This is a genomic window from Gammaproteobacteria bacterium (assembly GCA_013697705.1).
GTDB lineage: Bacteria > Pseudomonadota > Gammaproteobacteria > UBA6002 > UBA6002 > UBA6002.
In genome coordinates this window covers 173015-230685 of sequence record JACCWJ010000021.1, presented here as the reverse complement: position 1 = coordinate 230685, position 57671 = coordinate 173015, and the positions used below count along the sequence as shown (strand labels likewise).

Annotated in this window: 52 protein-coding genes (2 of these 52 running past the window's edge); 16 read left to right on the top strand and 36 right to left on the bottom strand. The window is 40.7% G+C overall.

The window, feature by feature from the left end; genetic code table 11:
* Positions 1–1331, top strand: partial view of a hypothetical protein gene (locus tag H0U71_04630; protein ID MBA2654339.1) — the 3' portion only. Its footprint begins 2623 nt before the window's first position; 1331 of the gene's 3954 nt are visible here — the last part of the coding sequence; its start codon lies beyond the left edge, outside the window; it ends in the stop codon at positions 1329–1331.
* A gap of 26 nt (positions 1332–1357) precedes the next feature.
* Here H0U71_04630 and H0U71_04625 read toward each other — a convergent pair whose 3' ends face one another.
* The 3 genes from H0U71_04625 to rlmD are packed head-to-tail and all read right to left on the bottom strand — an operon-like array spanning position 1358 to position 5865.
* Complete coding sequence (locus H0U71_04625; GenBank protein MBA2654338.1) at positions 1358–2314, bottom strand: hydrolase; 957 nt, start codon at positions 2312–2314, stop codon at positions 1358–1360.
* Positions 2315–2333: 19 nt separating this feature from the next.
* A complete protein-coding gene (relA, locus tag H0U71_04620) occupies positions 2334–4547 on the bottom strand; it encodes a GTP diphosphokinase (GenBank protein MBA2654337.1) in 2214 nt (737 codons plus the stop codon).
* 7 nt (positions 4548–4554) lie between these two features.
* The gene (gene rlmD / locus H0U71_04615; GenBank protein MBA2654336.1) at positions 4555–5865 is read right to left on the bottom strand and encodes a 23S rRNA (uracil(1939)-C(5))-methyltransferase RlmD; all 1311 of its coding nucleotides are present in this window, start codon (positions 5863–5865) and stop codon (positions 4555–4557) included.
* A gap of 235 nt (positions 5866–6100) precedes the next feature.
* On the opposite strand from rlmD, the gene H0U71_04610 reads away from it, so the two are divergent.
* On the top strand, positions 6101–7207 hold the full coding sequence (locus H0U71_04610; GenBank protein ID MBA2654335.1) for a tryptophan/tyrosine permease: 1107 nt from the start codon (positions 6101–6103) through the stop codon (positions 7205–7207).
* 69 nt (positions 7208–7276) lie between these two features.
* On the opposite strand, the gene H0U71_04605 is transcribed toward H0U71_04610, so the two are convergent.
* From H0U71_04605 to H0U71_04585, 5 genes are all read right to left on the bottom strand, one after another.
* Positions 7277–9712 carry a hypothetical protein gene (locus H0U71_04605; GenBank protein MBA2654334.1) on the bottom strand — a complete coding sequence of 812 codons (2436 nt, stop codon included), beginning with the start codon at positions 9710–9712 and terminating at the stop codon, positions 7277–7279.
* 458 nt (positions 9713–10170) lie between these two features.
* The gene (locus tag H0U71_04600; GenBank protein ID MBA2654333.1) at positions 10171–10932 is read right to left on the bottom strand and encodes a slipin family protein; all 762 of its coding nucleotides are present in this window, start codon (positions 10930–10932) and stop codon (positions 10171–10173) included.
* Positions 10929–11273, bottom strand: coding sequence for an NfeD family protein (locus tag H0U71_04595; protein ID MBA2654332.1), 345 nt, complete (start codon positions 11271–11273; stop codon positions 10929–10931). Before H0U71_04595 ends, H0U71_04600 begins: the two co-directional genes overlap by 4 nt.
* Before the next feature lie 69 nt (positions 11274–11342).
* Complete coding sequence (gene trpB / locus H0U71_04590; protein ID MBA2654331.1) at positions 11343–12587, bottom strand: tryptophan synthase subunit beta; 1245 nt, start codon at positions 12585–12587, stop codon at positions 11343–11345.
* A gap of 11 nt (positions 12588–12598) precedes the next feature.
* Positions 12599–14131: an aldehyde dehydrogenase family protein gene (locus tag H0U71_04585; protein MBA2654330.1), complete on the bottom strand. Its 1533-nt coding sequence runs from the start codon at positions 14129–14131 to the stop codon at positions 12599–12601.
* 223 nt (positions 14132–14354) lie between these two features.
* On the opposite strand from H0U71_04585, the gene H0U71_04580 reads away from it, so the two are divergent.
* Positions 14355–15224, top strand: coding sequence for a GNAT family N-acetyltransferase (locus H0U71_04580; GenBank protein MBA2654329.1), 870 nt, complete (start codon positions 14355–14357; stop codon positions 15222–15224).
* 21 nt (positions 15225–15245) lie between these two features.
* On the opposite strand, the gene H0U71_04575 is transcribed toward H0U71_04580, so the two are convergent.
* Positions 15246–16661, bottom strand: coding sequence for a glutamate--tRNA ligase (locus H0U71_04575; protein ID MBA2654328.1), 1416 nt, complete (start codon positions 16659–16661; stop codon positions 15246–15248).
* A 111-nt stretch (positions 16662–16772) separates the two neighbouring features.
* Between H0U71_04575 and H0U71_04570 the strand changes: the two genes are divergently transcribed.
* Entirely contained in the window at positions 16773–17492 is a 720-nt protein-coding gene (locus tag H0U71_04570) for a UDP-2,3-diacylglucosamine diphosphatase (protein MBA2654327.1), read from the top strand.
* A gap of 92 nt (positions 17493–17584) precedes the next feature.
* Here the strand turns inward: H0U71_04570 and H0U71_04565 are convergent, their stop codons facing one another.
* From H0U71_04565 to H0U71_04515, 11 genes are all read right to left on the bottom strand, one after another.
* On the bottom strand, positions 17585–18355 hold the full coding sequence (locus H0U71_04565; protein MBA2654326.1) for a type III pantothenate kinase: 771 nt from the start codon (positions 18353–18355) through the stop codon (positions 17585–17587).
* A 108-nt stretch (positions 18356–18463) separates the two neighbouring features.
* Positions 18464–19222, bottom strand: a complete 759-nt coding sequence (gene panC / locus H0U71_04560) for a pantoate--beta-alanine ligase (protein MBA2654325.1) — start codon at positions 19220–19222, stop codon at positions 18464–18466.
* Positions 19200–19988: a 3-methyl-2-oxobutanoate hydroxymethyltransferase gene (gene panB / locus H0U71_04555; protein ID MBA2654324.1), complete on the bottom strand. Its 789-nt coding sequence runs from the start codon at positions 19986–19988 to the stop codon at positions 19200–19202. The genes panC and panB overlap by 23 nt, the downstream gene beginning before the upstream one ends.
* A complete protein-coding gene (locus H0U71_04550) occupies positions 19985–20704 on the bottom strand; it encodes a DUF2520 domain-containing protein (protein ID MBA2654323.1) in 720 nt (239 codons plus the stop codon). The genes panB and H0U71_04550 overlap by 4 nt, the downstream gene beginning before the upstream one ends.
* 359 nt (positions 20705–21063) lie before the next feature.
* Complete coding sequence (locus tag H0U71_04545) at positions 21064–22611, bottom strand: hypothetical protein (protein MBA2654322.1); 1548 nt, start codon at positions 22609–22611, stop codon at positions 21064–21066.
* A 120-nt stretch (positions 22612–22731) separates the two neighbouring features.
* Positions 22732–23442, bottom strand: a complete 711-nt coding sequence (recO, locus tag H0U71_04540; GenBank protein MBA2654321.1) for a DNA repair protein RecO — start codon at positions 23440–23442, stop codon at positions 22732–22734.
* Entirely contained in the window at positions 23423–24325 is a 903-nt protein-coding gene (gene era, locus H0U71_04535; protein MBA2654320.1) for a GTPase Era, read from the bottom strand. Before era ends, recO begins: the two co-directional genes overlap by 20 nt.
* A 9-nt stretch (positions 24326–24334) precedes the next feature.
* The gene (gene rnc, locus H0U71_04530; GenBank protein MBA2654319.1) at positions 24335–25003 is read right to left on the bottom strand and encodes a ribonuclease III; all 669 of its coding nucleotides are present in this window, start codon (positions 25001–25003) and stop codon (positions 24335–24337) included.
* Complete coding sequence (gene lepB, locus H0U71_04525; GenBank protein MBA2654318.1) at positions 25003–25776, bottom strand: signal peptidase I; 774 nt, start codon at positions 25774–25776, stop codon at positions 25003–25005. Before lepB ends, rnc begins: the two co-directional genes overlap by 1 nt.
* A 111-nt stretch (positions 25777–25887) precedes the next feature.
* Positions 25888–27684: an elongation factor 4 gene (lepA, locus tag H0U71_04520; protein ID MBA2654317.1), complete on the bottom strand. Its 1797-nt coding sequence runs from the start codon at positions 27682–27684 to the stop codon at positions 25888–25890.
* A gap of 283 nt (positions 27685–27967) precedes the next feature.
* Positions 27968–28570: a DNA-3-methyladenine glycosylase I gene (locus H0U71_04515; GenBank protein ID MBA2654316.1), complete on the bottom strand. Its 603-nt coding sequence runs from the start codon at positions 28568–28570 to the stop codon at positions 27968–27970.
* 89 nt (positions 28571–28659) lie between these two features.
* Here H0U71_04515 and pip point away from each other — a divergent pair, with 89 nt between their 5' ends.
* The 3 genes from pip to trmL are packed head-to-tail and all read left to right on the top strand — an operon-like array spanning position 28660 to position 31072.
* Positions 28660–29625, top strand: coding sequence for a prolyl aminopeptidase (gene pip / locus H0U71_04510; GenBank protein MBA2654315.1), 966 nt, complete (start codon positions 28660–28662; stop codon positions 29623–29625).
* Positions 29626–29657: 32 nt separating this feature from the next.
* On the top strand, positions 29658–30545 hold the full coding sequence (locus H0U71_04505) for a VacJ family lipoprotein (GenBank protein MBA2654314.1): 888 nt from the start codon (positions 29658–29660) through the stop codon (positions 30543–30545).
* 47 nt (positions 30546–30592) lie between these two features.
* Positions 30593–31072, top strand: a complete 480-nt coding sequence (gene trmL / locus H0U71_04500) for a tRNA (uridine(34)/cytosine(34)/5-carboxymethylaminomethyluridine(34)-2'-O)-methyltransferase TrmL (GenBank protein MBA2654313.1) — start codon at positions 30593–30595, stop codon at positions 31070–31072.
* Here trmL and H0U71_04495 read toward each other — a convergent pair.
* From H0U71_04495 to H0U71_04480, 4 genes are all read right to left on the bottom strand, one after another.
* Positions 31050–32048 (bottom strand): NAD(P)-dependent glycerol-3-phosphate dehydrogenase, encoded by a 999-nt coding sequence (locus tag H0U71_04495; protein ID MBA2654312.1) that lies wholly within the window; start codon positions 32046–32048, stop codon positions 31050–31052. The genes trmL and H0U71_04495 overlap by 23 nt on opposite strands.
* Before the next feature lie 2 nt (positions 32049–32050).
* Complete coding sequence (gene secB, locus H0U71_04490; GenBank protein ID MBA2654311.1) at positions 32051–32533, bottom strand: protein-export chaperone SecB; 483 nt, start codon at positions 32531–32533, stop codon at positions 32051–32053.
* A 158-nt stretch (positions 32534–32691) separates the two neighbouring features.
* Positions 32692–32946 (bottom strand): glutaredoxin 3, encoded by a 255-nt coding sequence (gene grxC / locus H0U71_04485; protein MBA2654310.1) that lies wholly within the window; start codon positions 32944–32946, stop codon positions 32692–32694.
* 2 nt (positions 32947–32948) lie between these two features.
* On the bottom strand, positions 32949–33374 hold the full coding sequence (locus tag H0U71_04480; GenBank protein MBA2654309.1) for a rhodanese-like domain-containing protein: 426 nt from the start codon (positions 33372–33374) through the stop codon (positions 32949–32951).
* 137 nt (positions 33375–33511) lie between these two features.
* Here H0U71_04480 and H0U71_04475 point away from each other — a divergent pair, with 137 nt between their 5' ends.
* The 3 genes from H0U71_04475 to H0U71_04465 all read left to right on the top strand — a co-directional run bounded on the left by H0U71_04475 (position 33512) and on the right by H0U71_04465 (position 37668).
* Positions 33512–35056 carry a 2,3-bisphosphoglycerate-independent phosphoglycerate mutase gene (locus H0U71_04475; GenBank protein MBA2654308.1) on the top strand — a complete coding sequence of 515 codons (1545 nt, stop codon included), beginning with the start codon at positions 33512–33514 and terminating at the stop codon, positions 35054–35056.
* Between the two features lie 87 nt (positions 35057–35143).
* Positions 35144–36193, top strand: a complete 1050-nt coding sequence (locus tag H0U71_04470; GenBank protein ID MBA2654307.1) for a peptidoglycan DD-metalloendopeptidase family protein — start codon at positions 35144–35146, stop codon at positions 36191–36193.
* Between the two features lie 146 nt (positions 36194–36339).
* A complete protein-coding gene (locus H0U71_04465) occupies positions 36340–37668 on the top strand; it encodes a S41 family peptidase (protein ID MBA2654306.1) in 1329 nt (442 codons plus the stop codon).
* Between the two features lie 84 nt (positions 37669–37752).
* On the opposite strand, the gene thyA is transcribed toward H0U71_04465, so the two are convergent.
* The 5 genes from thyA to H0U71_04440 form a co-directional block, all read right to left on the bottom strand.
* Complete coding sequence (thyA, locus tag H0U71_04460; GenBank protein MBA2654305.1) at positions 37753–38547, bottom strand: thymidylate synthase; 795 nt, start codon at positions 38545–38547, stop codon at positions 37753–37755.
* Positions 38544–38867: a hypothetical protein gene (locus H0U71_04455; GenBank protein ID MBA2654304.1), complete on the bottom strand. Its 324-nt coding sequence runs from the start codon at positions 38865–38867 to the stop codon at positions 38544–38546. Before H0U71_04455 ends, thyA begins: the two co-directional genes overlap by 4 nt.
* Complete coding sequence (locus tag H0U71_04450) at positions 38860–39654, bottom strand: prolipoprotein diacylglyceryl transferase (protein MBA2654303.1); 795 nt, start codon at positions 39652–39654, stop codon at positions 38860–38862. Before H0U71_04450 ends, H0U71_04455 begins: the two co-directional genes overlap by 8 nt.
* Positions 39655–39907: 253 nt before the next feature.
* Positions 39908–42172 carry a phosphoenolpyruvate--protein phosphotransferase gene (gene ptsP / locus H0U71_04445; protein MBA2654302.1) on the bottom strand — a complete coding sequence of 755 codons (2265 nt, stop codon included), beginning with the start codon at positions 42170–42172 and terminating at the stop codon, positions 39908–39910.
* A complete protein-coding gene (locus H0U71_04440) occupies positions 42172–42657 on the bottom strand; it encodes an RNA pyrophosphohydrolase (GenBank protein ID MBA2654301.1) in 486 nt (161 codons plus the stop codon). The genes ptsP and H0U71_04440 overlap by 1 nt, the downstream gene beginning before the upstream one ends.
* A gap of 106 nt (positions 42658–42763) precedes the next feature.
* Between H0U71_04440 and H0U71_04435 the strand changes: the two genes are divergently transcribed.
* Both H0U71_04435 and H0U71_04430 read left to right on the top strand, forming a co-directional pair.
* Complete coding sequence (locus H0U71_04435; protein ID MBA2654300.1) at positions 42764–43741, top strand: iron ABC transporter permease; 978 nt, start codon at positions 42764–42766, stop codon at positions 43739–43741.
* The gene (locus H0U71_04430) at positions 43734–44495 is read left to right on the top strand and encodes an ABC transporter ATP-binding protein (protein ID MBA2654299.1); all 762 of its coding nucleotides are present in this window, start codon (positions 43734–43736) and stop codon (positions 44493–44495) included. Before H0U71_04435 ends, H0U71_04430 begins: the two co-directional genes overlap by 8 nt.
* Here the strand turns inward: H0U71_04430 and pdxT are convergent.
* Complete coding sequence (gene pdxT / locus H0U71_04425; protein MBA2654298.1) at positions 44423–45037, bottom strand: pyridoxal 5'-phosphate synthase glutaminase subunit PdxT; 615 nt, start codon at positions 45035–45037, stop codon at positions 44423–44425. The two genes, H0U71_04430 and pdxT, sit on opposite strands and share 73 nt — an antisense overlap.
* A complete protein-coding gene (gene pdxS / locus H0U71_04420; GenBank protein ID MBA2654297.1) occupies positions 45009–45899 on the bottom strand; it encodes a pyridoxal 5'-phosphate synthase lyase subunit PdxS in 891 nt (296 codons plus the stop codon). The genes pdxT and pdxS overlap by 29 nt, the downstream gene beginning before the upstream one ends.
* 626 nt (positions 45900–46525) lie before the next feature.
* Between pdxS and H0U71_04415 the strand changes: the two genes are divergently transcribed.
* A complete protein-coding gene (locus tag H0U71_04415) occupies positions 46526–49333 on the top strand; it encodes a ribonucleoside-diphosphate reductase subunit alpha (protein ID MBA2654296.1) in 2808 nt (935 codons plus the stop codon).
* Between the two features lie 24 nt (positions 49334–49357).
* Positions 49358–50479, top strand: a complete 1122-nt coding sequence (locus H0U71_04410; protein MBA2654295.1) for a ribonucleotide-diphosphate reductase subunit beta — start codon at positions 49358–49360, stop codon at positions 50477–50479.
* Positions 50480–50772: 293 nt separating this feature from the next.
* On the opposite strand, the gene groL is transcribed toward H0U71_04410, so the two are convergent.
* Positions 50773–52428 (bottom strand): chaperonin GroEL, encoded by a 1656-nt coding sequence (groL, locus tag H0U71_04405; GenBank protein MBA2654294.1) that lies wholly within the window; start codon positions 52426–52428, stop codon positions 50773–50775.
* A gap of 47 nt (positions 52429–52475) precedes the next feature.
* Positions 52476–52763 carry a co-chaperone GroES gene (groES, locus tag H0U71_04400; protein ID MBA2654293.1) on the bottom strand — a complete coding sequence of 96 codons (288 nt, stop codon included), beginning with the start codon at positions 52761–52763 and terminating at the stop codon, positions 52476–52478.
* Positions 52764–52961: 198 nt separating this feature from the next.
* On the opposite strand from groES, the gene H0U71_04395 reads away from it, so the two are divergent.
* Complete coding sequence (locus H0U71_04395) at positions 52962–54788, top strand: ATP-binding cassette domain-containing protein (GenBank protein ID MBA2654292.1); 1827 nt, start codon at positions 52962–52964, stop codon at positions 54786–54788.
* A 67-nt stretch (positions 54789–54855) separates the two neighbouring features.
* Positions 54856–55656 carry an RMD1 family protein gene (locus H0U71_04390; protein ID MBA2654291.1) on the top strand — a complete coding sequence of 267 codons (801 nt, stop codon included), beginning with the start codon at positions 54856–54858 and terminating at the stop codon, positions 55654–55656.
* A 28-nt stretch (positions 55657–55684) separates the two neighbouring features.
* On the opposite strand, the gene H0U71_04385 is transcribed toward H0U71_04390, so the two are convergent.
* The 3 genes in view from H0U71_04385 to H0U71_04375 are tightly spaced (at most 1 nt apart) and all read right to left on the bottom strand, a layout consistent with a single transcriptional unit that may run on beyond the window.
* Positions 55685–56392, bottom strand: coding sequence for an N-formylglutamate amidohydrolase (locus tag H0U71_04385; GenBank protein ID MBA2654290.1), 708 nt, complete (start codon positions 56390–56392; stop codon positions 55685–55687).
* Entirely contained in the window at positions 56389–57612 is a 1224-nt protein-coding gene (locus tag H0U71_04380) for a glutamate--cysteine ligase (GenBank protein MBA2654289.1), read from the bottom strand. Before H0U71_04380 ends, H0U71_04385 begins: the two co-directional genes overlap by 4 nt.
* Before the next feature lies 1 nt (position 57613).
* A protein-coding gene (locus H0U71_04375; GenBank protein ID MBA2654288.1) for a RimK family protein crosses the window boundary here: on the bottom strand, positions 57614–57671 show its 3' portion. The gene runs 1418 nt beyond the window's last position; the window shows 58 of its 1476 coding nt (coding positions 1419–1476); its start codon lies beyond the right edge, outside the window; its stop codon occupies positions 57614–57616.

Genomic DNA, 57671 nt, shown 5'->3' with positions numbered 1-57671 from the left:
ATCCGCCTTCACCAAAAAATGTGCACTTGGAAAAAATGGTCGCGAAGCTCGACGAAATTTTCCGGGGCAAAATTCCTAAGGAATTGAAACTTCTCGTTGAGACCCTGTTTCTAAAACTTAAGTCGTTAAATCAGACTGATGTTGCAATCGATGATTTTAATGAGCTGGTGAAATCAGAACTGGTAATGTTCTATAAAAAATATGTAGAAACTTGCATACAAAAATCTTATACCCCCCAAAATATGGATTTATTAAATGCTGCTGCAAACACATTCACTCGCTATCCCGACTTCTTTCCGGTTGATCCTAAATTTATTTTAGCCGAACTTTCTCGGGAAGACCTAATTACGGCTTTATTATTAGAAACTAAAAATATCGTAAATGATAAAGCATTCTGGCAAAAAAAACGCTCCCCTACTGGTCTTGGGCAAATGAGGGACAGGGGCATTCATGTGTCTACCGATATTCAGGCCAATACTGACGCCCTCTCTAGGATGGTGGCCATAGCAAACCAGCGTCTTAATAAAAAGGCGGTTTTTAATCGCCACACGCATACGCATGATTTCTATAAGTTGCTTGCAAAAATTGGGCCTGAGCTGTCTTTAGTGAAAAACTCAGCAGATCTCGCTAATATTTTAGCTGAGTTACGTGAGTTTGATTCGCGTAAAAAAGTTTCAGAGTTCCTTCCTATAGATGAGGTTGAACTAATTGAGGGTTCTGCATTTTATAAATCTGCTCACGACCTTTTTGACGAATTTTATCAACCAGAAAGAATCTATGAATATATTTATCCTGAATTAAAAGAAGAATTATCACCATCGCATCGATATCAGAATTTTATTAATGCCTTAAGAAAAGCACACCCTTTTTTAAATCAAGCGCAATCCCACGCCATATTTCAGGCTTTCGATCAAAAGTTTATAAGTCAACCTCACCCAGTAAAGGATGTTCAACCGTATATAGATGAAATAAGATCAAGAATTTTAGGTTTAGCGGGAAAGGTGAACACTTTTTTTTCTCGAGGTGGAGAATCATATAACATAAAAAATGCTGCAAAAATGGATGAAGTGGATATTGCTTTCAAACTACCCTTTCATGCATACCAAATGTTAATGAGGATAGATAGTCTCAAGAGTACCGCAAACGCTGCATTTTTAAACAGCTTAATTGATAATGCTAAAAAGGCATCGGCTAGTAGACCATTAGGATTTTTCAGAAAGGATGATGCAGATGATTTTTATAAATGGTTGAGTAATATTGAAAAACCTCTTATCGATTCAGATGTTGCTCCTAATGTAGATGCCGACAACGATTTGCCTCCCAAAATATAGCTTGGTTCCCCTTTTGAATTGAAGAATTATATATATTCTTGAATAAATCTAGGAATCCGTTCCTCTAACCAATATTTGGAACGACCAGGGATGCTTCCTGAAATAAAGCCCACATGCCCACCGGATTCAGTTAACTCCAAAGTGATATCTTTAGAAATTTCCTCAACCTTAGGAATGGCATCAGGCGTCATGAAAGGATCATCTTTAGCATGGATAATAAGGGTGGGTATGGCTATCGCTTTTAGGTATTGCCGCGAGCTAGCCGTTTTATAATAATGATCAACATTAATAAAGCCATGCAAGGGGGCAGTGACCTTATCATCAAATTCCCAAAAAGTGCGCAACTTTTTCAAATTTCCCAGATCAATGACTGACGGTTTGTCTTTAAATTTCTCAATAATATCTTGTTTTAATTGGCGCAATAACCACCATTGATAAAATCGTGATATCCCCGAACGCATTCGATTCGCGACCTTGTTTAATTCAAATGGGACAGATACAGCAATCGCGCAAGTAACTGCCGCGGTTTTTCCTTCTTCACCCAACCACTTTAATAATACATTGCCCCCTAATGAAAATCCGATCACCGATAACTTAGCATTGGGAAAACGTCGCATTATTTCATTAATAACCCATTTCAAATCTTCTGTCTCGCCAGAATGGTAACTACGCGGCAGACGGTTATGTTCGTGGCTACAACCCCGAAAATGCATAAAAACGCCTTGCCACTGGAATGTTGCAATGACTTTCAAAATACCTTGTGCATAAGGAGAATTAACTGAACCCCCTAGACCATGTAGTACCAACACAATATGGTCACTATTGCTGCCCATCCAGTCGAGGTCTAAAAAATCACCATCAGGTAATTCGAGTCTTTCACGACGTAGCGGAAGATTAATTTTTCGCCTAGAAAGAACTGGCCAGATAGTTTGCAGATGAGAATTCGCTAACCACCACGCGGATCTAAAAACATTTGTTTTCACATCTCTTGAGTGCGATCGATCAGTCACGCTGCACACTTATCACACCCTGCAACTGTGAAATGCGTGCCAATAATCGGCTGAGTGGATTCAAACTGTCTACCTCAATAGTTAGATGGATCATAGCGGTATTATTGGTACGATTATGCGTGATATTAATAGCTGCAATCGGAATATGTTCGTTGGCCAATAACGCGGTGATATGTTGCACAAGGTCATCCCGCTCGTAGCTGAGCACATTCAAATCGACAGGGTAACGCTTATCACTACCGCCCCCCCATTTAACTTCGATTTTGCGATCTGGAAATAGAGTTGATCTCTCCACTAAATTTTGACAATCTTGACGGTGTATAGAAATTCCTCTACCCATGGTGATATAGCCAATAATTTGATCACCGGGAACAGGTTTGCAACACTTGGCTAAATAGGTTAATAAATTTTCCACGCCTTCAAAAACAATATCAGCATCTGAAACTTGTGATTTGATTTTTGAAACATCAGCAAAAGTAGGAATGAATTTTTCTGTCTCTTTGGGGGTATCGGTCATCATTTGCGCGGCGAGCATGACATTATGTATTCTTAAATCACCGCGCCCCAGTGCAACTAACATTTCTTCTTTAGATTTTTGATGCAATTTATCGGATAGCTCCTCATAAGAAACATCTCTAATCCCAAGGCGCTTTAATTCTCGCTCGAGAAGATCATGACCTTCGGCGTGATGCCGATCGTAATCTTGTTTTCTAAACCAATTCAAAACTTTCGCTCTGGCGCGGGCGGTTTTTAAATAACCCAAGTGGGGATTCAACCAGTCACGACTGGGGTGACCTTGTTTTGCCGTTAAGATGTCAACTTTTTCCCCCGACTTTAATGAATAGGTAAGCGGAACAATGGAACCGTTAATTTTCGCACCGCGACATCGGTGGCCTAATTCAGTATGAATATGATAGGCAAAATCTAAAGGTGTAGAACCGCCAGGTAGCTCTATGACATCACCATTGGGCGTAAACACATATAATCTGTCTTCAAAAATATTTGAAAAAATTTCTTGGCTTTCTTTTTGAGTTTCGGTGATTTCTTTTTGCCACCCCATAACTTGACGCAACCACGCGATTTTTGTTTCATAACTCGTTTTACTGGTAGAACCTTCTTTATAAATCCAGTGTGCAGCAACACCCAATTCAGCTTCTCGATGCATGTCAAAAGTACGAATCTGAATCTCTATATATTTATCGTTAGGACCTATCACCGCCGTGTGGATGGAACGATAACCATTCGGTTTAGGATGAATAATATAATCATCAAATTCTTTTGGAATGTGTTCCCACAAAGAATGAACTATCCCTAATGTCGAATAACAATCCTCAATGTTTGATACTAAAATGCGAAAAGCAATCGCATCATAAATTTCATCCAAGGTCACATGTTTGCGCTGCATTTTTCGAAAGATACTGTAAATGTGCTTCGCGCGTCCTGTAACATCACAATCGCTAATTTCTGCTTTCTGCAACTCATCTTTCAGTGTGTTGATTAATGATACAACATAGTCTTCACGATCAACTCTGCGTTCCTTTAAACCTTTAGATAAAAGATGATACTCCTCTGGCTCGAGATAACGGAAAGCAAGATCTTCAAGCTGCCATTTTAAATGTCCAATTCCCAAACGGTTTGCGAGTGGCGCATAAATATCCATAGTTTCTTTCGCAATTCGTTTCATTTCAACTTCGGAAAAAGCCAACATATTTCTAAGGATACAAAGACGCTCAGCAAGTTTGAGTAACACCACGCGAACATCATCCACCATGGCCAGCATCATTTTACGCAGATTATCGATAGTAGAAGCGAGGTGAGTTCCTTGTGTTAGTTTTCCATGTAGTGAATGCACTGCATCCATTTGACGCGTGCCTCTAATCAACTTCGTGACTTCCTTACCGAGATGCTCTTCAACATCTTCTAAAGTTAGATCAGCGTTTTGTACCGAGCTATACACCATGGCAGCCGCTAACGTGTCATCATCCAGATTTAAATCTGCCAAAATCTCGGCCATCGCTAGGCCTTGGTGTAAACACGATTCACCATTCGGCGTTAGATGATCTTCTCCAGCAAGCTTTGCTAAAAAACTCGCTTCTCGCAATAAATTTTCATCAGATTTCTGACGTTCCATAACGAGGTTGTACAACCATGCCTCTATATTAATGGCACCCCTGTCTGTATAAACTAATTTAGATTGTCGTCTCATAGACGCCTCATTTTCGTGTGAATAATGCTATAGATTCAACATGGCTGGTGTGGGGAAACATATCCAATACGCCAACGGAATCCAACATAAAACCGTTCTGACAAAGATGAGCGGCATCGCGTGATAAAGTGGCTGGATTACAAGAAATATAAAGCACCTTTTTAGTATTACTATGGGGTATTTTTTGAATGATTTCCCATGCTCCAATGCGCGGCGGATCGAGTAAAATAGCATCAAAATTTTGCATCCAACTATCAGAATCATTTTGCTCAGCCAAATTACGGCAATGAAATTCAACATTGGTAATCGCGTTATGCAACGCATTTTCATAACCCCGCTCTACCATAAGTTGACTCCCTTCTACCCCTACTACTTTTTTATAAAAACGGGAACAAGGAAGTGTGAAATTTCCAATCCCACAAAATAAATCCAATAAGGTCTCATCTTGATTAGGTTTTAACAAAGCAATTGCTTGTTGAATTAATTTTTTATTTATCTCACTGTTCACTTGAGTGAAGTCAGTGGGATGAAATAGCATTTCTAATTGATAATCTTCCAATAGATAACGCAATCGAGGGTGCGTATTTTGAGGATAAAATAAATAAGCTGACTCTGGCCCTTTTGGTTGCAGATAAATTTGAAAATTATTTACCGTCGCAAATTTTTGCATGGTCTCTTGGTCCTTTACGTTGAAAGGTTCCATATGGCGAATAATAATTGCAGTGCTGTCCCCTCCGACAGCGACTTCTAATTGTGGTATATGTAAGTAAGCTTCTAGCGATAATATGAAATCACGCAGTAGTGGAATGTTTTGCCCAATGCTAGGGTGCAATACAGAACAAGCCTCAATATCTGCTAAATAACGGCCATTTCTTTCGCGAAAACCAATCAATAATTTTTCTTTTTTGAATACATAGCGCACCCCCAGACGCGCTTTACGACGGTATCCATATTCATTGGCAAATACCGGGGGTAGTATTTCTTTGGGGGTGACCTTCCCAATATGCAACAATTGCTCAATCAATACGGACTCTTTGTGTATTATTTGACTCGAATTATCCATATGCTGAAGACTACACCCGCCACAGATAGTAAAAAAATCACAGGCTGGTTTTTTTCGGCCTGGGGCTGGCGAAAGAATGTTTACGATTTTAGCTTCATCCCATGAGGCTTTCCGTTTGAGATACTCAATTTCAAGTTCCTCACCTTTTAAAGCCCCTTCTACAAAGGTTGCTTTACCGGAAAGATACCCAATTCCTCTCCCATCGTGACTCAAACTATTTATGGTAATTATTGGTGGTGATTTCTTGTCCAAAATTTTATCTCACGAAAAATTGCATAATTTTTTAAAGCATAATATCATAAAAAAATGAATAAAAGATTGAATGCCCCAAAACGCTCATCTTCTTCTTTAAATAATTTTAAAGACGTTTTTCTTTGCCCCTTCTATACCTGCTATTTTAACTATTTTGCCCCCTAGGGCATATTATTTATCGACCAACATTACCGAATTCTTTTCTCAACTAAACAGATAAATGCTGATAGAGGCTTTTATGAATAGCAGATTTATTGGTGCGATTTTTTTAATTTTAGGGACTTGCATTGGCGGCAGTATGCTCGCATTGCCGATGGCTACAGCTCAAGAAGGTGTCACGCGAACCATCATTATTATGTTAGGTGCTTGGGCAATGATGATGATAGGGGCGTTCGCACTTCTGCGAGTGAATTTAAAACTTCCTGAGAACAGTAATTTAATCTCTATGTCCAAGGAAACGCTAGGTAAAACGGGAGCGGTAATCACTTGGGTGATCACCTTAGCGCTTCTGTATACGCTTTTAGCCGCCTATATTTCAAGTGGGGAAGATTTACTGGGCATCCTATTTGAACAATTTAAGATACAAACGCCCATGTGGTTAAATGCTGTATTGTTTACCGTTTGTCTTGGATTTATTGTTTATAAAGGAATCCGATTAGTAGATTATGTAAACCGCGGCTTGATGAGCAGTAAATTATTGATATGTATAATTTTAATTTTGCTACTGATTCCATTTACCGCCATTCCAAATTTATCTTTTCGACATTTGCAAGGCAATGGCTCAGCAATCACCTGTATTACAGCGTTTGGTTATGCCTGTATTATCCCTTCAATTCGTAGCTACTTAAGCAGCGACACAAAAAAGCTGTACTGGGCAATTTTTTTAGGCGGACTCATCCCCTTAATTTTTTATCTTGCCTGGATTTTCGTAGTTCAAGCCACTATTCCCACCGCCACTGACTTAAGTGCGATGTATTCCAATACTCACCCTTTAAAGGCAATGGTACTCGCCTTGGCTAACCACGTGAATAATAGGGGAATTAATATTTTAACTAATCTATTCACTTCACTTTGTGTGTTAACTTCCTTTTTAGGGGTGGCCTTGAGTTTGGCAGATTTTCTTGCTGACGGCATGAGATTAAAAAAACAAACCAACAACCTTTTGATCGTTGGTCTGGCATTAGCACCGCCCTTAGCAATTGTCTTGTTGTGGCCTGCTATCTTTTTAAGAGCATTAAATTATGCGGGGATATTATGCCTGGCACTCTTATTTGTTATACCCTTGCTGATGCTGCTCTCAACAATGGTGCAAAAGCATAAATGGTCAGAGATAATTATGGAGTAAGAGCAACTGGATCCCTCCTCGTCGTCGCGGGACGACGTGGGGGGTATGTCGCAGAACTAACAACTATGATTAATTACTAATACCACCCACTGCTATGCCAGGATCGAAGAGATCGATGCCGAGTGATTCTTCCCCACCGCCAGGTCTTTCATTATGATTTGCGGCTTGATTATACCCAAACCCGGAAAAGAAGCCACTGCTAGGCCTTCCTTCCTTCCTTAATGCTCCCTGACCGTTTGAATTATTTTCCTCCAAGGAGAATAGCGGTTCCCTCGAACCACCCGGCGTAGATGGTATGGCTCCCTTTTGGGAATCTTTCACTTGCGCCAACTTAGCAGTACTCTTTTCTGCTTTACAAATAGTCTCAATTAACGATACCTTCATTTCAGTATCAGACAATTTTTCCAAATTTTTAGCTGCTTTATATTCACATATTTTTTGAGCAACAAAAAATCCTGCTACCGCAACAGCCACGAGACTAAATGCTACAACAGCGCCCGGACCAAATAACATTGCTCCTAAAACCAGTGCTATACAGGCTGCCCCCGCTGCAGGGAAAATATATTTATTTGCTTTGCGATTAAGGCTGAATAAATTGTGTTTATTGATACTGGAGAACCATCCAGTACGAGGATGAGCCTCGACAGAACTTTTTACATCTAGAATCTCTGTCTTAAATTCTGTAAGTAATCTATTCGCATCAGGGGCTAGGCTTTTATCTTCTTGTAAGAAGAGCGACAATTTATTATAAAAGTCTGCTGTTTGATTCTGAGGTAATCCAGTTACTGAGTCGCGATCACGTCTGATTCCAGTGACCTCTTCTAATCGAAGCAGGATCATTTCTTTTCGCGCTAAAACATCTTCCAAAGCCTTGTCTGCTGCACCGTCAATTTGTCTTTGAACCTTGTTATACGTAGCCTTTTTTTGTCGAGAAAACTCATTATAAGCTCTTAACAATTCAGCGACTAATTGCTCTTTTGAGTACTTAAAAAGGGGGTCAAAAGCCTTGTCGCCAACACGTCTGCGACAATTTTCTACTCGAGAGTGCACTACTCGAATACGATCGACCTCGGCTTGACCCTCCTTAGTGAGATAATCTTTCGCATTTTTGAAGCCATAACGAAGGCCGTACACTATTCCCATTAATCCTGCCGCTAAACCGGTCCAGGTAAAAGAAGTGGCGAAAAGAGGCAACCCGACGAGAGGTATGGCAGGCAAGATTAAGGGGGCTAATAAACAAATGGTACACATAATGGCAATTCCAACCACAAGACCAATAGAAAGCCAATAACCCCATTGAGCAATGGTATGAATTATGAGACGAGCCTTAATGGCTCTATCAATTTCGGGTAATGCAATAAGGGCTTCTGGGGGACCCGCATTCTCTTTTACAGGTTGTTTATCATATTGGTATTGTTTGCCCTGCAGCGAATTGACCTTGTAAAGAAGGTCATGTCTGGTTTTATCATGCTCAATAGTTCTATTAACTTCGATCGCTTTGCGCTTATTGATCTTAGTGATATAGCGGCTATAGAGAATACCTGCTATGCCTGCCAGGGGGCCGACAATTATTGCCACAATAAATACAGGCCATGAGATTGCCAACCCTGCAATAATAGCAACCCCAGTAACCATTGCCATGGCTGTATTATTTCTATGCAAGAATTGCATGATATTTTTTACAGCCCTTAAGATTTTTGATTGTTTCTTTTTGATGACAGGGTCAATTGGAACTTCAAATGGAGCAACTTCACCTAAACTAAGGGCGGCGACTACCTTACCGCTAAACCCCTCAGGCCAGGTAAGATTCGTAGCTTGTTTTTGAATGGTGTTAATGTAGGTATTAACTTTATCAGGAAAGTAAGGATCAACACGAGTAACAGTAGTGCGACTGTAGTGACTGAGGGCTTTTTCGAGAAGGCGAATCATACCTTCTTGCCCTGGCAAATAACCTTTATTGCCTCTTTTTTCTACTAGGCTTTCCCGAAATTTTTCCCCTACAAGATCATGAAGATCATGAGCCTGAAGGTATTGATGCAAAATATATATCAGCAGTTGATCATTATTTAATCCGTATTGCCCATCGTCGCGCAAAGAAAAATCAACGCCATTTAACTTCCCGGTTAACTTTGTATTAAGACCATCGTTAACAAATTTTACTTCTAAGCCCAGCAGTCTGGCTTGCTCGATTCTTTCTTTCTCATTTTTGTATCTTTCATATTCTTCGACTGCAGCTGAGGCCAAAAAGATCGGAGCCCCAATAATAGAACCAATAATTATGGGACCCGCAAAGTAGGCTGACTTCCCCGATTTATAAAAATCTGCCGTGCGAAGTACAGAATTTATTCCCTTGGTAAAATGCAGGCGCCACGTGCAATATTGCTTTATAAGGGTAAAAAGAGTATCAGCACCTGTTACAACGCTGAGTATACCCCGCGTTAAAATAGTATACCAAGTTCTGTTTTTTTCGACGTGATCTTCAAAAAATTCCGGATGATCTTGCATATTTCCTCACGCTAGCTAGGGGTGGTCCTGGCACTTGCTTAGAGACTTTATTGGGCTTTAACTTATAATAAATACATAATATTAAAATAATCTTAAAGGTCCGCAATCCGTGCGCATCATCCATGGCAACCGCATCACCCCCCTTGACAAACATTTGAGGGCTTGAATCTTCCTGGATTTCGCTACGCTACATCCCGGCTACTTTGAGTGTTGTAGCCTGGAGGAAACGAAGTGTAGTCAAGGGCTTATTCAGTTTGATGCGGTTGCCATGCGCATCATCCTGTATTGGACAAAAACTTACGCTTACCCCCGTCGTCTACCAAATTGATCGCGGGCTACAGCGCTAAGTTTTTGTCCACTAATAAGGCAAATTATGTTCATCAACTCCCAAGGGGAGCTCAATTCAATTTGCTATTGTAGCTCTTCTTTTCGAGGAGCTACAACTGAATAATGCGAGCCTATGACTTATTTGCTACTTTGTCTAAAGCACCTTGTAAAGAGGACAACAGATCAATAGGAAGTGGGAAAATGATGGTAGCTTTTGAATCTGAAGAAATATCGATCAATGTCTGTAAATAGCGCAACTGTATAGCTTGTGGCTGCGTAGATAAGACTTTAGCCGCTTGAGTGAGCTTTTCAGAGGCTTGCAGCTCCCCTTCAGCATTAATAATCTTAGCTCTTCTTTCCCGCTCTGCCTCAGCCTGCCTCGCAATGGCACGAATCATGATTTCATTAAGATCGATATGTTTTATTTCTACAGTAGATACCTTTATACCCCAGGCATCGGTTTGCTCATCGAGAATTCTTTGAATATCAGCATTCAATTTGTCTCGCTCAGACAACATTTGATCTAACTCATGTTGGCCCAGTACTGATCGCAAAGTGGTTTGGGCTAGCTGGCTAGTGGCTTCATAATAATTCTCTATTTGAATCACCGCTCGTTGAGGATCCACCACTTTGAAATAAACCACAGCGCTAACCCGCACTGAAACGTTATCTCGAGAAATGACATCTTGTGAAGGCACATCCATTACTACTGTTCGAAGCTGAATTTTCACCATTTGTTGAAAAAAAGGAATCACCAATACTAAGCCTGGACCTTTAACCTTCCAAAATCTGCCCAGCGTAAATATCACGCCGCGCTCATATTCTTTCAATATTTTAACCGCGCTAAAGAGCAGTAGAGCGACTATTATGGCAAGTGTATATGTTCCAATCATGCTGATTTTCCTTTTTGGATTTTAGAATTAACAGGGGAGACAATGAGAAATAATTCATCAATAGCGACCACCTTGACCGTTTGGCCCTCCTCTAAAGGGACATTTGATCGGATTTGCCATAATTCACCGCGTATTCTGACGCGCGGGTGGGCTTCATCGCCGGGGATAAGAATAACATCCCCCTGACTATTAATGAGCTCTTCACTACCACTCACAATGGGTAGTCGACGTGCGCGAAGCAGCAGTAACACAATTAAAATAAGCACTGCTGCGCTGACCACTACTGCGATAATAACCGGTAACATAGAAGTAAAGCCTGAAGCCTGTGGATTGGACAACATAATAGATCCTATAGTAAAGACATTGATTCCCCAATTCCCAAGGGACCCAAGCTGGCGCTTAATAAAAATTTATTCATATTCAATAATACTTTTAAGGTAATCTGTCCATGACTTGTCCCCTAGAATCCTGCCATAAGCAAAAATATCTTTATCACCCCGTCCGGATAAACTAATCAAAAGAATATCATCGGATGAAAGATTTTTGGCTTCTTTGAAAGCAGTTGCGAGCGCGTGTGATGATTCAAGCGCCGGAATAATACCTTCTGCCTGCATCAATAACTTGGCTGCCTCAATAACTTCTTCATCAAATGCCTGCTCAATTCTAACCTTTCCTTGATCAGCCCAATCCGCAATGATAGGCGAAATGCCGACATAATCTAGCCCAGCTGCTATTGAATGCGTGCTCAACAATTTCCCTGCTTCATTTTGTAAAAAAATTGTTTTATAGCCTTGAGCTATTCCTAGGGATCCTTGCCCACTGGCAATGCGACTGGCATGCTCACCGCTTTTTATGCCTGTTCCTCCGGCCTCAACACCGATCAATTCGACATCCCCTGTCAAAAAACCTTGAAAGATGCCAACCGCATTAGAGCCACCTCCCACACAGGCATATACTTTAGAGGGTAATCTACCTAATCGTTCTAACATTTGCATGCGTGCTTCAAGACCAATAATACTTTGAAGATAACTCACAAGCGCAGGAAAAGGATGAGGGCCACAAACAGTGCCCAATAAATAATGGGTGGTCTTGCGGTTAACCAGCCAATCTTCAAGTGCTGCAGTAATGGCCTCCTTAAGAGTGCAATCTCCCTTTTGTACCGGATTTACCTCAGCCCCAAACCGTTCCATCCAAAATACATTTGGCCGCTGCCTCCTAACATCTTCACTCCCCATATAAATATGTGCGTCAAAACCGAACCGAGCCGCCATTATGGAGGTAGCCAAGCCATGCTGGCCGGCTCCTGTTTCCGCCACTACCCTTTTTTTGCCCAAACGTTGCATTAATAATCCCTGACCTAAAGCATTATTAATCTTATGGGCGCCAGTATGATTTAAATCTTCCCGTTTCAAATATATTTGCGCTCCTCCTAATAGCCGGGTTAAATTGCCAGCAAAGGTGATGGGAGTAGGTCTGCCGCTGAACTCTTGGACCAAATTTACGAAACTAAACCAGAATGTTTTATCTTCAATGATGTTATAAAATTCTCGCGTCAACTCTGTGAGATTGGGGTTTAATTCTTCTGACAGGTATTGACCCCCATATTTTCCAAAAAAACCATTCTCATCGGGTAATAAAGGGTGCGGGGGCTCTATTAATATCTGCTTCACATCGCACCTTCCTTTTTTGGTAAGGTAAAGTTAATCCCTTGGGCCAGCGGAAGTTCATTGCTCCAATTAATAGTGCAGGTTTGCCGGCGCATATAATACTTCCAAACATCCGATCCCGCTTCCCTCCCTCCCCCAGTCTCTTTTTCGCCCCCAAAAGCGCCCCCTATTTCTGCGCCAGAGGTGCCCATATTGACATTTGCAAGCCCACAGTCACTGCCTAAAACGGACAGAAAGAGTTCTTCATGTCGAAGATTTTGGGTGAAAAGCGCCGAAGACAATCCTTGCTTAACATCATTTTGGAGTGAGATAGCCTCTTCGATGCTATCAAAAGTGAGAATATATAAGATAGGAGCAAAAGTTTCTCTTCGAATTAGCTCTGACTGTTCTTGTGCATACACCAGGGTAGGTTCAACAAAATGTCCCGGGCCATCCAAGACGCTACCTCCAAAAAGGATTTCACCCGAAGTGCCCTTTATTTCCTCAATCGCACGTTGATAGGCTTGCACTGCTAAATCATCTATTAGAGGACCCATTAGAATATGGGGATCCAATGGGTTGCCAATAGGTATTTGTTTATAGGCGGCGACGAGTTGAGTTACGAGTTGATCATAACGACTTCGATGAACAATTAATCTTCTGGTTGACGTACAACGTTGACCCGCCGTTCCCACCGCGCCAAACACGACGGCGGGTATGGCTAAATCCAAATCGGCCGTCTCATCAATGATGACCGCATTATTACCGCTTAACTCTAAAAGATAGCGACCTAAACGTTGTGAAACCATTCCCGCAATGTTTCGCCCCACGCGGGTTGAGCCCGTGAATGAAATAAGGGGTAATCTTTCGTCTGCCACCAAAGCCTCGGCGGTAGCTGTGTCATGGGTAACCACTAGGGAAAATACGCCGTCATGCCCCAACGATTTCATCACCTTGTTACAAAGCAATTGCACTGCAATTGCACATAGCGGCACTTTATGAGAGGGTTTCCAAATGACGGTATCGCCACAAATTGCTGCAATAAATGCATTCCATGCCCAAACTGCCATAGGAAAATTAAAAGCAGTAATTACGCCAACAGGTCCCAATGGATGCCACTGCTCCAACATACGATGATGCTTGCGCTCAGAGGGTATAATTTTTCCGTATAACATTCGCGAAAGACCTACCGCAAAATCTGCCATATCGATCATTTCTTGAACTTCGCCATCACCCTCTGGTTTTATTTTTCCCGATTCAATCGAAACGAGGGTTCCTAACAAATCTTTATGGGCACGCAATTCCTGGGCGATTAAACGAATGCACTCGCCTCTAACGGGGGCCGGAACTTCACGCCACTTGAGGAAGCCTTGATGTGCTATTTTTGTTATTTCTTCATAATCATTACGCGAAGCCATCTCAATGACAGCAATTTCTTTCTCAGTAGCAGGATTTTTAGAGGTTAGAATTTCCCCTCCCGAGGATTGCCAGGAAAAGCCTCCAAAGCCCCCTGAATTTGTCATCCCTAGCCCTAATTTTGAAAGCACATCCATTTTCGATCCCCCAAATCCATTTGGTATAGTCTCATAGTATAATTTAAAGCGAGCGATAAATCTTTGCATTTAAATTTGATTTTCCTTACAATCTCCAGCTTTCCAGAATGCATTTAGAGCTACTGTAACTAGTCAACGCTAATTTAGAACCGCTGAATAAATGCACATATACTATACTCCCATTAGAACCTAAATCGGAAGCAATAACCCCTGAGCCTTATGAATGATTCGAAAATATTTAATTAAAACAACAAAACTTTCGAAAAATGAATTAAAAGAAATTAAAAATCTCTCTATTATTTCGCATAATATCGATGGGTTTAAAACCAAACTTTACTGGAATATTTTGGAAGATAGAAAGCTTCCTGAGTATGACGATTTCTTGTTGTATATTGAGGGTAATTTAGCTGCTTATATCGGCGTATTTGCCTTTAAAGAAGATGAAGTAGAGTTATCTGCCATAGTTCACCCAAAGCATCGCCAACAAGGCCATTTTAAAAGTTTGTTATCAGAAGTTTTCGCAGAACTGACAAAAAGAAATTTTAAAAAATGTTTGATAATTTGTAATCGAGAAGCTGAGATTGCGATGCAAATTGTGAAAAAACTTAACACTACTTTTTCACATTCCGAATATGAAATGGTCTCCCAAAAACCCGTGCAATTTCCGAATTTACCGTCTCTTGAACTTCGTGAATTTACGCATGATGATATTGTAGATCTCGCACAAATGGATGCCATTTGTTTTAACAGTTCTCTCGATAAGATGATATTTCGTTTCGTCAACAGTATGAATGAAAAAAATCGCAAAGTGTATGTTGCCTTAAGTGAGGGCGAAAAAATTGGCAAAGTTCACTTACGTTTTGATGATAAAAATCATGCCTACATACATGATCTTTGTATTTTACCCGTGCATCGACGCAAAAAATTTGCTACCGCAATGGTCTTGAAAATAATGGAAATGCTACAGCAAAAAAAAATTAACCGAATTTATTTGGATGTTGAAGGCGACAATACCAGCGCAATAAAACTTTATGAACAATGCGGCTATGAAATTACCGCTATTCATGATTTTTGGGCTTATGAAATTCCCTAACTCGATTTTTTAAATTAATGATTAATTCGCCATATTCTGCTGTGCCAAATTCAATCTGGTAATAATCTCACTCACCGGCAATATTCTAAAAATAGCAGCCATTTCGGGTCCATGCAGTTCACCTGTCAACGCAATACGCAGCGGCTGAAATAGCCCCTTGCCCTTCACTTGCAATCTTTCCTGCAGATATTCACTGATGGCTCTAAAATTCTGCCCCTGATCTTCAACAGCATCAATTGCTACTCGGAAAAAATTTGGACCTGCTTCTTGCAATATTTTCTTCTGTTCTTCCAGCAGCATTCGTTTATCGCTGGAAAAGAAAATTAATGCATATTTTTCTGCATCCTCTGGAAAGGTGATATTTGACTTGATTGTTGTAATGAACATTTCGCGTTTGGCTTCAGGCACGAGGTGTCGAGTGCTCTCACTCATCCATTCCCACAAAGCGTCACTTTGCTTGCGTGAAATAGCTTCTTGTTGCCAACGTAGTAATTGTTGATAGTCAAAACGAGCAGGCGATTTACCTAAATTGGTTAATTTAAATTGGCCCGCTAATTCGTCGAGCGACATATAGGTATCATTTTCATAATAATGGCCTAATCGAGCCATGTAATTATTAACGGCTTCAGGGAAAAACCCTGACTCACGTAATTCACGAATACTGCGACTGCCATGCCTTTTAGATAACGGGCTGCCATCGTCCCCCACAATTAACGAAATATGTCCGTAAGTGGGAATTGGAAGCTGCAATGCTTGTAAAATTAACACTTGTCGCGGGGTATTAGTGAGGTGATCCTCCCCTCTCAACGCATACGTCACTTCCATTAAGGCATCATCAATGGCATTGCAAAACATGAAGGGAGATGTACCGTCAGCACGTCGTATAATAAAATCACCGATATCGCTTCCGCTAAATCGCTGCAACCCTCTTACTGCATCATCAAACTCAATGGTACAGTCATTAGGCACATGGAAACGTAATGTAGGCTTCATGCCCGCCGTCATTTTTTCTTGTATTTTCTCTTGGGAAAGACCCAAACAAGTGCCTGCATAACGAGGAGGCCGGCCAGAAGCACGCTGCACCTTGCGCATCAACGCTAATTCTTCTTCGGTGCAAAAACAAGGGTAGGCTTTTTCTTGCTGTTCTAGCAATGTGTAATAATGATCATAGACTTCTTGACGCTCAGACTGGCAATAGGGCCCATGATTTAAATCTTTATGTGGGCCTTCGTCCCAACATAACCCGAGCCAGTTTAGATCGAGCTCTAATGCTTCTTCATATTCCTTTTTGGAGCGGGTGACATCGGTATCTTCAATACGAAGCAAAAAAATGCCTTCTTTTTGCTTGGCAAGTAATGCATTAAATAATGCAGTGCGGGCATTGCCGAGATGAACATAACCTGTTGGACTTGGGCAAAACCGCGATTTTGCTTTCATATTGACCATTAATTCACCTTTCGCTAGGATTTAGTTATTATTAGGAGAGTATTGTAACTTTTTAGGTTACAGATTGGAACGTTAGATCCTCATTACCATTTTAAGTGAAATATGCGACATACCTTATTTATTGCAGACCTCCATCTGGATGAAAAACATACGTTAAGCACCCAACTGTTCAATCAGTTTATGGATAATCATGCCCCTCAGGCAGAGGCCGTGTATATTTTGGGTGATTTTTTCGAGCTGTGGATAGGCGATGATCACGAGACACCGTATATCTCCACCATAAAAAGGCGGCTGAAATCGTTAACTGAAAAAAATATTCCTGTCTATTTTATGCGCGGCAACCGTGATTTTTTAATCGGCAAACGCTTTGCTAAACAAACAGGCTGCAAGATTCTAGCTGAACATAGCATCGCTCAAGTCTATGGCGAAGATGTTATTTTATTGCATGGCGACTCGCTGTGCTCACTTGATCTTAAGCATATGAAGTTCCGTAAGCTCACGAATAACCTTTTGCTCCGCGCATTATTTTTAAGCCTACCTTTAAGGGTTCGAAAAAAAATTGGCGATAGTCTACGTCAATCGAGTCGAGGTCATCATTCGATAGTCCCCGATTACTTAGATGTGGTTCCTGAAACTATCGATCACATTTTTTCAACGACCCCCGCACAACTTATGGTCCATGGTCACATCCACAAGGCCAGTGTTTTCAAGACTATGCTCGATCACAAACCCACTGAACGGATTGTATTGGGCGCATGGGAACACCAAGGGTGTGCATTAAAATGGTATGAGAGCGGCAAAAAAGAAATGTTATTTTTCTAAGACTCACTTGCCTGCGAGTTTTTATAATTACTTTCATCGAAAAATGTGTAAATTTCTTCATAATTTTAATACAGAGGCTCACCATCAATTAATTATTCAACAGAATAACTATAAGCGATTTTTAAACCGTCGAGCGCGAGGTGAGGCAGGTGGAGAGCAAATAATGTTTCATTTGTATACAAATTTGAGAAGCTGCCCGTGCCTATGATAATAATTTCTTCATCGTTGAATACCTGAGATTGCATGCCATTAACAATTTCTTTTATACCACCAAGCTGACCATAATAAAGTCCGGCTTGAATGCTTTCCTTTATATTTGCGCCTAAGTAGGATGAAGCTTTGCCTATGTCTACCTCTATTAATTTGGCTGCTTTATTTTTTAATGATTCCATTGATATTTGAATACCCGGTAAAATAGTGCCCCCCAGATATATTTTATTTTTGTTAATAGCACAGATACTGGTAGCAGTGCTCATATCAACAATAATTAAATTTTTGTTAGGAAACACTTGTACAGCACCTATCGCATTTGCGATTTTGTCGGCGCCTACATCTTGAGGATGTTTGTACTTTATATTAAGGCCTGTTTTCACTCCGGCTTGCAACATAAATATGTCTACATTAAAAACCGCGAATGCCTGTTTTAAGATACTCTCAAAACTGGGAACAACCGAGCACATAGCAACACCCGTAATATCATCAATAGCAATATTTTTTGTTTGCAAGTATTGAAATAAAAAAATATAAAATTGATCAGCTGTACCCAGAAGCGGGGTAGAATATTGAAAGTGACAAACGAGCTGTTCTTGATGATAGACACCCGCATTGATTAAAGTATTTCCAACATCCATACACAATAACATTTTTTACTCTCTTGTAAGTGCCACATTAAATATTGTTAATTGCATCATAATTCGTATCTACTCGCACCCAAAGTGATTCGTTGGCTAGGACGCTCTAGGGGCGAGTAGTTACCATAATTCAACGTTGTCGATCAACCTAACGTTATCCAGCCAAACAGCGCCTAAACGTCTTTGCCACTTCTCAACGATATAATCCACTTTAAACCCCAACTGGGTAAGTTGTTTTATAATTATATCGGTAGAATTAGTGCTGTTAAGTGACTGATACAAACTAGCTGCTTTCTTACGTTGCACAGCAGTGAGTTTAGAGTTGCGCGAACTAAGTGCTAATCCATCTTCTGCTCTTATAGTGGGACAAGCGATTATTTGAGTGGGAATAAATAAACTAGCAACCATTTTCTTTATTAATAACAACTGCTGAAAGTCCTTCTCACCGAAATAAGCGTTACTCGGCTGCACTAAATGTAGCAGTTTTAGTACGACAGTTAACATGCCAGCAAAATGATTTGGACGAAATTGACCCTCTAATTCTAGGCTTATATTGTTTTCAGTAAGTTGTATTTCATAATTATCATTATAGATTTCTGTCGAAGAAGGCACCAATAAGTAATCAATGTTATGTGAAGAAAGCTTAGTTATATCTGCCTCTAACGTGCGCGGATAGTGCTCAAAATCCTGTGTTTGATTAAACTGGGTAGGATTAACAAAAATACTAACCGCGGTAACATCATTGTTCATTTGTGAGCTCGCACAGAGACTCATGTGACCTTGATGTAAGTTTCCCATCGTCGGAACAAAGCCAACACGTTTGTTTTTAAGCGATGCCCGAATTTCTTGCCATTCATTAAGCGCAACAATGATCTTCATGTAGGGGAAATTCTCCTCTATTAATAGATTGAATATAGGAATTCACTCCATCCTTGATATGCTGCTCTCCATCAGTGAATTTTTTAACAAACGAAGGGGTGAAATCTATGTTGAGCCCGAGTAAATCTTGAAAAACAAGTACTTGACCATTAGGATGCGGACCTGCTCCAATGCCTATAGTAGCAATAGAAACTTGTTCAGTTATTTCTTTGGCAAGTTGACTTGGTATGCACTCTAGTACAAGTGCAAAGCAACCCGCTTCTTGGAGCAGTAATGCTTCATCCTGGATCTGCTGCCTACTTTCTTGTGTCCTCCCCTGAACTTTGTACCCCATTTTTAGTACGTGTTGCGGAGTTAAACCAATATGTCCCATAACGGGGATGCCGGAATCAACTAAGTGTTTAATAAGCTTTAAGTTGCCCGACGCCCCTTCTAATTTGACTGCGTTTGCGCCTGCACAGATTAAATGTTGTACAGACGAGACGCTATTGCTAAGTGATTTACGGTAGCTAAGAAAGGGAAGATCGCTAACAATAAATTTGTTATTCGCTCCTCGTTTGACAGCCGCGGTATGTAGAACCATCATCTCTAAAGTGGTAGAGAGTGTGTCTTTAAAACCATGCATGGTCATGGCGAGAGAATCCCCTACGAGCAAGCAATCAATAGAAGTGTTTGATAAAATACGTGCGCTGGAATAATCATAACAGGTCACCATGCTTATTTTGGAATTCGCTTCTTTTTTAGCATAAAAATTTTCAACTCTCATATGGCCTCCTTCATTGTAATTTTGTCATAACAAGTTACGAAAGTTTGATAGACCTCTTGAAATGGATCGTCTTTGAGAGAAGCTAAATTATTATTAATCGTTTCATAATCGTGACGAACAAGGGGACCCGTTAATGCATTTTCAGGATTGGCAATAAGATTTTGTGTGATTTGTGTCAGATAAATCTGTGATAATGAAATCGGAATATTAAATTCATCGCTCAAGTTGCGGAAAAATTTTTGCCATAAAATAACACTGAAATTGCCGCTTAACACGCATAAAGCATGATATTTCGATTTTAATGATGTATTCAAACGCAGATTTAGATTTGATAAATTGGGCAATAAATTTCCAAAATCTGGCGCATCATGATCAATTATAAAAGGAATAGACATATACGTTTCAAGATCATATAAACCATCATTGAAACTAGTTAATGGATGAGCACCATAAGCAAATTTACTCGTTAAACTACCGGAAAAATGAACAAGAATACTATTTGCTTTTTGTAAGTGTTGTGCAATAAATTTATCTATAGCTCGGTCATCAATTAAGATTAATATGTGGGAAGCTTGAGGAAGGAGCGTTATAAGCTGGTCTGTAGGATCTTTTCTACACCATTTAGCAAACGTGATTTTTAATAAAGTAAAATAATGCGCAATATGTTTGGCTACACGGCCATTGCCAATAATTAAATAATGCGGTACTTGTTTCATAATCAAGTCCTAGTTTTTAAAAACTAGGCAAACTATATATTAAATTTTTTCCGGTGACAATATATGATAATGGTATTTATAACTCGCTTGCGCAGGGGTCATTCACCCTCCTCCCGCGAAATTATTGCCTAATTAACTTTCCACGCTAAAGAATAAGCTCACTTTGGGACTGCTTATCTGTATGCATTTGCACCATAGATATAATTAATGCAAAGCTGCCTCATCCAAATCCTAATATTAGAAATGCAATTAATGCATAACTTACCATTTATATTACATTCGTTAGCAAATATTATGGTAACTACTTGCCCCTAGAAGCGGACGTCCGCTTCTAGGGGCAAGTAGTTACATTCAAAATTTTAATTAAAATCAATTGAAGGAGCATCAGGATTTATAGTAACTTGATTATTACAGCTAATAGTTTCGTGCAACGGCTGGAAGAAAAAATTTTTATTATATCGATCTTGATAATAATTATTTTGTGAACGCGTGGGGACGAGACTTACTTCAGCTTTTTCAAATTCATGAAAATCGGGTTTGATGGAAATAGTTAATAATGTTTGCAAGGAATTGGTGAAAAAATTTGCAGATAAAACGAGTGATTCATCGAATAATGCAGGGTCAGGATGAATTGAAATATCATCATGAATTACCTTCACATGAGTGTTATGACTTAATTCATCTGATACTAATGCTTCCAGTTCTTGCCATTGAGAAAACCCCGACTCTTGAGTAGCAGGGGTAGGCATATTTTTAGACTGGACGGTATCCGCAGGCGCGCGAACAAATTCAGCATCACTTTCAAGAGCAGATACATATTGACTGCCACTTTCAAAATCGCTCAAGAGATCACGCAAGTATTTAATCTTTATTTTTCCTTTCAGGGTGACGTTAAAAAAATTAGGATAATCTTCATATAGTGCTTTTAATACAGCATAAATGAATTCTTGAGATTTAAACTCTATCACTTTGCTAATTCGTTTGGTTTTCTCATCTTCACAATCTCGGGCAGACGATAAATACCATCTAAGTGCTGGTTGTATTTCTTTGCTGGCATCCAGAATAAAAATATTATTCAGATGTTCAATGGCAAGAAGACATCGTGACGCTAAAATACTTTCAATCGCCAACTTAGTATTGGGGTGCACATTTACGTACCAATTAATGGCAAACTGAAAAATATTATTTTCATCCTGTATTGTCATGCTAGCCATGCATTGAATAGCAGCGGGACTCCCACTGGCTAAAATTGATTTGATGGGGGTTATTTTATTTGTATGTGCACTCACAAACCAATGGAGCGCCAATTGAGGCTCTGTATCCTCCTGCAAAATCATAAGCTGAGCTAAATGTTGAATAGCTAATGCACAATGGCAACTTAAAATTGTCTTAATCGCCATCACTTTTTCAGCGCGGGCATTAATAAACCAGCACAGTATCGATTGATTGCCCATTTGTTTATGTACCAATATCTCGATAGCCAATCTATTTCGAGACCACAGTATGCGGTAGATAATGCATATTTTTTCCGCATCAGTGCCAACAATATATTTCTCTGAAATAAAGAGATCCTCAATGATGTGATCTAGCCTATATCTAAATCCATAGGTTAAAAAGGATCTTACATCTTCTTCCTTATACAGCCTGAACTTTAGTTCCCAATTAAAAAACTTGATCAGCTGAGTATTGTTTTTCCATAATCTTTGAGCGCTGGCAAAATCTTTTCCATTAAGCATCTTGAAGAATTTTTTTATGTCACGCAGGGTGTTCCGCGGGTGGTGGTTCTCATTAAGGAATCTGGCAAATTCTTCCACCTCTTGTTCTAGGGGTGGGCCCTCATTTGCATAGCCGGAATTCGGAAGAGTGGTATTATTACTATTTTCTATTTCTTCTGTTAAGTTTAACATGATTAAATCACCTGCTTTCTGAAATAACCAATTGATAAATTATTGTTGCTCACATTTTTTCATGGTAAAAACATAAATAATTTAATTACGAAGCGAATCAGTTGTGAACTCGGCGTAAAGTTAAGAAAAAAGCTCTCTACTTTTAAGATGTTTATTACCTAATAAACCTCCCAATACTAAACGCATCAGCCGCCTTGCGGCTTTCAAAATTTCACTGGTTTCAAAATTATTTTTCTCGATGGCTATTAAATCGCTGCCGCGAAATGTCGTGTTTTCCGGGTGGATATTGCCGCAAGCAACAATTCCTTCCTCAATATGATACCGATAAAATTGGTTAGGAAGCACTGCTTTGCCAGTCACTTCTTGCGTTAAATTCAAACCGTAGCCTAACTCAGCTAAAAGCTGTTTTTCAAAAAACCGTAATATTTTTTGAGGCTCTTCATTTTGATTTTGTAACCGCTCAAGGGCTTTTTGATAATAATCAAATAAATTCGGATAAGGATCGTATCGATGTAACAGTTTTATTAACAGCTCATTTAAATAAATACAATTAAATAAGTTTTGGCCTTGAATAAAATACGCTGCATTAGTTGCTTCCGCGGCTGTAATTTGCACCAATTCGGTTTTTGCTATACCACTTATTACCAAAGGGGAAAAAGGGACTAAGCACCCTTTAAAGCGAGATTGCATTCCACGAGCGCTCCGAGCGATAGCAGAAATGAGGCCATGATTCAACGTAAAAAAATCAACCAGCAGGCTAGTTTCACGATAGGGTTTTGCATGTAGTACAAAGGCAGGCTCCAGAACTATCTTAATCGCTTTCGCTCCTATAGCCTAAGCTTTGCAGCGCGCGATCACTATCTGACCAACTTTCTTTTACTTTCACCCAAAGCTGTAAAAATATTTTGGTTTCAAAAAGCAGCTCCATTTCTTTGCGCGCTCGCGTGCCTACTTTTTTGAGCACGCCTCCCTCGGCTCCAATCACAATGGCTTTCTGACTTAATTTCTCCACCCATATAATTGCGCCAATACGGTACATTTTTTTTTCTTCTTTAAACTGCTCAATTTGGACCGTTAAAGCATAAGGTAATTCTTGACCTAAACTGCGCATTAATTTTTCGCGAATAATTTCTGAGGCTAAAAAACGCTCACTGGCATCGGTGACTTGATCATCAGGGAAAAAATGCGGGTTTTCAGGCAGGAAGGAATTTACCAAATTTTCTAATTCAATCACATTATTATTTTTTAATGCAGACATAGGTAAAATATAATTAAATTTAAACTTATTACTCAGTTCCTCTATAAAGGGTAGCAGCATTTGTTTATCTGCAATTTTATCCACTTTATTGATAACCAAGATGACCGGACTTTGAACGTGTTTTAACTTTTGCAAAATCCATTCATCATCGGCTTGCCATTTGAGCGCTTCAACGATAAAAACAATTACATCCACATCATGAATCGCAGCACTCGCTGCTTTGTTCATATAACGATTTAATGCTTTTTTTGCTTCTTGATGTAGCCCTGGCGTATCGACATAAACGGTTTGTATTTCACCCTCTGTCTTTATACCCAAAATGCGATGCCGAGTGGTTTGAGGTTTGCGTGAAGTGATACATATTTTTTGACCGAGAATATGATTTAACAATGTTGATTTACCCACATTAGGACGACCAATAATTGCAACATAACCACAACGTGAAACTTTATTCATACATTCTCGCTAAATTCTCAATAATTCTAAAAATTTTTCTGCAGCAAGCTGCTCCGCTTTGCGACGACTAGGACCAATACTACTTGTGACATATGCCAAACCAGACACGCGGCACTCTATATGAAATAATTGTGCATGCGCTTCTCCCTCAATTGCCAGAATTTCATAGCAGGGCAAGGGAAGATGCTTGGCTTGGAGATATTCCTGCAAGCGCGTTTTAGGATCTTTTTGTATTGAAAGATGAATCTCATTGATACGTGATTCAAACCAACTTAAGACGCGCCCTTGACACGTTTCGTAATTAGAATCGAGATAAATAGCGCCAATTATTGCTTCAAATGCATCCGCTAAAATTGATTTACGTAAAAAGCCTCCGCTTTTTAATTCGCCTGGACCCAAGCGTAGAAAATCTCCCAATTCGAACTCCTGAGCAATCTCTGCAAGGGTTTCGCCTTTTACCAGTGTAGCGCGCAAACGGCTCAAATCACCCTCTTTTGCAGACGTAAAGTTACGGTAGAGTTGTTCTGCAATGATGAAATTAAGTAAAGAATCACCTAAAAACTCAAGACGTTCATTATTTTCGCTTCTGACACTCCGATGCGTCAACGCAGCCAATAATAAGTCCTTGTGCTTGAATTCATAATTTAATTTGCGCATTAATTGGTCAGCAGAACGCATTACTTCACAGCCTTACCTATGCGATTCCATCGCACATGATGATCTTGTGCATCCCAACTCATCCAGATACCAAACGCTTTACCGATTAAAAATGTTTCAGGTACAAAACCCCATGATCGACTGTCGTCGCTATCATCACGATTATCGCCCATCATAAAATAATGGTTGTCTGGCACTACAATATCGACATCTACAGGATCACTCACTTCAGGTTTAACAAAAATGTTATGCTTTATCCCCGCAAGATTTTCAATTTTATGATCAACTTCGGATGTCAAACCATCTTGCTCTATATCTTTGCCCTTACCCAAATACTCTTGAGACATTTCTTGTCCATTAATAGTAAGTGTCTTATTTTTGTAAACAATATGATCACCCGGCAAACCGATAACACGTTTTACAAATAATTTACTGGTATCCACTGGCCAATGAAATAAAGCAATATCCCCTCGTTTAGGCTCGCCTACTCCAAAGATTTTCTGATTAATAACCGGAACTCTCAGCCCATAAGAAAACTGTTTGACTGCGATAAAATCTCCAGGAAGCACGGTAGGCTCTAATGAACCGGTAGGTACCCGATACGGTTGGATAATAAATGATCGAATAATCCACACTAATAATAAGGCAGGGAAAAAGGATTTAGAAAACTCAATAATTTTAGGCATTGCCGCTTCATTGGTCCGCCTTTTGGCGAAAAAAAGCGTATCTGCTAATGCGATAAGACCCGTAATAACCACTAACATGGTTAATATAAATGGAAAATCGATATTAATCGGCATGCTCTATCCTCAATAATTTACTCAATATTATTCAACCCTAGCGGCGAATCTTTAATTTAGACCCCGCCCTGTGATGTTCGCAGGGCGGAATTAAATAGTCACATTTTAACTGTCTTTGTCTACTTTTAGAATTGCTAAGAATGCTTCCTGGGGAATTTCAACTCTCCCTATCTGTTTCATTCTCTTTTTACCTGCTTTTTGTTTTTCCAAAAGTTTACGTTTACGAGAGATATCTCCACCGTAACATTTCGCTGTCACATTTTTGCGTAACGCCTTAACGCTTGAGCGAGCAATAATGTGGGCACCAATTGCCGCTTGTAGTGCAACTTCAAACATCTGACGTGGAATAATTTCACGCAATCGCTCAGTCAAATCTCTGCCTCGTTGAAAGGCTTTATCGCGATGCACAATAGAGGCGAGGGCATCTACTTTTAATCCATTAATAAGAATATCCAGCTGGACTAGATCTGACGCTCTAAAATGATTAAATGAATAATCCAGCGATGCATAACCACGGCTGACAGATTTCAATCGATCAAAGAAATCTAATACCACTTCGTTCATGGGGAGCTCATAAGTAAGTGTTACTTGATTTCCTAAATAAAGAATTTTCTTTTGGAAACCGCGCCTTTCAATACACAGCTTAATAACATTGCCCAAATACTGCTGGGGAACGAGGATATGCGCTTCGACGATGGGCTCGCGCATTTCAAGAATGTCATTCGGTGGTGGTAATGAAGCAGGATTATCAATATGTAACACTTCATTTTTTTTAGTTACTATTTCATAGACAACGGTGGGTGCCGTAGTAATGAGATCTAAATTATATTCTCGCTCCAATCGTTCTTGCACAATTTCCATATGCAACATACCTAAGAAGCCGCAACGAAAACCAAATCCAAGTGCTTCTGAGGCTTCAGGTTCATAAAAAAGTGCGGCATCGTTTAATCTTAATTTGGCAAGTGCCTCACGAAATGCCTCGTAATCATCTGAACTAATGGGGAATAATCCCGCAAACACTTGCGGCTTAATTTTTTGGAACCCCGGCAAGGGATCTTTAGAAGGATTATGTGCGAGGGTTAAGGTATCACCCACTGGCGCCCCGTTAATTTCTTTGATGCCAGCAACGACGTACCCTACCTCCCCCGCCTTTAATGTTTCTTGCTCATGACGTTTGGGAGTAAAAATACCGACTTGGTCAACAATATGTGCCTTGCCCGTTGACATGACGTGCATCTTATCGCCTTTTTTGAGCGTTCCTTGCATTACTCGTACCAATGAAATAACACCAAGATAACTATCAAACCATGAATCGATAATTAATGCTTGGAGTTGAGCATCTCGATCACCTTTAGGCGCTGGGATCTTTTCTACTAATTGTTGTAGCAGCTCTTTCACGTGAAATCCTGTCTTTGCAGAAATTCTCACGGCGTCCTTGGCTTCAATGCCAATAATTTCTTCAATTTCATTAATTACACGCTCTGGGTCAGATTGAGGTAGATCGATTTTGTTTAATACCGGCAATACTTCTAAACCTTGCTCAATTGCCATATAACAGACTGCAACCGTTTGGGCCTCTACCCCTTGCGCCGCATCCACCACCAAGAGGGCGCCTTCGCAAGCCGCGAGGGAACGTGAAACCTCATAAGCAAAATCGACATGGCCAGGGGTATCGATGAAATTGAGCTGATAAACTTGTCCATCTTGAGCGGTAAAATGTAAGGTAACACTTTGCGCTTTGATAGTGATACCACGCTCTCGCTCAATATCCATACTATCAAGCACTTGAGCACTCATCTCACGCTCTGTTAACCCGCCACAAATTTGGATGAAGCGGTCTGCTACCGTAGATTTACCATGATCGATATGCGCTATAATCGAAAAGTTTCTTATGTTATTCATGCTGTTGACGCCAATGACTTTGTTCCATCTTTGCAGTAGGAATTAATTAATATAACTGGCTAAATTAACAGATATAGTAAATCTTTTAAATGAAATATCGCTTTAAAGCTCTTATACGTTGTGTCGCGCCTCTTCGTTCACAAAACTCCCAAAGATAATGCTATGACTCTTTAAAATGAAATATCGCTTCAAGCTCTTCAATAGACGTAGCCTGGATGCAGCAAAGCGAAATCCAGGTTGTTGGAGAGTTCTTCCGCTAGAGTTCTTTCCTTAGTAAAGAGTATCAACGACCCGGATTTCGCTTTGCTGCATCCAGGCTACTTTTAGTGCGTAATTGTTTGTAGCGAAAACAGGTCATTAAATGATCGTTGACTAAGCCTACTGCCTGCATATATGCATAACAAATAGTGGATCCAACAAACGAAAACCCTCTTTTTTTCAGGTCTTTGGATAATGCGTCAGAAATTTCGGTCGTAGTAGGAATATCTTTAAAATTCTTCCAAGCGTTGTGTTGTGGCTTTTCGTTCACAAAACTCCAAAGATAATGTTTGAATCCAGAAAATTCTTTTTGAGTATTAAGGAATGCCACAGCGTTTTGTCTAACGGCAAAAACTTTGAGTCGATTGCGAATAATCCCTGGATTTTGCAATATTTGATTTAATTTATTATCGTCATATTTTGCAATTTTCTTGGGGTCAAACTTATCAAATGTGTTGTAGAAGTTCTCTCTTCTGCGAAGAATAGTGATCCAACTCAATCCGGCTTGCATTCCTTCCAGAATAAGCATTTCAAACAATTTTCCATCGTCATAGACAGGAACACCCCAATCTTCATCATGGTATTTAATGTAGAGGGGATCTTCAGCACACCAATTACAACGTTTCATAAATACATCCTTTACCATGTTGAATTCACCAAATATGGATTATAATGACCCATTATTTTTTTAGAGCGTGACAGGAGTTTATCGTAAATATGCTGACTTTATATCCCCCTATTAAGCCTTACCATCAATTTACCTTACCTGTTGACCCCCCTCATGAATTATATGTTGAAGAATGCGGTAATCCTGACGGCATTCCTATTCTCTTCGTTCATGGTGGTCCGGGGAGCGGTTGCACTGAAGACCAGCGTCGCTTTTTTGATCCCAATATTTATCGAGTGATACTGTTTGATCAACGCGGATGTGGCCGTTCTACGCCGCACAAAGAACTTAAAGGAAACAACACTCACGCTTTAGTACAAGATATGGAGCGAATCCGACAACAACTCAAAATAGATAAATGGGTTCTTTTTGGAGGATCCTGGGGGTCCACATTGAGCCTGGTGTATGCACAAAGCTTTCCAGAAAAAGTGCTTGGAATGGTCTTGCGAGGCATCTTCTTAAATCGTAACACGGATGTACAGTGGCTTTTTGAGGGTCATGGCGCAAATAAAATTTTCCCCGACTATTGGGAAGAGTTTTTGAGCATTGTGCCTGATAACCTCAGAAACAATCCTCTTTTGGCGTACTATGAAATGCTAACGGGCACTGACGAAGTAACACGAATGTCTGCAGCAAAAACATGGTCGAGCTGGGAAGGCCACTGCGCCACACTAGAGCCGAACAAGCAAGTACTTGAACTCATGAAAAATCCGCATCATGCTTTAAGCTTTGCCCTAATAGAATGCCATTATTTTTTAAATAATTGTTTCTTAGAGCCCAATCAAATTATGCGCAACATGCACCACATCTCTGAAATACCTGGGATTATTGTTCACGGACGTTATGATATTGTGTGCACGCTAGATAACGCTTGGGAACTACATGGAATGTGGCCAAATTCAGAATTAAATATTATCCGTGACGCAGGTCACTCTGCTTGTGAGGCGGGCATTATCGATGCCTTAGTTCGAGCAACAAAAAGTCTTCCCTCCCGTTTGCAGCTTACAACAAGCTAAAAACGACTGTACAATTAGGAAATAATATAATTATGAAAAAGATAAAACTTTTCACCCGCTTTCTTTTAATTACGATCTGCCTATCGGTAGTCGGCTGCGCCTGTGTAGATCCACTAGAACCTGTTAATCGTCAAATATTTGCCTTCAACATGGTGATTGATAAAGTGATTTTGCGGCCAGTAGCAACTGTCTACGATAAAGTGATGCCTCCCTTTGTCGCCTGCCGAATCGGCAATTTCTTCGATAATATTGACGATATAACGAATATTGCTAACAACACCTTACAATTTAAACTTTTAGATGCATGGTCAGATTGCTGGCGATTTGCTTTCAATACTACTTTTGGTGTCTTTGGATTATTTGATGTGGCAACTTGTGCGGGGCTCCCCAAACATCATCAAGATTTTGGTTTAACATTAGCGAGATATGGCTTTGTTAATTCCACTTATCTGATGGTGCCATTTTTTGGCCCCTCCACGATTCGTGACACTATAGGGTGGTCGGTTGACTGGCATTACTTATCACTCTGGCCTTATATAGAGCCTCCTTCACTTCGTTATGGATTGTATGGACTACGTATTGTTCACAAACGTGCAGCCTTGCTTCCTGCCGATAGACTTATTGATGAAGCGCTAGACCCTTATCTTTTTGTGCGCGATGCCTATCTTCAAAAACGGGATTGCGACATCAGAGCCATTTGCCCAGGAGGAGATTCAGCAGAGCCCGGGAATGCTGACAAATCCTCCGATGGGGACGATACCTTTGTTGGGGAAGAAGGGGGCGCAGCTCAAACAAAACAAGATGACGGTGATACCTTTGTCGGGGAAAGTGACGAGCCAGCTTCCACCGATGCTCAACGAAAACCACCAACAAAAACGTCCCCTGCTGCGATCAGCGGTGACCCCTTTGTTGAGCCTTAAATGCCCCGCCCTTCTCCCAAAGGAGAAGGGCTTTACCGAAGGTAACTATGTTCCATATCGTCTTATTTGAACCAGAGATTCCTCCTAACACTGGCAATATTATTCGTTTATGTGCCAATACGGGCGCTGTATTACATTTAATTGAACCTCTTGGGTTTACATTAAATGATGCAAAATTAAAAAGAGCGGGGCTGGATTATCGGGAATGGGCAGATATTAAAATTCATTCCACCTTCGAAGATTTCAGACATGAAACAAAACCAATGAATATTTATGCCTGCTCAACTAAGGGAAGTAAATTTTATTCAGAGGTTTTTTATCAACGTGGGGATGCATTAATATTTGGACCAGAATCTCGCGGATTGCCTTCCGTTGTTCTTAAGGAGTTTGACGATCAAAGTATTATTAAAATCCCGATGCAAACTCAAAGTCGTAGCTTAAATCTTTCTAATGCGGTCAGCATAATACTGTATGAAGCGTGGCGGCAGCTTCAGTTTGAGGGTGCTACTGAATTCCTTCCCTTTTAGGCTCTCTAGCAAATAACTTTTCGACGCTTTCAAAGGGTGTCACTTCCCCTTTAAGAACGTTACAAACTTGTTCGATGATAGGCATTTCGATATTATATTCTTTTGCTAATGCTAATACTTTAAATGCATTTAGCTTACCTTCCACGACCTGACCAATCGTTTTTTCTGCGCAAGCGATGTCCGCCCCCTGACCAATAGCAACACCGAAACGGCGGTTTCGGGATTGATCATCTGTGCAAGTAAGTACTAAGTCACCTACACCCGCTAGCCCCATAAAGGTGGATTGTTGTCCGCCCATTGCTAAGCCAAGACGCGTCATTTCTATAAGACCACGGGTGATAAGTGCGGAACGCGCATTCGCGCCATAGCCTAACCCATCGGAAATTCCGGTCGCCACTGCCAAACAGTTTTTTACCGCACCGCAAACCTGAACGCCTATTAGATCCATTTGGGAATAAACTCTAAAATGGCGACCATGCAACCGTTGAATAAGCGAGCGGGAAAAATCATCATTGTTACTGGTTAGCGTAATTGCAGTTGGTAACCCCGCAGCCACTTCTTTCGCAAAAGAGGGCCCCGCAATAACGGCTATCGAAAGAGTATCTTGATATATGTCAAAAGCCACTTGATGCAACAATTGATTTTTCTCTGAATCTAGCCCTTTAGACGCCCACGCCAATCTTATACCTGTGGGCCGAAGTTGATGCAAATCACTCACAACCGAACGAAATGCACCACTTGGTACCACAATTAAAAAATCTTGTATGCCAACGGTCGCGGCTTCCAAATCGGTGAAGGCTTCAATTGAATCATCTAAAACAAAATTAGGCAGGTATCGTTTATTGATGCGTGATGACTGAATATCTTTAATTGAGTCATCACGACCCCATAATCGAACATGTTGACCATTACGTGCCAACAAAATAGCGAGCGCGGTTCCCCAGGAACCCGCTCCTAATATAGCAATGGGTGACATTATTAACCGTTGCTCTCTGCTGCTTCCTGTTGTTCCCGAGCCAACCGTTGTTGATAAATGGCATCAAAATTAATAGGAGCCAAATAAAGTTGTGGGAAACCACCACGGGTAACGAGGTCTGTAATAGATTCTCTCGCGTAAGGGAAAATAATGCTGGGGCAAAAGCTGCCTAATAAATGTTGCACTTGTTCATCAGGGAAATGACGAATTGTGAAAATACCCGCTTGTTGTACTTCAACCAAAAATGCCATTTTGTCGTTTACTTTTACTGTGCTGGTGACCGATAGCACAACCTCGTAAATACCTTCTTCTAAACGATTTGACTTACTTTGAAGATCAATTTCAACTTTTGGATTCCAGTCTTCTTTAAAAATTTGAGGAGAATTTGGCGCTTCATAGGATAAATCTTTAACATAGATTCTTTGAATGCCAAAATCCATTTGCGGTTGATCTTCATTAGTTGCTTCGTTTTTTGCTTCGCTCATGATGTTTCCTTCTATATGTTAAATTTGTAGTAACTATTCAGCCACTGAAGCGAACGTCCATTTAGCGCAAAACTGAACGTTCGAGCAAAATTTAAAATTTAGTGCTGAATAATTACAATTTGTATCCGCTATATGTTTGTGCAGTCTAGATCGGTTTATTAATTATTTAATAATCTATCCAGCTCGCCCTTCTGCTCTAAAGCCCACATATCATCAAACCCGCCGATATGTTTATCATCAATAAAAATTTGTGGTACCGTGCGTCGACCACTGCGCTCTATCATTTCGTCTCTCTTACTTTCGTCTTGATCAACACGAATTTCTTGATAGCTAATTTTTTTCTGATCTAGCAACATTTTTGCTCTAACGCAATATGAGCAAGCTGCCGAACTATACACTTCAACTTTTGCCATGACTAATCCTTGGTAAGAGGTAGACCTGCATCTTTCCAGGCATTAATTCCGCCGGAAAGAAAATAAATTTTCTCAAAACCATTATTTTTCAATTTAATGCCTTCTTGTGGACCGGTTTGTCCATTGCCACACACAATCACTACAGGCTTATCTTTATGTTTTTTGAGCTTTTCAATATTTGCATCCATTTGAGTATGGGGAATATTGATGGAACCGAGTATATGACCTTTAGCAAAGGCATTGTGATCTCGCACATCGATAACGGTCGCATCTTCTCGATTTATTAGTTGGGTTAAATCGTGTGGCTGCACCCGGGGGATACCCTGGACTCTACCTCGGATTTCTTCAAAAATAATGATAAGAATTAAGAGAACAAATACGGACCAGAGGATCCAATGATTTAAGACAAATTCTAAAAACTGTTTCACGATGATTCTTCTTTTGTTTAGGCTGAAAAGTTTTTAGTATACACATTTGCCGTCATTTTAGAAAAATAATTTACGACTCTTAAAAATAACAATAAGCGTGCTTTAGGAGTGCGACCTTTACCTCTTTGGATTGACAGATGAGACCAAAACCCATTGTTTTAATTATTTTAGATGGCTGGGGATACCGTGAAGACCCACAATATAACGCTATCTATGCAGCCAATACTCCGAATTGGGATAGTTATTGGTCGCGTTACCCACACACACTAATATCGGGGTCAGGTTCAGATGTAGGTTTGCCTGCGGGACAAATGGGCAATTCTGAAGTGGGGCACTTGCATATGGGCGCTGGACGTCTTGTCCCTCAAGATTTAATGCGTGTTGATCTAGCAATTGAAAATGGGCAGTTTTTTGAGAATGAAGTTATAGTAAAGGCGCTGTCAAGATTAAAAAAATCTCAGGCTAAACTGCACATCCTCGGTTTATTATCTCCCGGCGGAGTTCATAGTCATGAACGACATTTGCTGGCAATGGTGCAACTGGCAGCCGAGCACAAGTTACCACACGTCTATGTTCACGGAATATTGGATGGGCGCGATACCCCGCCTCGATCTGCGTTGAGCTCAATCGCAAAACTTGAAAAACAATTTAAAGAACTTAACACAGGTCACTTTGCCTCTATTATCGGACGGTATTATGCAATGGATAGAGATCAACGGTGGGATCGCGTAGAAAAGGCTTATAATCTCTATACATTGGGCGAAGCACCCTTCCAAGCAGTTTCGGCGGCAGAGGCGCTCGAACTCGCTTATGAAAGAAATGAAAGTGATGAATTTGTAAAAGGCACTTCTATTCACGCAGACGGCACACCGCCAATCACCTTTGATAAGGATGATGTCGTTATTTTCATGAACTTCAGAGCGGATCGCGCCAGACAATTAACAAGAGCATTAACCAGCCCCAGCTTTTCCTCTTTCGAACGTAAAAAAATACCCGCATTAGGTGGACTGGTAACATTAACACGCTATGCGAGTGATATAGAAGTTGCAGTAGCGTTTCCCCCGATACACGTTACCAATTCCTTTGGCGAGTACATAGCTCAAAAAGGATTGTCACAACTCCGGATTGCTGAGACAGAAAAATATGCCCACGTAACTTTCTTTTTTAATGGCGGCAGGGAAGCTCCATTTATCGGCGAGGATAGAATCTTAGTGCCCTCGCCTAAAGTGGCTACCTATGATTTGAAACCTGAAATGAGCGCTAGAGAACTCACAGCACAATTAGTAGCAGACATTAAACTGCAATCGCATGATGTTATCATCTGTAATTTCGCAAATCCGGATATGGTGGGGCACTCAGGGGACATGACAGCAACGATCAAAGCAGTAGAAGTTATAGACGAGTGCTTAGGTAAAATTGTGGCGGCTTTGGAAGAAGTAGGCGGTGAGGTCATCATTACCTCCGATCATGGTAATGCGGAGTTAATGTACGATGTTACTACCACTCAATTGCATACCGCCCATACTGAAAACCTCGTGCCTTTTTTATATATCGGAAGAGAGGCAGAGGTCATCCGACCTGAAGGCAGCCTAATTGATATAGCGCCAACCTTACTTTACTTACTCAATTTGCCACAACCCAGTGAGATGCATGGCAACATATTGTTACAGCTCAAAAACTAGTTAGTGAGATATCTAATGGCCCAGGCTATACGAATTTGTTTAATAATTTTTTTGGTCCTCATTTCGAGCAACAGCCATGCTCATAACATGAGCAAAAAACTTACTGAGGTGCTAGATCAAATTAAAAATATGCAAAGTTTATTGCATCGAAATCAATCTGAGCAAGCAGGCCTTGAAAAAGAACTACAGAAAACTGAAATGGCTATTAGTCATGTCTCCTTGCAACTACACAACACTGCTTCAGATTTACAGAAAAAGACCTCTGCCATAAATCAATTAAACCTACAGCAACAAATTCTGGATAGTCGAATTAAAAAACAACAACAGCTGCTGTTATTGCAAATTCGTTCCATGTACGTATTGGGCTTAAATAAAAATAAATTACAATTGATACTGCAAGAAGACGATCCCGAGAAGATCAATCGTTTGCTCACCTATAACCGATATTTATACCTTCAAAATGAAACTACGATGAGGGCATTGCGAACGAATTTGCTAGCATTAAAGGTTAACCACGAAGAATTAACCACGCATGTCCAACATCTTGCTGATCTCAAAAAAAATCAATTACTCACCCAGCACGATTTAGACTCTCACCGCCATAAACAGCAGTCGGTTTTAAAAAATCTGTCTCTCCAAGTGAAATCACATACCGACCAATTAAATGAGTTGCTTAAAAATAAAAAAAATCTGGAAAATGTCGTAGAACGATTACAAAAAAAAGAAAGCTACTCTTCAGATTATCTTACTCATCATTCCGGTCGATTTGCTTGGCCTACCTCGGGAAAAATTTTAGAGAAATTTGGCAGCTATATTCAAAATAGTGAATTGAAGCAAAATGGTGTTTTAATCAGTGCTCCAGAAGGACAAAAGGTTTATTCCGTGGCTCCCGGACGGATTATTTTTGCAAACTGGATGCCAGGATATGGCCTATTACTTATTATTGATCATGGCAGAGGGTACATGACTTTATACGGTAATAATGGTGTCTTATATAAGAAGACGGGAGACATTGTCGAAAAACGCGAACTTATTGCAACCGTTGGACATACCGGCGGGCAAGCTAAATCAGCGCTTTACTTCGCGCTGCGTCTAAAGGGTAAACCCATTGATCCTTGTTCCTGGTGCTTGTCTTGAGGCCCCCAAGGGCCATGAATACGAAGAAGCTATTTTCTAATTTATCTTATGAAGTTAGAATGATACATTTGCTTTCTTGAAATGCGTACTCGGACCGAGGAGAGGAACTAGTGAGATCGAATAAACGGGGCACAATAACCATATTTATGAGTTTAGTGGTAGGTGCCTGCATTGGTATTTGCAGCTATGTAATGGCTGAAAATTCCTCTGCCACAAATGGCAGCAAATCCATCAGTGTTCCTTTAAAAGACATCCAACGTTTTTCAACCGTCATAATGCAAATAAAGCGCTATTATATTGAATCTATCAATGATGATACTCTATTTGAAAATGCCATGAAGGGCATGGTTTCCAGTCTTGACCCACATTCCTCTTATTTAGATGAGGAGGATTTAAAAGACTTACAAACGGCTACCACTGGAAAATTCGGTGGCATAGGCGTGGAGATTATTCCAGAAAGCGGCTATATAAAAGTCATTAGTCCCTTAGACGATACCCCTGCTTACAAGGCTGGCATCAAAGCGGGCGATTTAATCATTCGTATTGATAATAAACTTATTAAAGAAATGACGATGCGCGAAGCGATCAATCTGATTCGCGGTAAACGGGGAAGTCATGTTGCTTTAACGATTCTTCGTAAAGGGGAGAAAAAACCTCTGAAGATTCTTGTTAAAAGAGATGTGATTAAAGTCCAAACGATCAAAAGCAAATTGTTAGCAAATGGATATGGATATATCCGAATAGCATTCTTCCAAACTGCCGCAAAGCAAGACCTGGAAAATGCAGTTAAAAATCTAGAAAAACAATCAGGCGGCCAGCTCAAAGGCTTAGTCCTTGATCTGCGCAATAATCCTGGTGGCTTACTGGATGCAGCTATTGACGTTACAGACGTCTTTCTCGATTTAGATACAAAGAAATATGATGGACTCATCGTCTACACTAAGGGCCGTATCCCACGTGCAGATATACGAGCAAAGGCGACACCAGGCGATATTATTCATAATGTTCCAATGATTGTTTTAATTAATGAAGGATCCGCCTCTGCCTCTGAAATTGTTGCGGGAGCCTTACAAGATTATAAACGTGCGATTATTATGGGTACACGTAGTTTCGGAAAAGGCTCGGTGCAAACTGTTTTCCCTATCGATAATACTACAGCGCTCAAACTCACAACCGCATTGTATTATACGCCCTCTGGACGTTCTATTCAGGCAATGGGAATTGTCCCCGATGTATTGATAGGCAATTTGACAGTCAATAAAACTGACAGCGACGATATTTTAATTGATCCGATCAATGAAAGTGATTTAAGCGGCCATTTAAAAAATGGTAATGGCAAATCCTTCGCTGAAAATCTGGAAGAAAAAACTAAATCAGAGCTATCGCTCGCCCAAAATGACTTCCAGCTTTACCAAGCATTAATGTTGCTCGAAGGCATAAACGCTGGGCGCAGTACCACGGGCGGCGGCAAATAGCTACAGCTCGTAGCTTAGCAGAAAGAAATCCAAATAAGCTCTCCCGACCAGCGGGAGAGCATAGATAAGACTGACTATATAGGCTTAAACAGCGACTGGAGCTTTAATAGCTGGATGGAATTGGTAATCAGCAAACTCAAAATCTTCAAAATGGTACTCAAATAAAGACGCTGGCTTTTTTTTAATCATAAGGGTAGGTAAAGCGTAAGGCGTTCTTGAAAGTTGAGTTTCAACCTGTTCTAAGTGATTTAAATAAATATGGCAATCGCCTCCGGACCAAATAAAATCCCCTACCTCTAAATTACATTGCTGTGCAAGCATATGGGTCAATAGCGCATATGAAGCAATATTAAAGGGGACGCCTAAAAAGGCATCGGCTGAACGTTGGGTTAATTGGCAAGAAAGTTTATTGTTTGCCACATAAAATTGGAACAGCAGGTGACAAGGTGGTAATGCCATCTTGGGTAATTCCGCCACATTCCAACTGCTAATAATTAAACGTCTTGAATCAGGATTTAATTTTAATTGATTAATAAGCTCAGCCATTTGATCAATGACCTGCCCATCCGCACCCCTCCAAGAGCGCCATTGTTTGCCATATACCGGCCCTAAATTGCCATGCTCATCGGCCCATTCATTCCAGATAGTGACATTGTTTTCATTGAGATACTTGATATTTGTATCTCCATTTAAAAACCAAAGTAGTTCATAAATGATACTTTTGAGATGTATTTTTTTTGTGGTTAACAAGGGGAAACCCTGGGTTAAATCAAAACGCATTTGATAACCAAAAATGCTTAAGGTACCGGTTCCTGTTCTGTCCTCTTTTCTAACACCGTGATCTAGAATGTGTTGTAAAAAGTTCAAATACTGTTTCACACGTGATGTCCTTGTTTAATCATTACCATTGTCATCATCACTAGCCAAATACACCAGACCACCGTCATATATTCATATAACCAACGACGCCTAAAAATCCAATAAATAAAAACAGGGATCAGCGCTAAGAGCAGGGGCCCTATTAAAATAACCAAAATCTCGCGAATAGCGTGATCTGGAACTAAAGGTTGCAACGCGTGCATCAGGAAGGAATAGGTGGTTGAAAAAAGATGCAGCACATAAAAACCCATCATCTGCCAAAATACCATTAACAGGGTAAGAATGATCAGGAGGATCAATGATAAAAGGGATCTAGACATAATTTATTTCTCTTTTTCTTTTATAAGCTAAATACACCATACCGCCGCCCAAGAAAATTAAGGGTAGGGATAAGAGTTGCCCCATAGTGAACCAATTCCAGGCAAGATAACCATATTGTGCGTCAGGAACGCGATAAAATTCTAAAATAAATCGAAATATGCCATATCCCAGACCAAAAAGACCCGATACTGCCATACGTGGTCGAGGTTTCATTGAAAAAATCCAAACCATGGCAAATAAAACCAACCCTTCCAAAAACAGCTCATAAAGTTGCGAGGGATGACGCGGCAACTTATCTACATTGGGAATAACCATCCCCCATGGTGCGGAAGTAGCCTTACCCCAAAGTTCTCCATTGATAAAATTGCCTAATCTCCCCGCGGCAATACCTAAGGGAACAAGTGGCGCCACAAAATCTGAAACTTCAAAGAAAGTTTTATTATTGCGTTTGGCAAAAAGCCACATACTTATCACCACGCCTATTAGTCCACCATGAAAAGACATGCCTCCCTGCCAGACCTTAATGACAGAAATAGGATCTGTGATCAAACTGGATAAGGAGTAGAAAAGCATATAGCCAATTCTGCCTCCTAATACGACTCCAACTACACAGTAGAATATCAAGTCGCCTACTTTTTCTTTAGACCAACCGGGGAGGGTTCTGGCCCGCCATTGTCCGAGCAACCAGGCGCTTCCAAAAGCCAACAGATACATGACCCCGTACCAATGAATTTGTAGAGGGCCGATTTGTAGTAAGACAGGATCAATTTGTGGGTACGTCAACATATCTAATTTCCAAATGAATGGGGCATTATATCAAGTAATGTATTTTGATCCCATACCCATTTAATGCAGATATAAACGTATATTGTTCGCTCATTGTGAATTGCTATTTCTATCTCATAACCAAGAACAAGCCAACAACCTGGATTTCGCTTTGCTGCATCCAGGCTACGGTCTAAAGAATTACGCACTAAAGGTAGCCTGGATGCAGCGAAGCGAAATCCGGGTCGTTGATCTATCTTACTGGGTGAAGCGTTTACTTGCCCGCGCGAATTAGTCCGCCTAAACCAGCCTCTTCAATAGCAAGTTCGAGATGACAACGGATTTCGATAGGGTCATCCATTGCCAGCACTTCATCCAGTAACTTAATGGCGCGTGCCATTGTAAATTTACGAATCACCCACTTCATACGGGGGAGGCGTGCTGCACTCATACTGAGCGTATCGAATCCCATGGCGAGCAATAAAATAACTGTCACAGGGTCGCCCGCCATTTCGCCGCAAATACTGACTTGTTTGCCCTCTTGATGGCCGCCCTCAACAACCTGGATTAACGCTTTAAGCACTGCAGGATGGAGTGCATCATAGAGATTAGCCACCCGCACATTATTCCGATCTACTGCTAATAAATACTGGATCAAATCATTGCTTCCCACTGACAGAAAATCGACGCGTTTGGCTAATTCACGTGCTTGATATACTGCGGATGGAACCTCTACCATCACCCCCATTGAAGGCATTCTTATTTGCTCACCTTCCTCGATAAGTTCTGAATATGCTTGGGCAATAAGTCTTTGAGCCTCTTCAACTTCAGCAATACTGCTTACCATAGGAAGCATAATATGCAAATTTTCTAACCCTTGACTCGCGCGCAGCATTGCTCGAATTTGTACTAGGAAAATTTCGGGATGGTCTAGGGTGACACGAATACCTCGCCACCCTAGAAATGGATTGCTTTCCTGCACTGGAAAATAAGGCAGTTCTTTGTCGCCCCCTATGTCTAAGGTCCGCATGAGAACGGGTCTAGGAGCAAACGCTTGCAGTAGCTGCCGATAGATAATACGTTGTTCATCTTCACTTGGAAAACGGTCTCGGACCATAAAGGGTACTTCAGTACGGTATAAACCCACGCCCTCAGCGCCTACCCCCAACGCACGACTGACATCTGAGATAAGCCCTGTATTAATAAACATTGAAAGGCTATATCCATCTAACGTTTCTGCATGTAAATCACGCAAAGCTTCCAATTCATTATCGAGTTCCTTTTCCTCGCGTGATAAACGTGTAAATTCTTCGCGAATAGATGAAGAGGGAGAACAATAGACCTGCCCATAATAACCATCAATAATTAATTCTTTAGTTTCTAATTTTGCCACCGGCAGATTACTAACACCCATCACCGTTGGAATACCCATTGCGCGAGCTAAAATGGCGACATGTGAATTATTCGACCCTTTAGAGGACACCAACCCAACCAGTTGGTCTTCGGGAATTCCCGCCAAAGCAGACGGAGTGACTTCCTCCCCCACCAAAATTGTTTGCTTGGGATAATTAAATTGCGCTTGCGGATCCCCCGACTGTAGGTGACAAAGTATCCGTTGTCCTAAATCTCGAAAGTCCGCGCCCCGTTCTTTTAAATAAGCGTCGTCCATTGCATCGAACTGCACCACATATTGTTTAATTGCTCTCTTTAGAGCCGCCTGCGCCCACGTTCCTTGTTGTATTTCAGCGATAACTTTGTCGATAAAACTGGGACTATCCAAAATTCTCAAATATGCATCGAAAATGCCTTGCTCTTCCTTGGGTAAATTCACGGTGAGAGATTGTGCGAGGGAACGAATATCTTCCGTCGTGATAGCAACGGCTTCCCTGAATAACTTTATCTCTTCATCAATGTCTGCAATTTTCCGATCCGGAACGGCATCTAAGTCCGCCAGAGGATAAACAATCACCGCAGTACCAATTGCAACACCCGGCGCACCCGGTAAACCACTAAATGTTTTAGACTCTATATCTCTATCGTTAAGTTCCCAGAGAATACCCACTGCTTGGGCGTGGGCTATTGCGGAAGCCAGCTGTACCGATAAGGTAACCAAAAAAGCTTCTTCAGATTCATCAAAACGTCTGGGCTCTCTTTGCTGAATAAAAAGAACCCCTAGCAATTGTCGATGATGAATAATAGGAACGCCTAAAAAAGCGTGATAATGCTCTTCGCCAATATCAGGATAATATCGAAAGCGAGGATGCGTAGGCGCATCGTCAAGATTAATAGGCTCTTCTCTTTCACCTACTAATCCAATGAGTCCTTCCCCAAATTTTAAGCGGGCCTTATTAATACAATCTTTATTGAGGCCTTCAGTGGCCATCAAAACATACTCGCCCCGCTCCTCATCTACTAAAAAAATACTACAGGCTTCAGAAGAAATCGCATCTTTTATGCGTTTAGTGGCGATGTCTAACGCCTCTCTTAGATTCTGAGCTGAATTAACTTCTTGTACAATTCGCCGCAGTATTTTCAGCATTACTCTAGCTTCTTAAATAATAAGGATTCAAACTCCTTGAGCGCCGCTTTATAGACGAGTCTTTTAAAGGCGATGACATGATCCACTGGATGCCAATAATCTACCCAGTTCCAACGATCAAATTCCGGGGAATCGGTTAAGGTAAAACAAATATGCTCTTCTTTGCCGATAAATCTCAACAAAAACCACTTCTGTTTTTGACCAATGCATAAAGGTTTTGAATGATATCGCCGGTAATTTTTGGGTAGATGGTAATAAAGCCAACGGTCACTCATGGCAAGAATTTTCACATCAGCGGGATTAAGGCCTAACTCTTCTTTAAGTTCACGATACATTGCTTCTTCCAGGGTTTCATTCTCAGAAATACCCCCTTGAGGAAATTGCCAGGCATTAGGTTGCCCAATACGACGGGCCCAAAAAAGCTGATCTTCCTGGTTCGCAAGTATAATTCCTACATTGAATCGGTAACCTTTTTCATCAATCATTGCTCTTACTTTTCTCCATACCCACCTCGATAACATTGTTCCACAAAGCTAGCAAATGTAAAAGTATCTGTTAGACTTTCGGCCAACGATAATAGGCTGTACGTTCGTGGTTATCCGCACTAATGTTTTTAAATTTTTTTGTCTCATAAGCTTAAGCTTTCTAAGTCTACTAATTTCTATTTTTTTAGGGGACACCCCTATTACATTTCATGATTTAATAGCGACTGCGGGTGGCCATGGGACGTCTCTACAGCACTTTATTTTATTCGATCTTCGCCTTCCCCATGCATTAAATGCATTTGTTATTGGCTGCTTATTAGCTTTTTCCGGTTATTTAATGCAAGTAATGCTTTCTAATCCACTTGCTGATCCCTACACCCTTGGCAGCTCAGGGGGCGCCGCGGTTTTTACGTTACTAGGATTGATAGCAGGATTAGAGGGAATCTGGCTCGTCGGCTGCAGTTTTGCCGGAAGCATAATAGCCATTGGCATACTTTTATTAGCCTCGGGGAATTGGATTTCCCAAATGAACGGGCGCATGCCCCTAGTTGGTATGGTGTTGGCCGCTGGGTGGGGAGCATTACTCAGCTTATTACTTATCCTCTCCCCTACCAATCAAACACGTCCTATTTTGTTTTGGCTATTTGGAGATGTGGATAGCCAATCTTTTCCCCTATTTTCTATAATCAGCCTGGGCATCGCCGTCATCGCAAGTATCGTACTTCAAAAAGAAATTAATGTCTTGAATCACGGGGCTTTGATGGCTAAAACACTCGGTGTAGAAGTAAAAAAATTACACATTAAGTTGATCGTGATAAGCTCCCTACTTACCGCTGCAGCAGTGAGTATGGGCGGGACTATTGGCTTTATAGGTTTAATAGTCCCTCATATGACACGCAAACTTATTAATAGCCATCATTATTTATTCCCACTTTGCAACCTCCTGCTCGGCGGCTGCCTGCTACTCGCTGCAGATATTATTTCGCGTATTGCTATTGCTCCAGAACAGCTACCCATTGGATTATTTACTACCCTTCTTGGCATCCCACTCTTCATCTACCTTTCTCGGAAAGGTAATGACTAAAATGCTAGATGTGAAAAACGTAATGGTTATGCGCGCAAAGAAAACACTTTGTAGCCATTTCTCTCTCTCACTTCAGCGCGGCGATTTTGTAGGTCTACTCGGCGCAAATGGCAGCGGAAAAACTTCTTTGTTACATACGTTGGCAGGATTAATGGAACCTCAAGAAGGGGAGATTATTATTGAAAATACACCCTTGGCTGACATCTCACGTAAACAACTGGCTAGAAGAATGGGGCTGTTACTTCAAGAAGAAAATTATGCACTGCCCATTCACGTTTTCGATTCTATTAAGTGTGGAGGTTACGCTCATAAAGCGTCCATCCATGATCATTCTCATATCACAGAAATAATGACGTTATTAAATCTTCACGAATACAGGGCACGCACTCTTTTACAATTATCGGGCGGTGAACAACGTCGGGTCAGCATTGCCCGTATTTTATTCCAGAGACCTAGCATCTACTTATTAGATGAACCTGCCAATCATCTTGACCCCTACTATCAACAACTGGTAATGCGAAAATTTCAGCAACTTTGTCACGGAGGTGCAGCAGTGATTATGAGTGGGCACAACTTAAGTTATATGAAACGGTTTTGTAATCGTTTTATTTTATTTTTGAACGACGGCTCCCTCAGAGTCTGCGCTACAGATGACTTAAATGAGGAATTAATTGACGGTGTTTATGATGGGGGATATTCAGCGACGCTTTTTCGACACAGCTCAACAAACAATTCATGCACCGAAACATCTTGAGTTAATTCCGGGTGAAAAGTAGTCATCATATAACGATCTTGGGTAACCCCCACGGGCTGCCCTTCATAGTAGGCAAAAGCGGTCGCTTTTTTTCCTAAACGCACAATACGCGGCGCCCGGATAAAGACCATTTCCATCGGTTTATCGAAACAAATACCCTCTGAAATGCGGCTGGCAATTTGCCTACCAAACGCATTACGCTCTACCGTGGCGTCAATTAAATGCAGGGATTGCTGAGAAGGATTGACAACTTCATCCGCCAACAAAATAGCGCCTGCACAAGTCCCATACAAACAACGTCCTGCAAGTGCAAATTCTTTAATGGCTTCAATAAAACCCTCTTCCAGTAAAAACTTAAGCATGGCAGTACTTTCACCGCCCGGCAAAATCAGTCCCTGAATTCCGCTGAGATGTTTTGGATGTGTCACAAAAACTGAAGCCACATTTAGACGCTCCAAAACGTCTGCATGCGCTTCAAAATCACCTTGAACTGACAGAATACCGACGCGCAATTTATTCACCGCGAGTTTGTAAAAGCTCATCTTGTGAAAGCTGGCGAATATCAAGCCCTGGCATCGCCTCTCCTAATTCTTTAGAAACTTCCAAAAGAATTTCGGGGTCATTGTAATGTGTAGTTGCTTTAACAATCGCTTTGGCTCTTTTTTCTGGATCTGCAGATTTAAAAATGCCGGATCCTACAAATACCGCTTCTGCGCCTAACTGTCTAGCTAAGGCAGCATCGGCAGGAGTAGCGATACCCCCTGCGGAAAAATTGGGTACTGGCAACTTACCATTTTTGGCTACCCATCTGACTAATTCCAGGGGCGCGCCTAATTTCTTAGATTCTTGTACGAGTTGTTCATTCCCTAAGACGGTAAGTTGTTTCATCTCAGTAATAATGGTGCGTAAATGTCGAACTGCTTCAACAATATTTCCCGAACCTGCTTCTCCCTTCGTCCGAATCATCGCTGCACCTTCCGCAATTCGACGCAATGCTTCACCTAAATTTCTGCAACCACAGACGAATGGCACTTTAAACTCATGTTTATCAATATGATACTCATCATCCGCAGGCGTAAGGACTTCGCTTTCATCAATAAAATCGACTTCTAAGGCTTGTAAGATTTGGGCTTCAACAAAATGGCCAATTCTTACCTTAGCCATGACGGGAATGGTCACGACCTTCATAATATCTGCAATAATTTGTGAAGAAGCCATTCGGGCAACGCCACCAAATTTGCGGATATCAGAAGGAACCCGTTCCAATGCCATCACAGCACAAGCCCCTGCTTGTTCGGCAATAATGGCTTGCTGGGGATTAGTAACGTCCATAATGACGCCTCCCTTCATCATCTCGGCCAATCCTACTTTTAATTTCCATTGGTCATTATCGAGAAAGCGCATGGCGAACACTCCAATCAGTAAAACTAGGGGAAAATTTGTTTGAGTTTACTCTACGAATATTCGAAGTACCAGGATTTAATGCTTCTTTTTGCCCTTATTAGCCCGACAGTTTGAATGAGCATACCGTGAATATAGCTCCTTAATTCCTGCTAAGCGCAAGGAACAACCAGATGAGATTTATCAAGGATTCACCTCAGATAAACTCGTGTTGATGGTGTTATAAGAAAACAATCCCGTAGCCTGGATGTAGCGAAGCGAAATCCGGGTCGTTAATTCTTGCGTTCTTAAAAATCCCCGGATTCCGCTTCGCTACATCCAGGCTACCTGGGTTTCCTGATCTCCAGCTTTGAGTTGGATTTTTTTTATGAAAAGAGCAGAGATAATACGCGTTTATTAGAAAAAGAATTTAGGGGCATTTATAATCCTCAATTCCCACATCTTATCCACATCTTTTGCAGAGGATATCCTATTGCAATTTGGTAAATTACACCGTATCGTGTGTTCCTAGTTCAGGAAACCACAACATATTGGGTTTTACCTTTTTATATTTTTCTGCTGAATAGAAATATCCACAGAACTAACGAACAATTTCATTGCTGCGCAACAAATTACGGTCGGAGGAGTTAATGGCAGAACAATTAGATATGACAACCGAAATCTCGGGAGAGCTTTTAAGTCATACCCCAGGACATTTACGCGTCATAAGACGCAATGGCTCAGTCGTCGATTACGATGACACCAAAATTGCAATTGCTCTTACTAAAGCTTTCATCGCTGTTGAAGGCAGCCAAGCGGCTGCTTCAGATCGCGTACGAGAATTAGTCCACTCTATGGTCATCAATATTACTGAAGATTTCAAAAGACGCGCGGCAAGCAGCGGCTATATTATTCATATTGAAGCCATTCAAGATAAAGCAGAGCTCGCGTTAATGCGCGCCAGTGAACATCAAGTTGCTCGCGAATACGTTCTATATCGTGAAAAACAACGCATGAAGAGAGAGCAAGAACTTACTCCTCATGATCCAAATATGCCTCATATCACTTTGTCAGATGGTGCAAAAATCCCACTGGATTTAAAACGCCTTGGCCAAGTGGTTGAAGAAGCTTGCTCTTCATTAGAAGAAGTATCCCCCGAGGACATTATCAAAGAAACGCTACGCAATTTATTTGATGGCGCTTCTATGGAAGATGTGAATAAAGCATTAATAATGAGCGCTAGAGTACTCATAGAAAAAGAACCTAACTATACGTTTGTTGCCGCAAGATTACTCCTTAATGACTTACGCGGTGAAGCCCTATCCTTTCTTAATCTTGCAAATGAAGCCACTCAGGCTGAACTTTCTTCGCTTTATCCCGAAGCATTGAAACGATATATAGAACGCGGAATTGCCTTAGAAATGCTCGACCCCGTCCTAACGACATCTTTTGATTTAGAGGAGTTGGGACAAGCCTTGGTGAGCAGCCGTGATTTAAAATTCACTTATTTAGGTTTGCAAACCCTTTATGATCGCTATTTTATTCATTACCAAGGGGTTCGCTATGAACTTCCCCAGGTTTTTTTCATGCGAGTGGCGATGGGGTTAGCATTAGGTGAATCGCAAGATCGTACCCGTCATGCTATTGCTTTCTATAATCTTCTTTCTACCTTTGATTATATGAGCTCTACTCCCACATTATTTAATGCCGCCACACGCCGACCTCAATTATCAAGTTGCTTTTTAACCTCAATCCCCGATGACCTTGAAGGCATTTATAATGCATTGAGAGATAATGCGTTGCTCTCGAAATTTGCCGGCGGATTAGGCAATTCCTGGACCAAAGTTCGCGCCATGGGTGCCCATATTAAGGGAACAAATGGCAAATCTCTCGGTCCGGTTCCTTTCATGAAAGTAGCTGATTCTACCGCTATTGCAGTCAACCAAGGCGGTAAGCGCAAGGGTGCCGTTTGCGCCTATTTCGAAGTGTGGCATATGGATATTTTCGAACTGTTAGAGTTACGCAAAAATACCGGAGATGACAGAAGACGTACTCATGATATGAACACGGCTGTCTGGGTACCTGACCTACTCATGAAAAGAAAAGCTGAAAATCAAAATTGGACTCTTTTCTCTCCCAATGAAGTACCCGGCTTAGACGAAAAATTTGGCGCTGACTTTGAAAAAGCGTACATCATGTATGAAGAAAAAGCTCAACGCGGCGAGATTAGTAGCAGAACTATTCCGGCTGTTTCTCTCTGGCGCAAAATGTTGAGCATGTTGTTTGAAACAGGTCATCCTTGGATTACCTTCAAAGATACCTGCAATTTACGTTCCCCACAACAACATGCGGGCGTCATTCATAGCTCTAATCTATGCACGGAGATAACCTTAAATACTTCTCAAGACGAAATTGCAGTATGCAACTTAGGCAGCATCAACCTTATCAATCATATGACGGAAAATGGACTAGATCACACCAAACTACAGGCGACCATTAAAACAGCTATACGCATGTTAGATAATGTGATTGATATTAATTTCTATCCCGTTCCGCAAGCCCGTAAGTCTAACTTTCGCCACCGACCTATTGGCCTTGGCATTATGGGTTTCCAAGATGCGCTTTATAAATTACGCATTCCTTATTCATCAGAAGAAGCCGTTGCTTTTGCTGATCAAAGTATGGAAGTGATAAGTTATTATGCAATTCTTGCCTCTTCTGAATTAGCGGAGGAGCGAGGTTGTTATCAAAGCTATGAAGGCTCTTTATGGAGTAAGGGAATTCTTCCTATCGACTCTATTGGATTACTACATCAATCCAGAGGCGAGTATTTATTACAAGATCGCTCCATGAAACTAGATTGGGACAGTTTGCGAAAACGTGTAGCCACTGTTGGCATGCGAAATTCAAATGTAATGGCTATTGCGCCCACCGCAACAATTTCTAATATTTGCGGGGTTTCACAATCCATTGAACCTACCTATCAAAATTTATATGTGAAATCTAATCTCTCCGGAGAATTCACAGTGGTGAATCCTTATCTTGTAGTCGACCTTAAGAAAGCAAGCTTATGGGATGAGGTGATGATTAATGATCTTAAATATTATGATGGTAGTTTGCAAAAAATTAACCGTATCCCAAGCGAACTTAAGAAGCTGTATGCAAATGCTTTTGAAGTTGATCCGAAATGGTTAGTGGAAGCAGGCTCAAGACGCCAAAAATGGATTGATCAATCGCAATCACTTAATTTATACATGGCAGAACCCTCTGGTAAAAAATTGGATGTTCTTTACACTTCTGCTTGGTTATTAGGATTAAAAACAACTTACTATTTACGTAGCCTGGGGGCGACAAATGCAGAAAAATCCACCATTGCAGATGGTGCTTTAAATGCTGTAGATATATCCACCCCCAAGAGCTGTTCAATTGATGATCCAGATTGTGAGGCGTGTCAATAAAGACACCCTCTAGAGGAGAAGATTATGAGTACACAATTACAATGGGATGCGCCAGAAACGAAAGACTTATCAGCAGGATTGAGCGGAATCATTGGTCTTGAAAATTTAGAAATGGGCGCTGCGCGTATTGAAGTTGATGAAAAAAGAATAATTAATTGTCGCGCCGATTTGAACCAACTCGTGCCTTTTAAATACACCTGGGCTTGGGATAAATATTTAGCGGGTTGCGCTAATCATTGGATGCCCAATGAAATTAATATGTCACCTGACGTAGCGTTATGGAAAAGTTTAGATGGTCTCACTGAAGATGAAAGACTCATTATTAAACGTAATCTAGGCTTTTTTTCCACTGCAGATTCATTGGTGGCAAACAACTTGGTTCTAGCTGTTTATCGGCATATTACTAATCCAGAATGTCGTCAATATTTATTACGCCAAGCGTTTGAAGAAGCATTACATACGCACGCCTACCAATATATTATTGAAAGCTTAGGCCTAGATGAGGCAGAAGTGTTTAATATGTATAGAGAAGTGCCCTCTGTTGCCACTAAGGCAGCATGGGCCCTACCGTATACTCAAAGTATATGCGATCCCAACTTTCATACTGGCACCCCTGAAAATGATCAACGCCTACTACGCGATTTAATTGCTTTTTATGTGATTTTTGAAGGTATCTTTTTCTATGTGGGCTTTACCCAGATTTTATCTATGGGCAGACGCAATAAAATGGTAGGAACCTCTGAGCAATTCCAATATATTTTGCGTGATGAATCTATGCACATGAACTTTGGTATTGATGTTATCAATCAAATTAAAATTGAAAATCCTCATACTTGGACCGAATCCTTCAAAGAAGAAATCATCCACATGATTCGTACCGGGGTTGATTTAGAGTACCAATATGCAATAGATACCATGCCTCGCGGTATCCTTGGAATGAATGCCTCTATGTTTAAGGAATATTTGCAATATATTGCCAATCGTCGCTGCGTCCAGATAGGCCTAGCTGAACAATATCCTGGCGCAGAAAATCCATTTCCCTGGATGAGCGAAATGATGGACCTCAAAAAAGAAAAAAACTTCTTCGAAACCCGTGTCATTGAGTATCAAGCAGGTGGCACATTGAAATGGGATGACGAAGAATAAACCGAATTAACCCTAGCGGGTTAACGTTAGCTTTCCTAATGTACTCCCAGATACACATTAGCGAAAGTTATTCAGACCTTGACCTACCTCACAAAGAGTGGATTTTTGACTGGTCCACTCTTTATCCTCTTAAGAAATACTGTTCAGCCTCTAAATACATTCTTACCAAATTCTAAATTAGTGCTGAATACCAATTTATACCTACAAAAGCCTCTCCATTCAGGTTTGGTTTATTTGAGATATAAAAAAACCCCGCAAAAGCGGGGTTTTTTAAGGAAAGTGTGGAGGGGAAATTACATCATTCCGCCCATTCCGCCCATACCACCCATTCCGCCCATACCGCCCATATCAGAACCACCGTCGTCTTTCTTCTTAGGAAGTTCAGCTATCATGGCTTCTGTCGTAATCATTAAGCCAGCAATAGAAGCAGCATTTTGTAATGCAGTACGTGTTACCTTGGTAGGATCTAAGATACCCATTTGTATCATGTCACCAAACTCGCCGGTAGCAGCGTTGTAACCAAAATTGCCTTTGCCTTCAGCCACTTTAGATAAAATGACAGAAGATTCTTCTCCAGCATTGGTCACGATTTGACGTAAAGGTGCTTCCATCGCACGGCGTAAAATGGTGATACCACGCTCTTGGTCATCATTTGCACCTTTAACATTTTGTAGTGCATCTAAGGCGCGCACTAAAGCCACACCACCACCCGGTACAACACCTTCTTCAACAGCAGCACGTGTTGCATGAAGCGCATCTTCTACGCGTGCTTTTTTCTCTTTCATTTCGATTTCTGTTGCAGCACCTACTTTGATAACAGCCACACCGCCTGCTAATTTAGCAAGACGTTCTTGTAACTTTTCACGATCATAATCAGAACTGCTAATTTCAACCTCTTTACGAATTTGTTCAATTCGTGATTTGATTTCATCGCTCTTACCAGCGCCATCAATAATGGTAGTGTTATCTTTGGTCACAACCACTCGTTTAGCGCCACCAAGATCGGTCAATGCAGCAGATTCAAGCGATAAACCAACTTCTTCAGAAATCACGTTAGCACCGGATAAAACAGCAATATCTTGCAACATTGCTTTACGGCGATCACCAAATCCAGGTGCCTTAACAGCAGCTACTTTTACGATACCACGAATGTTATTAACAACTAGGGTTGCTAAAGCTTCACCTTCAACATCTTCTGCAATTAATAATAACGGACGGCCTGATTTAGCAACGGCTTCTAAGACTGGCAACATGTCACGAATTGAAGAAACTTTCTTATCAACAAGTAAAATGTAAGGCTGTTCTAATTCAGCGCTCATGTTTTGCTGGTTGTTAATGAAGTAAGGTGACAAATAACCACGATCAAACTGCATACCTTCAACTACTTCAAGCTCGTTTTCTAGTCCAGAACCATCTTCAACGGTGATGACCCCTTCCTTACCCACTTTATTCATTGCTTCAGCAATGATGTTTCCAACTGCTTCATCAGCATTTGCAGAAATAGTGCCTACTTGAGCAATTGATTTAGTATCTGTACACGGCTTGGATAGGTTTTTTAAAGCCTCAACGACTACTGTAACGGCTTTATCGATTCCGCGCTTAAGATCCATTGGATTCATGCCAGCGCTAACCGCCTTGTTGCCTTCTCTCAATAATTCTTGTGCTAACACGGTAGCTGTTGTCGTACCGTCGCCCGCTGCATCGGAGGTTTTGGAAGCTACTTCCTTAACCATCTGTGCACCCATATTTTCGAATTTATCTTCGAGCTCGATTTCTTTTGCAACAGATACGCCATCTTTAGTAATTGATGGAGCGCCAAACGATCTTTCAATAACAGCATTACGACCTTTAGGTCCTAAGGTTACTTTGACAGCGTTAGCTAATATATTAACGCCTCGTAACATTTTTTGACGCGCGTTTTCTGAAAATAAAATTTCTTTAGGAGCCATTATTCACCTCTATGTATTGATTAAGTTTCCTATTAGATCAATAAGTTTTATTCAACAACACCCATGATGTCGTCTTCACGCATCACAATGTATTCACTTCCGCTTAATTTAACTTCGGTACCAGAATATTTACCAAAAAGTACTTTATCGCCTTTTTTAACATCTGGAGCACGACGCTCACCTTTGTCGGTAACCTTGCCTGGGCCTACTGCAATCACTTCACCTAAGATAGGCTTTTCTGCAGCAGTGTCAGGAATTACAATCCCACCTGGAGAAGTGCGTTCTTCCTCCATACGGCGAATCACAACACGATCATGTAAAGGGCGTATACTCATATCCATTTTTTCTCCTCACCAATTTGGTTGAAATAAAGTAGTTAAGCTAGCACTCGCTAGTTTCGAGTGCTAATGATAGCTATATGAGGCCGATAGTCAATAATTCAAGTGCGGGGCATCACTTTCTTTAAAGAGGGTTTGATTAAGTAAGGCCGCCCATTCTTGACTTTGATTAAATACTCATGATTCAATCGCTGCATGATTACATTACAAAAAATAGTTTTACGCCGCTCGCAGAAAGTCCTCCTTGAAGATATTAATCTCACCTTATATGCCAAACAGAAGATAGGTTTAATAGGCGATAATGGCTGTGGCAAATCTTCATTTTTTGCCATGATAACGGGAGAACTTGAGCCCCACCAAGGCATGGTTACCCTTCCCAATAATTTAGAAATAGCCCAAGTTAAGCAAGAGATTCCTACTACTTCTCGAGCCGCAATAGAATATGTTATTGATGGGGATCGACGTTATCGCGCCTTAGAAACCATTTTAGATAAAGCGATTGAGGAGGGTGATGCGCATTCGCTAGCAAAATGCCATGATGAATTGGCAAGTACAGATGGTTATGCAATTATTGGCAAGGCAGAAAAGATCCTACGCGGCCTTGGGTTTCACTCACATCAATTACAACAGCCTACCAAGGATTTTTCAGGGGGCTGGCGAATGCGATTGAATCTGGCTCAAGCCCTAATGGGGCGCGCTGATTTGATGCTACTAGATGAACCTACAAACCATTTAGATCTAGATGCCATTATTTGGCTTGAGAAATGGTTACAGGACTATGCAGGCACATTATTGATCATCTCACACGACCGTGAATTTCTTGATAATACCGTGAGCCATATTCTGCACTTTGAAGATAAACAACTACGTTTATACCGCGGAGATTATTCATCCTTTGAAAAACAACGCGCTCAGCAGCTCGCCATACAACAATCAACTTATGAAAAGCAAAGCGCCCAAATAGCACATATGCAAGCCTTTATAGATCGCTTTAAAGCCAAAGCTTCTAAGGCTAAACAGGCTCAAAGCAGAATGAAAGCCTTAGGCAAAATTGAGTTGGTGGCGGCAGTACAAACACGTGCATCGTTGCAGTTTAACTTTAAAATACCCAAAGAGTGCCCCAACCCTTTGCTGCGTATTGAAAAAGCAGTGATTGGCTATAATCTTGACACCCCTGTCTTAACCGGTGTTGATATTCAGATTGCGCCTTCGGACAGGATTGGACTCTTAGGGGTTAATGGTGCAGGAAAATCCACCTTCATTAAAATTTTGGCTGGCATCTTACAGCCTTTATCAGGGTTGGTGCACTTTTATAAAGGGATCAAAATTGGCTATTTTGCTCAGCATCAGATTGAACATTTAGATCTGCAATTGTCCCCGGTTAAATTGCTACAAAATACAGCTACCAATACCAGTGAACAAGCCCTGCGAAGTTTCTTAGGCAGCTTTAACTTTAGCGGTGAGATGGCAACCAGTCCCGTGGAAAATTTTTCGGGCGGCGAAAAAGCAAGATTGGCCCTCGCCTTAATCGTTTGGCAAGCACCCAATTTATTATTGCTGGATGAGCCCACCAATCATTTAGATATGAATATGAGGGAAGCACTGATTCTAGCGCTTCAAGAATACACGGGCGCCTTAATACTCGTTTCACATGATAGACATTTGGTGAGGACGACCACTGATGAGCTAATCTTAGTAGCAGATAAAAAAATATCCCGTTTCCGAGGTGATTTGGAAGATTACCGAGACTCTCTCCTGCAAAAAAAAACGAATCCCGATCCGGCGACCCAAAAGAAATCACCTAAAGTAAATCGCCAACTAGAAGTTGAATTAAAAGCATTAGAGAAAGAACTGTCTCAGCTTCAAAAGCAGAAGTCAAAGCTAGACAAGATGTTAGCCGATCCTGCATTTTATGAAAAAGAAGATCCCGCTATTGTAAAAAGAGTAACGCAAGAGCAAGAGCAACTTTGCCAAAAAATATCTAAAATTGAAGAACGATGGTTAGTCTTATCGGAAGGATAATATAAGCATGGCAGGATGGTCCAAAATTGTATATAATTCATTACACTACATTGTCTGGATCGGTTAAATGCGCTGTGTTTCTTTTTGTACTGCAAAATCATATTCATTGAATGGCCTAACCAATTTTTTTAAAAACAGAAAATTTCCCACTAAGCTTTATCGTCATGTATTGCATGTAAGCATCCCCAATCAATCAGCGAATCTATTCATTTTTTCTCACGGCTGCTTTGTTTCGTGGAATTTAAAAAGGAAAGAGGAGCTCAAGCTGCTGCAAGAGATTAAAGCCTTTAGCACAGACCCTCTCGATCGAATTGAAATTGATTATTTCTCATTTAAATATGGCGAAGAGACGACCGTTGAGACGCATGAACGTTTCAATGCCGATGTGATTACTCTAGAATCTGACAATGTCCAAATTAAGCTTGCTATCTCTTACGGGTTAGCCGAGTCAATTAAGCTTGAATACTATGAAGAACTCATTAAAAACACGATCAAAAAAAATAGTCAGCTTCCTGAAGAATTGGCAAAGACGGGCAAAATTTTACTTTCACGAAAAGCTATTTCACAAAGAATGGGTGAAATCTTTATTGAAATGAGTTCAGTTAATTTGAATAGTGGTTATTTAGATGTGCCCGAATATTTTTGGCGTTTTCCTAATCTAGAAAGCTATTACACAATGACGGAACAGTTTCTTGATATTACTCGTCGTGTTGCAGCCCTGAATCAACGATTAGATGTCTTACATCAATTTTTCGATATGTTAACAGGCCAACTACAATTCCAACACTCTACCTTGCTGGAAATTATTATTATTCTTTTAATCTTTATAGAAATTGTTATTAGCCTTGTGCAATTTCATGTTTTTTAGAGCACAACTGTTTACTTCTAATTTTAAATTAGCGCTGAATAGTTTTAAAACTAGCTAATGCCGCAGCGAAAGATTTCAATAAAAGTGGTTCGATTATTTGATATTTAAATTCATTCTGCATTATTTTCTGATTCACTTCAATTTCGAGTCCAATATAGTGTGCAGGAGAAAATTGCTTCCTTAAGAAGGTGACAAACCCATCTGCCTTGCCCAAATAAGGATAGTTAAACCGAACTCTGAAATCAGGTTGCAGCAGGTTAATTTCCCGCCTCCATGCATCACATAAAATTTTTTCATCGTTGCGTTGAGGGTCATACAACAGGCCAATGTCTGTTTGTCTTTCTTTTTCATTTAAAACCGAAGTAAAAGAATGTACTGAGAGATGAACTACTTTTTCGTTGCGACTAATTTTATCTCCAATAGCATTTAACACCGTAGTGCGATAGGGATAATAATACTGCGCTAAGATGTGAGTTTTTTCCTGCTTGGTTAAGGGTTGGGTAAAGCTGGAGAATAATTTTGGATGGTGGGGTGATCGATTCAAGTCTACCACTAGGCGACTTACCGTCGAGTAAATATCAAAATCGGCAATGGCAAAAAAAGCATTGGCAAGCTGCAGCGCGCCAATATCCCACCCCTCGTGAGACAGCAATATGGAATGAGCATTTTCAAATAGGTAGTCGAACTCTAGGGGTATTTCATTACCGCCATGTTCACAGGTAATGAAAATGTTCATAACGGCTGGAATAACTTGCCGGTTTGTAAGCAGCGTGCAAGATGGTCATAAACCTGTTCGATTCTTTCCGGAGAAGCATTGTTTTTTATAGAAGACGTAATGCGCTCTGCAAGGTTACCTTGCTTAATAATAGCCTGCAAAATCTCTGCATTATCTACCTCGTCAGAGACTTGATTAAAAATATGTTGCCATAATTCTCGTGCGGTACATTCACCTGGTTTCATTCCAAAAATATGACCATAATCATTATCAATAGCACTATTCATGCCATTTTTTATTGTGTTTAAAAAAATTGAATTTAAACGACTGGAAGACCAATCCATTTGTTTCGCCAATGGTTGCCATTTCTCAGCCACTAATTTTTTGAGGACAGCCACAATCAAGCTAACAATACCCAGATCAGCCTCGGGACATTCCTGAGTATCTATTATGCGTATTTCAATAGTATTGCGGTCAAATCGTGCAATAGCTCCACGAGAATTTAACCACTCCTCTTGCAGTACTTTATCCGGGTCATAACAAGATATTTCCTGATACATTTTTTGCAGAATTTTATCGTTATATTCTTGTTCTGATAAAATGACCTCGGGGATAACATCCCCTGTAATCGAAGGAATCTTTTGTTGGTTGAGACGATAAAATTCCAAACGAGTATCTAATAACCCAGTGAGATTACCATCAATAATAGGAGTGCTTGCGCTTAACGCTGGAATGATGGGCAATATTAAACGTATCGCTGTGTGAAGTTTTGCAAACTCGTTATCATTCGCAAAAGGCAAGTTAAGATGGACGCTTTGCAAGTTACACCAGCCATGCCCCCGACAATCAAAAATCTTGTGATAAGTCTCATAGATTATATTGTAGTCATGAGGCCATAATTTCGCCTCTTTGAAGGGATCCATCCATGGATGGGCCCCTGTGGGGAGAAGCTTGGCATGATATTTTTCAAGCAAGCCATTTATTTTTTGAACCTCATGTTGAAAATAATGAGTTAGCGGTTTGAGTTCTTTCGCTGGACCATTGGTTTTTAGTTCTATCACATGTAAAACTAATTCGTTTGACCATGCAATCTTTTCAAATTCAACTTCATTTTGGAATGTTCCGCTGACATCATGAATTAATTTATCCGAAATAGGAACAACCGATAAATCATCCTTATTGACAATCATATATTCGAGTTCTACACCATACGCCGAAAATAAAGGCAATTTTGTTTTCATATTATTTTTTCAAAAGTTGTTGGTTTTTCTTCATATTGATGTGCTCGAGAAAATATTGC

What these genes read in the sequence shown, in the direction of transcription:
- H0U71_04610 (MBA2654335.1), top strand. Translation starts at nt 6,101, where the DNA reads ATGAATAGCAGATTTATTGGTGCGATTTTTTTAATTTTAGGGACTTGC.
- H0U71_04600 (MBA2654333.1), bottom strand. Translation starts at nt 10,932, where the DNA reads ATGATTGGAACATATACACTTGCCATAATAGTCGCTCTACTGCTCTTT.
- H0U71_04565 (MBA2654326.1), bottom strand. Translation starts at nt 18,355, where the DNA reads ATGTTATTGTGTATGGATGTTGGAAATACTTTAATCAATGCGGGTGTC.
- groES (MBA2654293.1), bottom strand. Translation starts at nt 52,763, where the DNA reads ATGAGTATACGCCCTTTACATGATCGTGTTGTGATTCGCCGTATGGAG.
- pdxS (MBA2654297.1), bottom strand. Translation starts at nt 45,899, where the DNA reads ATGCGCTTTCTCGATAATGACCAATGGAAATTAAAAGTAGGATTGGCC.
- rnc (MBA2654319.1), bottom strand. Translation starts at nt 25,003, where the DNA reads ATGCGTTCTGCTGACCAATTAATGCGCAAATTAAATTATGAATTCAAG.
- H0U71_04395 (MBA2654292.1), top strand. Translation starts at nt 52,962, where the DNA reads ATGATTACATTACAAAAAATAGTTTTACGCCGCTCGCAGAAAGTCCTC.
- ptsP (MBA2654302.1), bottom strand. Translation starts at nt 42,172, where the DNA reads ATGCTGAAAATACTGCGGCGAATTGTACAAGAAGTTAATTCAGCTCAG.
- H0U71_04515 (MBA2654316.1), bottom strand. Translation starts at nt 28,570, where the DNA reads ATGAAACGTTGTAATTGGTGTGCTGAAGATCCCCTCTACATTAAATAC.
- era (MBA2654320.1), bottom strand. Translation starts at nt 24,325, where the DNA reads ATGAATAAAGTTTCACGTTGTGGTTATGTTGCAATTATTGGTCGTCCT.
- panC (MBA2654325.1), bottom strand. Translation starts at nt 19,222, where the DNA reads ATGAAGATCATTGTTGCGCTTAATGAATGGCAAGAAATTCGGGCATCG.
- H0U71_04545 (MBA2654322.1), bottom strand. Translation starts at nt 22,611, where the DNA reads ATGTTAAACTTAACAGAAGAAATAGAAAATAGTAATAATACCACTCTT.
- pip (MBA2654315.1), top strand. Translation starts at nt 28,660, where the DNA reads ATGCTGACTTTATATCCCCCTATTAAGCCTTACCATCAATTTACCTTA.
- H0U71_04410 (MBA2654295.1), top strand. Translation starts at nt 49,358, where the DNA reads ATGAGTACACAATTACAATGGGATGCGCCAGAAACGAAAGACTTATCA.
- H0U71_04430 (MBA2654299.1), top strand. Translation starts at nt 43,734, where the DNA reads ATGACTAAAATGCTAGATGTGAAAAACGTAATGGTTATGCGCGCAAAG.
- grxC (MBA2654310.1), bottom strand. Translation starts at nt 32,946, where the DNA reads ATGGCAAAAGTTGAAGTGTATAGTTCGGCAGCTTGCTCATATTGCGTT.
- secB (MBA2654311.1), bottom strand. Translation starts at nt 32,533, where the DNA reads ATGAGCGAAGCAAAAAACGAAGCAACTAATGAAGATCAACCGCAAATG.
- H0U71_04605 (MBA2654334.1), bottom strand. Translation starts at nt 9,712, where the DNA reads ATGCAAGATCATCCGGAATTTTTTGAAGATCACGTCGAAAAAAACAGA.
- H0U71_04475 (MBA2654308.1), top strand. Translation starts at nt 33,512, where the DNA reads ATGAGACCAAAACCCATTGTTTTAATTATTTTAGATGGCTGGGGATAC.
- H0U71_04470 (MBA2654307.1), top strand. Translation starts at nt 35,144, where the DNA reads ATGAGCAAAAAACTTACTGAGGTGCTAGATCAAATTAAAAATATGCAA.
- H0U71_04580 (MBA2654329.1), top strand. Translation starts at nt 14,355, where the DNA reads ATGATTCGAAAATATTTAATTAAAACAACAAAACTTTCGAAAAATGAA.
- H0U71_04385 (MBA2654290.1), bottom strand. Translation starts at nt 56,392, where the DNA reads ATGAACATTTTCATTACCTGTGAACATGGCGGTAATGAAATACCCCTA.
- H0U71_04495 (MBA2654312.1), bottom strand. Translation starts at nt 32,048, where the DNA reads ATGTCACCCATTGCTATATTAGGAGCGGGTTCCTGGGGAACCGCGCTC.
- trmL (MBA2654313.1), top strand. Translation starts at nt 30,593, where the DNA reads ATGTTCCATATCGTCTTATTTGAACCAGAGATTCCTCCTAACACTGGC.
- H0U71_04595 (MBA2654332.1), bottom strand. Translation starts at nt 11,273, where the DNA reads ATGTTGTCCAATCCACAGGCTTCAGGCTTTACTTCTATGTTACCGGTT.
- H0U71_04450 (MBA2654303.1), bottom strand. Translation starts at nt 39,654, where the DNA reads ATGTTGACGTACCCACAAATTGATCCTGTCTTACTACAAATCGGCCCT.
- panB (MBA2654324.1), bottom strand. Translation starts at nt 19,988, where the DNA reads ATGAGAGTTGAAAATTTTTATGCTAAAAAAGAAGCGAATTCCAAAATA.
- H0U71_04465 (MBA2654306.1), top strand. Translation starts at nt 36,340, where the DNA reads ATGAGTTTAGTGGTAGGTGCCTGCATTGGTATTTGCAGCTATGTAATG.
- H0U71_04585 (MBA2654330.1), bottom strand. Translation starts at nt 14,131, where the DNA reads ATGGATGTGCTTTCAAAATTAGGGCTAGGGATGACAAATTCAGGGGGC.
- H0U71_04570 (MBA2654327.1), top strand. Translation starts at nt 16,773, where the DNA reads ATGCGACATACCTTATTTATTGCAGACCTCCATCTGGATGAAAAACAT.
- lepA (MBA2654317.1), bottom strand. Translation starts at nt 27,684, where the DNA reads ATGAATAACATAAGAAACTTTTCGATTATAGCGCATATCGATCATGGT.
- H0U71_04455 (MBA2654304.1), bottom strand. Translation starts at nt 38,867, where the DNA reads ATGTCTAGATCCCTTTTATCATTGATCCTCCTGATCATTCTTACCCTG.
- H0U71_04505 (MBA2654314.1), top strand. Translation starts at nt 29,658, where the DNA reads ATGAAAAAGATAAAACTTTTCACCCGCTTTCTTTTAATTACGATCTGC.
- H0U71_04415 (MBA2654296.1), top strand. Translation starts at nt 46,526, where the DNA reads ATGGCAGAACAATTAGATATGACAACCGAAATCTCGGGAGAGCTTTTA.
- H0U71_04390 (MBA2654291.1), top strand. Translation starts at nt 54,856, where the DNA reads ATGCGCTGTGTTTCTTTTTGTACTGCAAAATCATATTCATTGAATGGC.
- H0U71_04440 (MBA2654301.1), bottom strand. Translation starts at nt 42,657, where the DNA reads ATGATTGATGAAAAAGGTTACCGATTCAATGTAGGAATTATACTTGCG.
- groL (MBA2654294.1), bottom strand. Translation starts at nt 52,428, where the DNA reads ATGGCTCCTAAAGAAATTTTATTTTCAGAAAACGCGCGTCAAAAAATG.
- pdxT (MBA2654298.1), bottom strand. Translation starts at nt 45,037, where the DNA reads ATGAGCTTTTACAAACTCGCGGTGAATAAATTGCGCGTCGGTATTCTG.
- H0U71_04380 (MBA2654289.1), bottom strand. Translation starts at nt 57,612, where the DNA reads ATGAAAACAAAATTGCCTTTATTTTCGGCGTATGGTGTAGAACTCGAA.
- relA (MBA2654337.1), bottom strand. Translation starts at nt 4,547, where the DNA reads ATGAGACGACAATCTAAATTAGTTTATACAGACAGGGGTGCCATTAAT.
- H0U71_04550 (MBA2654323.1), bottom strand. Translation starts at nt 20,704, where the DNA reads ATGAAACAAGTACCGCATTATTTAATTATTGGCAATGGCCGTGTAGCC.
- H0U71_04575 (MBA2654328.1), bottom strand. Translation starts at nt 16,661, where the DNA reads ATGAAAGCAAAATCGCGGTTTTGCCCAAGTCCAACAGGTTATGTTCAT.